Raw genomic sequence first — 54,538 nt, 5'->3', positions numbered from 1 at the left:
CGCGCCGGGTCACCTTGCCGCTCATCGCTTGCCCTCGAGCTCACGGCGAAGCAGGGCGAACGCGTCGTCGGTCGGCGGCTTGGCCGCCTCGACGGCTGCCTGCGCGGCTGCCTGGCGAGCCATCATCGTCGCGCGGCGACGAATCTGGGGGCGTGACATCTCGAGCCGCTGAGCAAGCGGGATCTGCCACGACCAGTAGTCAAGCTCGGCGCCGCTGAGCAGCGGGTAGCGCAGGCGCTTGGGCTCGTGCCCTGCCCAGCGCGCGAGGGCGGCGGCGCGGCCGATGTTGCTCGCCTGCTCGGGGGTGCGGTTGGCATTGCCCGCGAGACCCGCCGCACGGGCCTTGTCGCGGTTATCAAAAGTCATCGCGCTAGCGCCTTGAACAGGGCGGCGATGGTGATACGCACGGCCTCGCTCAGGGGCGGGGCAGACGCGACGAGGTTGGCGATGGTGTTGTCGCCCGTGGTCTCGGTCATGGTCAGTCACTCCGGTAATGCGGAGTGACCTCGGGCTCATCTAGGCCAGGGATTCCCGAATCTCACTTGCGACCCTCACCCGATGGGTGAGGGGTACAGCGGAGACCTTGACCGAGGCAATCCTCGGGGCCTGCTTCAATGCTAGGGATAGTGGCGCGTCACTACCAAGCTGCGCGCAGATACGCGCAGGAAAAAGTTTGCTTGGGGCGTCCCGAGGCGGTGGCCATGTCGGACATGACACATGATCTTGCAATTCCCCCACGCGTATAGAGACAGATGAATTGCGAAGTGATCCGTCATGTCCGACATGGTCGTCGCTCAGCGACCTTGGTGGGGCTCGCAACGGGGCGCTTGACGCCCTTGATACAGCCCGTTCTGTCTCACGCTGGGCGCATGAGGTGGTGGGCGGGGTCGAGGCCTGGAATTACGCGGGTCTCAACGTGGCCGTTCGCGTGCATCGCCTGGCATTGTGGGCGCTACAAGTGCAGGGTGCGCGGGTATCCCGGCCCGATCCGGCCCAGAATCGCAGGCGCACAAAGAGTGGCAGGCGTAAGGGCCTTGGGAAATGCCCTGTTAGCGACCGCGCCCACTGTTGCTAACGGGGCGTACCCGAGGCGCGTTAGGCTCGGCGCGTTCGCTGAGCGTGCGCGAGTGGAGGCCAAGGGTGACGCGTGGTGGGGCGTCGTGGAGTTCGGCCTCGTCCGGGGTTGGAGTTGTACTGGCAGCGGTCGCGAGCATCATGCTCATCCTGAGGCGGCCTAGAGGACGAGGAATAGGCTGGCCATCGGCGAGTCGCGAGTCACCTCGGCAGACAGCACGATGCGAGCCGTCACAACGACCAGCGTGGTCGTCGGATCGCCCGGGCCACCGTGCCATTGCCTGCTGTCCAGCGTCACGCGCTGCACGAGCCGGTCATCGCTAAGCAGACAGTATGTGGGGCCGCCCTCGTCGGGACTCTCGAAATTCTGCATCTGCTCGACGTTGGCGGGACGAGTGAGCCCGTCGATGAGTGTCTTGAGCCTGTTGTCAGCGTCGCCGATTCGCTGTGTCGGCGGCGTGAGCAAGAGCACATCTAGTGCGACGGCCGTGCCGAGGGCTTCGCTGGCCGGTGTCACGAACTCGTGGCCATCGATTGACGACGTGAGGTGCTGCTCCGCGCCCTGCGTCATGCGGCGGTCGAGAACGGCCTTGATCTGCGGGTGGAAGGCACGACGCAACGCGGCCTTGACGGGGCTCACGCCCCGCTGTCTCGGCGGCAGTGAGCCCTGATAGGTGAGAGTCAGCTCCACGATGGTTAGTTGAGCGATCCCGAGCGACGAATCTCAGGGCTTCCACCATCGTGTGGGTATGAGTAGAACCGAACCTCACCGCTCGGCAGCAGCACAGGGACGACGGGGATATGGTCGGCCTGCTGACCATCGCCGTGCAGCACCTTGAAATGCATCGATGCACCGGATGGCCACTGCAAAGTGATCCCCGTCAGGCCGTCCGGAGTGGTGATGGTGGGAGAGTTCTCGGAATTGATCATGGCGCCGAGCATAGCGGCGCCTCAATGCCAGGTGATCGTGAGCGTGCGTGCCATCGCCTCATCCGACATGTTGCGCCGGTTGCCCTGACCGACGCTGTGCACCTCGATGATGAGCAGCGCCTCGAGTACCGCACGCTTTCGGCCCAGGGGTAGCGCATCCCACGCCCTGCGCACGTCGGTCGCTCCGACGAGGTCGCGCAGGGGCTCGACGTTGGCGCCTGCCTGTAGCTTGCCGTCGAGCTCGGCGACCCGGCTGTTGAGCCGCTTGAGGCGGCGCTGATACTCGGCGCGGCCGACGAGCCCGTCGTCGTGGTCGTCGCCGAGCTCGCGCAGGCTGACCTCGAGGCGCCGCCGCTCGGCTCTCAGGGCGTCGACATCGGGGCGCTCGCGGTCGACGAGCAGGTCGATGGCGTCAGGGCGCTCGAGGCGTGCCACGACGAGCCGCTCAACGAAATCGTCGAGCGGCACCCCTCGCCTCATGAAATGCGCCATCGACCCGCACCTGTAGCTGTGCACGCCGCGCTCGCCGCCACCGGCTCGGATGGGTTGCTTGCATACCCCGCAGAGCGCGAGCCCAGACAGCAGCCATCGGCGAGTGGGGCCGGGTGAGGTCTTGCGCTCAGGATGCTCGAGTCGGCTCTTGGCCTCGGCCCACTCATCCGGCGTGACGATGGCGGGCCATGCCCCCTCGACGCACGAGTCGCGGGTGATGTCTCGCTGGTCGTAGGCGCCGCCGCCCTCCCGGGGCAGCGGCAGCAGGGCAGCGTAGTAAGGGCTCATCAGGATGCGCCGCAGGGTGGTGGGCGTGAACGGCACTCCCTCGGGGTGACGCTTGGTCGGCACCGTGCGCCTGCCACTGAGCGTGAGGTCGCGCGCAATCGAGCCGAGAGGCACCCCGGCGAGGAACTCGTCATAGATGCGCCGCACGTCCGGCGCACGCTCGGCGTCGAGCTCATAGGCCTCGATGGTGCCGCGCTCGAGGCGTACCTTGGTGGGCACCCAGGAATAGCCGTAGGGCACGCGTCCTGAGGTCGGCACGCCCTGGGCGCGACGGTCGGCGTTCGCGAATACGCGCCGCTCGGCCTTGACCTCGCTCTCGGCTCGAGCGACCGAGGTGAGGACGTTGGCGACGAGGCGCCCCGAGGGGCTTGCGAGGTCGAGCGCGCCATCGGTGGTGACCGTGTTCACCTTGGCGGCCGTCAGGGCCTCGAGGGCAGCGAGAGAGCGCCCGAGCCGGTCGAGCTTACGCACGATGAGCACATCGAACTTGCCCGCCCGCGCATCTGCGAGCATCCGAGCGAACGCCGTTCCCTCGCCACGTTCGCGGTAGCCGCTGACACTGTCATCCTCGTAGGTCTCGACGACGAGATAGTCGCGGGCGTCCGCTAGCTGCTGGCAGGCCTCGACCTGTCGGCGGATGCCCTCGGGCTCAGCAACCGACTGGCGGGCATAGATGGCAGCGCGCAGAGGCTTGGCCGGTTTCGGGGTCATAGGTCAATTGTGCTTTAACCTAGCGACAATGGCTGCGGTCGCCTTCGCCGGCCTCCTCGTCGTCATCATGAGGTCGGATGAGGTGCGCGGCATCCTCACCGACCTCGTCCGTCGGGCGCTCACGGTCTCGTGATGCTCGCCCTCCGCGACCGGGAACGCGGCTCTGTCGCGGCCGAACTCGCCGTCGCGCTCCCCGCGGTCCTCCTCGCGCTGTTCCTCGGCGCGGGCGCGCTGGGCGCGGCCTCTCGTCAGGTTGCCCTCCAGGATGCGACGGCGGATGCCGCACGACTTCTCGGCCGGGGTGAAGACGAGGGCGCCGCGGCGCGGGCCGTGAGCACGGCGGTCCCCGGGGCGGGGATGTCGACGAGCTCGTCCGGCGATCTCGTGTGCGTGTCCGCGCAGACGGACGTCGAAGTCGGCGGGCTCATCCGGATCGGGCTTGAGGCGTCCAGCTGCGCGCTCGCCGGAGGGCTGTGATGCGCGAGACATCGCCAGGGGAGGACTGATGGCGGGTTCAGCCCTCGCCGCCGGTCTCCTGTCGGTCGCCGCTGCGCTGTCGTTGGGACTCGCGGCCGTCGGGGGAGCGGCGGTCACCGCCCAGCGCGCAGCCGGCGCAGCCGATGCCGCAGCACTCGCCGCGGCTGACGCAGCCAGCGGTGCCGTCCCGACCGCGGAGGACCCCTGCGCGCTCGCCGCCCGGGTAGCTGCCGCGTCCGGCGCGACGCTCACCGGCTGCGCCGTCGACGGCTTCGTGGCGACCGTGCAGGTGAACGCGGCGTACGCTGGACTCGCTGCCGTCTCCCGAGCCCGTGCCGGGCCACCCGAGGGGACATGACGGTGGCACGAAGCACTTTCCGGCGAAAATGCAGGCGACCACTGTGACCAACCCATCACGGCGGTGTGTATGGTGTGCTTCGAAGAAAGGACGCTCCCTTGGCTGAAGGCAAGAAGCTCGTCATCGTCGAGTCTCCGACGAAGATGCGGTCGATTCAGGGGTACCTCGGCGATGGCTACGAGGTGCTCAGCTCTGTCGGCCACATCCGCGACCTCGCAGACAAGAAGGACATCCCCGCCGCCGACAAGCAGGCCTACGGGAAGTACTCGATCGACGTCGACAACGACTTCGACCCTTACTACGTGGTCTCCGACCGCAAGACGAAGACCGTCGCCGAGCTCAAGCGTGCGCTCAAGACCGCCGACGAGCTCCTGCTCGCAACTGATGAGGACCGCGAGGGCGAGGCCATCGCATGGCACCTGCTCGAGACCCTCAAGCCCAAGGTGCCGGTCAAGCGCATGGTCTTCCACGAGATCACCAAGGACGCGATCCAAGCCGCCATCGGCAACACCCGCGAACTCGACATCGACCTCGTCGACGCGCAGGAGACCCGCCGCATCCTCGACCGGCTCTACGGCTGGGATGTCTCACCCGTGCTCTGGTACAAGGTGAAGACCGGACTTTCGGCCGGACGAGTGCAGTCCGCCGCCACCCGCATGATCGTCGAGCGCGAACGCGAGCGCATGGCGTTCGTCTCCGCCGAGCACTGGGACGTCGAGGCGCTCGCCTCGTCGTCTTCCGGATTCAAGGTGCGCCTGGTTCGCGTCGACGGCGGCCAGCTCGCACGTGGCACGGACTTCGACGACGACGGCAAGCTCAAGAAGGCCGTCGTCATCCTCGACGAGAAGAAGGCCGCAGCGCTCGCCGCCGCGGTCGATGCGGCAGGCGCCGGTGCGGTGACCAAGGTCGAGGCCAAGCCCGGAACCCGCAGCCCGTACGCGCCGTTCACGACCTCCACGATGCAGCAGGAGGCGGGGCGCAAGCTCTCGATGAGCGCCAAGCAGGCGATGAGCGTGGCCCAGCGTCTGTACGAAAAGGGTTACATCACCTATATGCGTACCGACTCCGTGGCGCTGAGCACCCAGGCCGTGCAGGCGGCTCGCAGTCAGGCCGTCGCGCTCTACGGCGACACGGCGGTGCCCCTCAAGCCTCGCGTCTACAAGTCGAAGAGCAAGAACGCGCAGGAGGCGCACGAGGCGATCCGCCCGTCGGGAGAGACCTTCCGCACGCCGAAGTCCGTGTCGTCCGAGCTCGACCGCGAGGAGTTCCGCCTCTACGACCTCATCTGGAAGCGCACCGTCGCCAGCCAGATGGCAGATGCCAAGTACGAGACCACGACGGTCACGATCGCCGTCGACGCCGCCGGGCAGAAGGCCGAGTTCACGGCCTCCGGAACCGTGTACACCTTCAAGGGCTTCCTCGAGGCGTACGAAGAGGGTCGCGACGAGAAGCGCAACGACAAGGATGCCGACGAGAACCAGTCGCTCCCGGTCGTCGCCGTCGGCGACGAACTGCGCATGTCGGAGTCCGAGGCCAAGGGCCACCGCACGACGCCGAAGCCGCGCTACACCGAAGCTTCGCTCGTGAAGGCCCTCGAAGAGCACGGCATCGGTCGCCCGTCGACGTTCGCCAGCATCATCGGCACCGTGATCGACCGCGGCTACGCGACCAAGCGCGGCCAGGCCCTCGTGCCGACCTGGCTCGCGTTCAGTGTCGTCCGTCTGCTCGAAGAGCACTTCGCCGATCTGATCGACTACGACTTCACCGCCGCACTCGAAGACGACCTCGACGCGATCGCCCGTGGTGAGCAGAAGCGCGTCGAGTGGCTGCGCTCCTTCTATTACGGGTCGGACTCGCACGTGGGCCTGCGCCAGACCGTCGACAACCTCGGCGAGATCGATGCGCGTGCCCTGAACTCGACGCCGATCACCGAGACGGCGACGCTGCGGTTCGGCAAGTATGGCCCCTACCTCGAGGTCGCGAACCCCGAGGCCCCGGACGAGAAGCCGCGCATCGTCAACGTTCCGGAAGATCTCGCGCCCGACGAGCTCACGGCGGCCAAGGCGCAGGAGCTCATCGATGCTCCCGTCGCCGGCGACCGCGTGCTCGGCACGAATCCCGACAACGGCAAGATCGTCGTCGTCAAGGACGGCCGGTTCGGACCCTACGTGCAGGAGAACGACCCGGTGTCCGAGGACGCCGCCGTCGACGAGGCGACCGGTGAGGTCGTCGAGGCGCCCAAGCCGAAGCGCGGAGCGAAGAAGGTCGCTGCACCCAAGCAGCGCACCGCCTCGCTCTTCCGGTCGATGTCAGTCGACACGATCGAGCTCGATACTGCACTGCAGCTGCTCAGCCTGCCTCGCGTGGTCGGGAACGACCCGGAGACCGGCGACGAGATCACCGCGCAGAACGGTCGCTTCGGTCCGTACCTCAAGAAGGGCACGGATTCCCGGTCGCTCGAGAGCGAATCGGAGATCTTCGATGTGACCCTCGAGAAGGCGCTCGAGATCTACGCTCAGCCGAAGTACGGAGCAGGATCGCGTCGTGCGTCGAGCGCACTCGCCGAGTTCGAAGCAGATCCCGTCAGCGGCAAGCCGATCCGCATCCGCGACGGCCGCTTCGGTGCGTACGTCACCGACGGCGAGACCAACGTGACGATCCCGCGAGGCCAGAAGGTCGAGGACATCACGTTCGAGACCGCCGTGCAGATGCTGGCGGACAAGCGCGCGAAGGGTCCTGCTCCCAAGCGGGGCGCGGCGAAGAAGGCTCCTGCGAAGAAGCCCGCGGCGAAGAAGACTCCCGCCAAGAAGCCGGCGGCCAAGAAGCCGGCGACGAAGAAGCCGGCGACGGATGCAGAGAAGGCCGCCGCGCGCTCCGCCGCAGCCAAGAAGGCGGCGGCGACCCGTGCCGCGAACGCCGCGAAGAAGGCCGGTTCGTGACGTCGCATCCCGGCGTCTGGATCACTCTCGAGGGTGGCGACGGCTCAGGTAAGACAACGCAGGCCGAACTCCTCGGCGAGTGGCTGAGAGACGCGGGCCGAGCTGTGGTGCGCACGCGCGAGCCCGGCGGGTCGGAGGTCGGCCAGCTGATCCGCGATATCGTGCTGCACCACCGGGGCGACATAGCTCCCCGTGCGGAGGCTCTGCTCTACGCCGCAGACCGTGCTCATCACGTGGCGACGGTCGTCCGACCGGCGCTGGCGCGCGGCGAGGTCGTTCTTCAGGACCGCTACCTCGACTCGTCCGTGGCCTATCAGGGCGCGGGTCGTGTGCTCGACGGGGATGAGGTGCGCAACCTCTCGCTGTGGGCGGCCGAGGGTGCTCTGCCCGACCTCACGGTGCTGCTGGACCTCGATCCCGACTCCGCTCGCGTGCGTCTCGACTCGGCAGACAAACCCTTCGACAGGCTCGAGGCCGAGAAGACCGAGTTCCACGCGCGTGTCCGCGAGTCCTTCCTCGCCCTGGCGGCAGCCGAGCCCGAGCGATTCCTGGTCGTCGACGCCTCCGCGACCCCCGAGGCGATCGCCGCTCAGATCCGCGAGCGCGTCGCCGCCCTCGTCGCCTGAACCGCGCAGGCGTCTCTCGTTCCCCCGGGAGTGCCGCGCACGTCGGTGCTCCCGATTAGGCTGAGTCCATGCCCCAGACTGTCGCCGCCGCCTTCCCGTGGGCCGATGTGTGGGGGCAGGACGCCGCCGTCGAGACGCTCCGCAACGCGGCATCCGATCCGACTGCTCTGTCGCATGCGTGGCTGATCACCGGGCCGCCCGGCTCGGGACGCTCCACCCTCGCCCACGCCTTCGCCGCCGCTCTGGTCGCCGATCACCCTGACGACGAGGCGGCGATGCGTCAGGTGCTCGCGGGAACGCACCCCGACGTGACGGCGCTGCGCACCGACAAGGTCATCATCACGATCGCCGAGGCCCGCGCTCTCGTCGAGCGTTCGTATTTCGCACCGTCTGCCGGCCGCTACCGAGTGATCGTGGTCGAAGATGCCGATCGCATGGTCGAGCGCACCTCCAACGTCCTCCTGAAGGCACTCGAAGAGCCTCCCGAGCAGACCGTCTGGATCCTCTGTGCGCCCAGCGAGGCCGATCTGCTGCCGACGATCCGCTCCCGGGTGCGCTCGCTGCGGCTGCGCGAGCCTGACGTCGCAGACGTGGCGCGGCTGATCACGCTCCGTACAGGCGTCGACGCGGCCGTGGCCGAACAGGCCGCTCGTCACGCGCAACGCCACATCGGCATGGCTCAGCGTCTGGCCACCGACGACGCGGCCCGCAGACGTCGTGACGAGACCCTGCGATCGGTGCTGGGAGTCCGCGGCGTCAGCGACGCGGTCGAGGTCGCCGGGCGCATCATCCAGGCAGCCAACGACGATGCCAAGGCCCTCACAGCCGAACGTGATGCGGCCGAGCGTGCGAGCCTGTTGCGCACGGTCGGCATCGCCGAGGGGCAGGCCGTGCCGCCTGCTCTGCGTTCCCAGATCTCCGCGCTCGAAGACGATCAGAAGAAGCGCGCGACCCGCAGCCTGCGCGACGGGATCGACAGGGTGCTGACCGACCTGCAGTCGCTCTTCCGCGACGTGGTCATGCTGCAGTTCGGCCGCGACGGCGAACTCATCAACCGCGAGCTCCGCGAAGAACTGGCGGCCCTGGCTGCCGCCTGGCCCGAGACCCGTACGCTTGTCGTACTCGACCACCTTGCCGACACCCGCCAGTCGCTGGAGCGCAACGTCGCACCGCTGCTCGCGCTCGAGAGCTTGCTCGTGACCGTCACGAGCGGGAGGACACCGTGAACACTCGACCGACTTCCCGCATCCGACGCGCCGTGGCGGTGATCGCCGGCCTCGCTGCCGCATCCGTGGCACTCTCCGGCTGCCTGTACGCGATGATCCCCGAGGGGGCCGAGCCGAAGCCGTCGGTGACCAACGCGCCCGACACCGAAGGTGTCGCAGAGGACCTGCTGCCCTTCTACGGGCAGACGCTCAGCTGGACCGAGTGCGGCACGGGCTTCGACTGCACCGACGTGACCGCGCCGCTCGACTGGGAGAACCCGGGCGAGGGTGAGATCACGCTGTCGGTCGTGCGCCACCAGGCCGAGGGAACCGCTCAGGGGTCCCTGCTGACCAACCCGGGAGGCCCCGGTGCCAGCGGCGTCGAGCTTATCCGCGACAGCCTGGACTTCGCGGTCGGAGCCGACCTGATCGAGAACTACGACGTGATCGGGTTCGACCCGCGCGGCGTCGGACAGTCGAGCGCCGTCACCTGCTTCGATGCGGCGGGCATGGACGACTACCTCTACACGATCCCCGCAGCCCCCCGGGGGAGCGCCGAGTGGGAGACCGAGCTGCTTCAGGCGCACAAGGAATTCGCCGACGCGTGCGAGGCGAACAGCGGTGGCATCCTGCCCTACATCACCACCATCAATGCCGCGCGAGACATGGACCTGATCCGTGCGGTGCTCGGCGACAAGCAGCTGAACTACCTCGGCTATTCGTACGGCACGTTCCTCGGAGCGACGTACGCCAACCTCTATCCCGAGAAGGCCGGGCGCCTCGTGCTCGACGGTGCGATCGACCCGGCGGTGTCCGGTCTCGACGTCGGGGCCACCCAGGCGATCGGCTTCGAGTCCGCGCTCCGCGCGTATATGCAGGATTGCCTCGATTCGGGCGAGTGCCCGTTCAACGGCTCGGTCGATGAGGCGATGGCCGACCTCGGCGCGCTGCTCGCGAGCGTCGACGCCTCGCCCCTCGAGAACGGCGACGGACGCATGCTGGGCGCGGACGCGCTGATGACCGGAATCATCGCGGCGCTGTACTCGGCCGACAGCTGGACCTACCTGACGCAGGCCTTCGACGAGGCACTCCAGGGCGACCCCACGACGGCCTTCTTCCTCGCGGACTTCTACAACGGCCGCGAGAACGGCAGCTACCTCGACAACTCGAGCGAAGCGTTCCGCGCCTACAACTGCATGGACTATCCGGTCGAAGACGACCCGGCGGCCGAAGCCGACAGCACCGCGAAGATCGCGGAGGGCGCGCCGACCATCGCGCCCTACTGGAACGGTCCCGACTCGTGCTCGGTGTGGCCGTACCCGCCCACTGGCACCCGCGGTGAGATCACGGCCGAGGGCGCAGGGCCCATCCTCGTCGTCGGCACCACCAACGACCCCGCGACGCCGTACGAGTGGTCCGAGTCCCTCGCTGACCAGCTCGAAGAGGGCGTGCTGATCACCCGCGTCGGCGAAGGACACACCGGGTACAACAAGGGCAACACGTGCGTCGACAGCGCTGTGGAGGCCTTCCTCCTCGACGATGTCGTGCCCGAAGACGGTCTTCGCTGCGAGTGAGTCGCGCTCGATTCGCGGTGCGGCCCAGGAACGGGTAATATCGATGATCGCGCCGCTTTAGCTCAGTCGGCAGAGCATTTCACTCGTAATGAAAAGGTCGTCAGTTCGATTCTGACAAGCGGCTCCAGCAGGCCCTGTGATGTGAACAACATCACAGGGCCTTTTGGTTTCCTGCGCGAGTCGCGTGCTGGTTCCATCGCAGTCGCGCCACTCGACGGGGCCGCAGCCCGCGCGCGCCCCTCCCGGCGTACCCTCGAGACATGAGCAGAGCGCTTCTGATCGTCGATGTGCAGAACGACTTCACCGAGGGCGGTGCGCTGGCTGTCGCCGGCGGCGATGCCGTCGCATCCGCTGTGTCCGCCTTCCTCGCGGCGCATGCCGGCGACTACGACCTGATCGTCGCGTCGAGGGACTGGCACGATCCCTCGGGGGACAACGGGGGCCACTTCGCCGACAGCCCCGACTTCGTGGACACCTGGCCCGTGCACTGCGTCGCGGGCACCGCGGGTGCGGAGTACGACCCGCTGCTGGTCACGGATGCCGTCACACATCACGTGCGGAAGGGGCAGGGCGTACCGGCGTACTCGATGTTCGAGGGTGCGACCGAGACGGGCGACACCGTCGGTGCGATCCTGACCGGCGCGGGCGTGCTCACCGCGGATGTCGTCGGGATCGCCACCGACCACTGCGTCCGCGCGTCTGCGCTCGACGCGATCGCGCACGGCGTGCAGGTGCGGATCCTCACCGACCTGATCGCGGGTGTCGCTCCCGAGCCGAGCGCGGCGGCGCTCGCCGAGCTCGCCCACGCAGGCGCCGCGCTGGTCGAGAGCGGCGCTGCGTGACGCGCAGCGCGCTCCTGCTGCGCGCGGTCAACGTCTCCGGGCGCAATCGCGTGCCGATGGCAGAGCTGCGTGAGGCGCTCGTCCCGGTGCTGGGCGAGGTGTCGACCTACATCGCGAGCGGGAACATCCTGTGCGAGCATCCGGACGATCCGGCATCCGCGTGTGCGGAGGTCCGCGCCCTCATCGCCCGGGAGTTCAGTGTCGACACCCCGGTGATCCTGCGCACGCACGATGCTCTCGTGCAGGCCCTGCACGCGCACCCCTTCAGCGACGCGACGGAGAAACTGCTGCACGCGATGTTCCTCGAGGCTCCGGCGACTCCCGGGGCCGTTGAGGCGTTGCAGCAGCGTCTCGTGCCGGGGGAGCGGATCGCGCTCGTCGGCGACGACCTGTGGATCGACTACGCCGAGGGCGGCGTGCACAGCACGAAGCTCACGAAAGCCGTCCTCGACCGCGCCCTCGGTGTCGCCGGTACTGCGCGCAACCTCCGCACCGTCAGAAAGCTCGCCGAGCTCACCGCATGAGCCTGTGCTCACTCTGAGGTCTCTCGACTCAGCGCGGCCGGTGGCGCCTGAGGGTGAACCTGCAGATCCACCCTGCGCGTCCCGCATCCCCCGCACCTCACGTAGAGGACGATGCCGTCGCTGGTCGGATGCCGTGAGTCGACGAGCCAGGAGTGCTCGTGCGAGGGCGCGGGCGCGGTCTGGCGGGGGATCGGGAGGGTGTGCGGTGAGGTCATGCATCCAGCGTGATGTAATGGCCTTATGCATCTCAACCCTTACGGAGAGTACGCGGTGCTGCTGGCCGCATCGCTCGCCGACGACTTTCCCACCGATCGCGCCGGAATCGAGGAGAGAACCCTCGAGAGGGGCATGACGATGACGTTCCCGCCTGCACCCGACGATCACGAACGCGTCCGCGAAGTCGTCGACGACTGGCTGCAGATCGTCGACGAGCGGGATCCCGCGGCGAGAGCCGAAGTGCTCAATGCGCAGATGGCCGAGGCTGCAGCCTATCCACGACTCACGAATCACGACGGGGAGGGGTGGCATCTGCACTACCGAGACGACGTGCAGTCACTGCCGTACGTGCTCCGGGCGATCTTCGCGGTCGGCACGTCGCTGCACCTCGTCACGCGCGGCATGGATCGCCTCGGCCGCTGCGAAGCCTCGCCCTGCACGAACGTCGTCGTGGACGTGACACGAAACGGCAGGCAGCGCTTCTGCTCGGTGCGCTGTGCGAACAGAGCGGCGGTCCGGCGCCACAGGGCGCGCGCAGGCGCCTGACGCCGGACCGCCGGATACGCGGATCAGATCACGCGGTCTGCTCGGCGTGCCGCCCTTCGGCGACCTCTTCGATCAGCTTGGCGTTGAACGCGGGAAGGTCGTCGGGGGTGCGGCTCGAGACCAGGCCCTCGTCGACCACGACCTCTTCGTCGACCCATGTCGCTCCGGCGTTGCGGAGATCGGTCGCGAGACTCGGATAGCTCGTCAGGGTGCGTCCGTCGACGACGCCGGCCTCGATCAGGATCCACGCGCCGTGGCAGATGACGGCGACGGGCTTGTGCTGCTCGAAGAACGAGCGGGCGAGGTCGATCGACGGCTTGTCGAGCCGCAGGTGATCGGCGTTCACCACGCCGCCCGGAAGCACAAGTGCGTCGAACTCGTCGGCGGTCGCGGCGTCCGAGGTGAGATCGACATGCTGGACGTGACCGTTCTTGCCGGTGATCTGCAGTCCTTCGGGGGCGATCAGCGTGGCGCTCGCGCCCTCGCCCTGCACCGCTTCCCACGGACTGGTCAGCTCGCTGTCCTCGAATCCGTCCGTGGCCAGGAATGCCACTCGGTGGTCGGTGAGAGTCGCCATGATGCGTCCTTTCGTGGAGGTGGAGGTCCCGGTGGGGATGCCTCGACCCTCTCGCACGCGACGGATCCCGTGAAGGGGGTGGCCGGATGGACGCGGCGGTGATAACGGTGGGCCCCGTGGGGCTCGAACCCACGACCCGCGGATTAAAAGTCCGATGCTCTGCCAACTGAGCTAGAGGCCCGCCCCTCCAGTCTAGGGCGCAAAGAAGGAGCCGCTGACGACGTATCGCCAGCGGCTCCTTCTCCATCTCACCGTCCTCCCCCTGAGTGGCGAGATGGTGTGTGCCGAGTCCTGCCTCGGCATCCCATGGCTTACTCAGCCGGGGGCATCAGCACCGAGTCGATGAGGTACACGGTCGCGTTGGCGGTCTTGACGCCACCGCAGATGACGTTCGCGTCGTTGACCATCAGCGAGTCGCCGCTGCCGGTGACCTCGAGGTCAGCACCCTGGACGGTGGCGTGCGTGCCATCGATGTCCGAGGGAGCGATCTGGCCGGGGACCACGTGGTACGTCAGGATCGAGCTCAGCGTGGCGCTGTCGGTCTTGAGCGCCTCGATGGTGGCGGGGTCGATCTTCGCGAAGGCGTCATCGACCGGAGCGAAGACGGTGAACTCGTCACCGTTCAGCGTGTCGACGAGGTTGACATCGGGGTTGAGCTGGCCGCTGACTGCGGCGACAAGGGTCTTGAGCAGCGGGTTGTTGGATGCTGCGGTGGCGACCGGGTCAAGAGCCATGCCCTCGACCGATCCTGCGCCGTCCGGAACAGCCTCTGCGTATGCGGCGCAGCCGGGGCCGACGAGGTCCGCGGCGGGATCCATGGTCTCGGGAGCGGTCGTCTCGGACGACTCCGGTGCCATCGACTCCGACGGCTCGTCGGTGGTGGTTCCGCCCATGGAACATGCGGAGAGCAGGAATGCGCTCGCAAGGCCGAGGGTGATGGCTGCGGTGACCTTCTTCTTGGTGCTGAACATCTCGAGCTCCTTCAGAACTTTGCCACGGCCTCTCCGTGGCGTTGATGGCTGTTCGGAGCCCCGCCGAGATCGGATGGGAGAAAGTGCAAAAGAATTTTCGGAGCGGCCTCATCCAATCCGTTTCGAGGGCCGTGGCGAACAGCATCCGAGGAACAGCACTTAAGAGGACTCATTTCCGTCACTTTCGGGCGGCGGTTGCACGAGAAAGCAATGTGGATGCGGCATGCTGGTAGAGATGGTCATCGATGGGATGGACGTACCCGAAGACGGTACGGCAAAGGATGCTGTCGCTGACCTGCTCGTACGCATCGGCGACGGTGACCAGCGTGCATTCGCGGAGCTGTACGACTCTCTCTCCTCGCGAGTCTTCGGCCTCATCCTCCGCGTGCTCGTGAACCGCTCGCAGAGCGAAGAGGTCCTCCAGGAAGTTTTTCTGGAGATCTGGCAATCCGCTTCCAAGTTCGCTCCGAACAAGGGACAGGGAAGAACCTGGGTGATGACGATCGCGCACCGTCGTGCGGTCGACCGGGTGCGTGCGTCCCAGTCCAGCGCGGACAGAGACGTACGGGCCGGGTTCAGGGATATCGGAGTCGCGCACGACAGTGTCGCGGAGACGGTGGAGCTGGGCATCGAGGGCGAGAAGGTCGTGAACGCTCTCTCGGGCCTTCCCGAGGCACAGCGCGAGGCTCTCGTACTGGCCTACTACGGCGGATACAGTCAAAATGAAGTCGCGGCGCTCGTGGGGGCACCGCTGGGGACGATCAAGACACGGATGCGAGACGGACTCTCGCGCCTCAGGACAGCCATGGGGGTGACAGCATGAACGAGCAGGAATTCGCGGAACTCGCGGCAGGAGCAGCACTCGATGCTCTGTCGCCCGATGATCAGCAGCGTTATCACGCGGCACTCGCGGTGCACCCCGAATGGCAGCGCATCGCAGATGCGGATGCCGACAGCGCGGCGCTCCTCTCCACAGGTGTCCCTCCGGCCGTTCCGTCGCCGGAGATCCGCGCAGCGCTCCTCGCACGCATCGCCGTCACCCCGCAGAATGGCGACGTCATCCAGGCGACCTCGGTGCCCGACACGGTGCCGGAAGAGAGCTCGGATGCCGCCGCCGCGCAGACCCCGCTCGGTGGCGAATCCACACCGAAGGCCCCGGTCCGCCGTCTGCGGATCCTCTTCGCGCTCGCCGCGTGCCTCGCACTTCTCGTCGGCGTGGGTGTCGGCGCAGCTGCGATCAACACCTACCTGAATCGCCCGGCGAGCGTCGTCGCCCTGGAGGACATCCAGGCAGCGGGAGACGCGCAGCAGGCCAGCGTCTCGCTCGAGACCGGGGGAACGGCGACCGCCCACTGGTCGGCGTCGCTCGGCAAATCGGTCCTCGTGACCGACGGCATCCCGGCGCTCTCCGAAGACGAGACGTACGAGCTCTGGTACGTCCGCGGTGACACTCCGGTCTCGGCCGGTGTGTTCGCGGCCGACGGCGGAGACGCGACGGCGGTGCTCGCGGGAGACATGCACGCGGGTGATGTGATCGCCGTGACGGTGGAGCAGGCGGGAGGGTCGCCCTCGGGTTCCCCGACGTCCGACCCCGTCGTCGTGATCCCCACCGCCTGACCCAGGACGCCTGATCGTCACCTCTGATCCGCACGCCTGACGTCGCGGATGGCGCGTACCCTGGACTGATGCCTGAGCAGTTCTCCCGGCCGGTCCGCCGGCCCACCAACGCCTTCGACAACATCGTCGGCAGCCATGACCCGGCGGAGGAGACGAGGATCGCGCATGCGACCGCATCCGCTCTGCTGGCCCGTGTGCGCGCCGACGAGAGCGGGGTGAGCGCGGACCGCCTCGTCGCGTTCACCGACGAGCATGGGATCGACGAGATCGCCGAGCTGTGGTCCAAGGCGCCGTCGCGCACTCTTCCCGGCGCGCTGTGGCGGCTGTACATCCTGCAGCTCGCGATCCATGGCGACCCGCACACCGCCGCGCTGCTCTACGAACGAGGACGCGTGGAGCTCTCCTCGGTGGATGCGGTCATCGCGGGCGCCCCTGTGCCGGCCAACCCCGACGAGCTCGTCGCACTCATCGACACGATCCTGCGCGGCGCCTTCCGCGGCGACTTCGCCGTGGCGCTCGACCGGGCCGCGGCTTTCTGCCGTGTGCAGGCGTCCGGCGCGACGCACACGGCCGACGACTACGAGCCGACCGAGCCCGCCCGCGCGAGCGAGCTCACCACCCGAGCGTTGCGGCTGAGCAGCTATGCGCAGGACCTGTCGGCCTCTGCGGTGCTGTGGCGGACGGATGCTCTGTCCTGAGCCTGCGGCGCGAACCTGAGCCCGCCGTCGAGATCCCAGCCCCGGACAGGAAAAGACCGGGCCGCAAGAACGCCTCTCGGCGGAAGGCCGCTCGTAGCGGCAAAAATTGGAGCCCGGGGTTATGCGGCCCGGCCATTTCATTGTAACAAGATCGCGCTGCGGCTATTCCCGGGAGTCTAGGCTCGGAGCATGACCCGGCGCTTTGCTCTGATGATCGATCCGGCTGCTGCGGAGGCTGACCGCTCCGACTTCGCCGACACCTTCACGCTCGTCGATGCGGCGGCTCCCGCACTGAGCGTCGGGGAGCTGAGCACGCAGCGCGGTGACGGCGTCTTCGAATCGATCGGCGTCGTCGACGGGCACGCGCAGGAGGTCGTCCCTCATCTCGAGCGGCTCGCTCACTCCGCACAGCTCTGCGACCTGCCGCTGCCGAACCAGACACAGTGGCGTCAAGCCGTCGAACAGGCCGCCGCCCACTGCGAGCAGGGCGAGTACGTCATCAAACTCATCCTCAGCAGAGGCGTCGAGCACGGACCCACTCCGACCGCGTGGGTCACGGCGGCACCGGCATCCGACTTCGCCGCGGTGCGTGAGCGCGGGATCCGCGTCGTCACGCTGGACCGCGGCTACGACCTCGACGTCGCCGAGAACGCGCCGTGGCTGCTTCTCGGCGCGAAGACGCTCTCGTATGCGGTGAACATGGCCGCGCTCCGTGAAGCGCACCGGCGCGGCGCCGACGACGCGATCTTCCTCTCGCGCGACGGCTTCGTGCTCGAGGCGCCGACCGCCTCGCTGATCCTCCGCATCGGCGGTCGATTCGTCACCCCGGCGCCCAACGGCGGCATCCTGCACGGCACCACCCAGCTCAGCGTCTACGAATACCTCGCGAGCCGCGGTCTCGAGGCGGAGTACGGCAAGGTCCCGGAATCCGACCTTCCCCGCGCGGATGCCGCCTGGCTGGTCTCGAGCGTGCGGCTCGCCGCCCCGATCACGGCCGTCGACGGGGTCGACCTGCCCGTCGACCACGCCCTCACCGCCGAGCTGAACCGGTACCTGCTCTCGCCCCGCGACTGAGCGTCGCCGACGGTCGACCCGCTCGAACGACGGAGGGCCCGACGCGGAAGCGCCGGGCCCTCAGAGGCAGAGCGGATGCTTATCCGAAGCGACCCGAGACGTAGTCCTCGGTGGCCTGCACCGACGGGGTGGTGAACATCGTGCGGGTGTCGTCGTACTCGATGAGCTTGCCGGGCTTGCCGGTGCCGGCGATGTTGAAGAACGCCGTCTTGTCGGAGACGCGGCTGGCCTGCTGCATGTTGTGCGTCACGATGACCACCGTGTACTGCGTCTTGATCTCGGCGATGAGCTCCTCGATCGCGAAGGTCGAGATCGGGTCGAGGGCCGAGCAGGGCTCATCCATCAGGATCACGTCGGGTGAGACGGCGATCGCGCGGGCGATGCACAGACGCTGCTGCTGTCCGCCCGAGAGGCCGGAGCCGGGGCGGTCGAGGCGGTCCTTGACCTCGTTCCAGAGGTTGGCGCCGCGCAGCGACTTCTCGACCAGGGCGTCCTGGTCGCTCTTCGCCATGCGCGTGTTGTTGAGCTTGACGCCCGCGAGCACGTTCTCCTTGATCGACATCGTGGGGAACGGGTTCGGGCGCTGGAACACCATGCCGACCTGGCGACGGACCAGCACGGGGTCGACGCCCGCACCGTAGAGGTTCTTGCCGTCGATCAGCACCTCGCCCTCGACGCGGGCGCCGGGGATGACCTCGTGCATGCGGTTGAGGGTGCGCAGGAACGTGGACTTGCCGCAGCCGGACGGGCCGATGAACGCCGTGACGGTGTTGGGCTTGATATCGATGCTGACGCCTTCGACGGCGAGGAAGTCGCTGTAGTAGACGTTGAGGTCGTTGACTTCGATGCTCTTGGACACGAGAGGGATCCTTTGGTTCAGTCGGGTATGACGGCTCAGCGGCCGTTGATCTTGGGGGCGAACACCTTGGCGATGATGCGTGCCACCAGGTTCAGCACCATCACGATCACGATCAGGGTGAGGGCGGCGGCCCATGCGCGGTCGAGGTAGGCATCGACCGGGATGCCGGGGTACTTCGCCTGCATGTACGAGAACACGGGTAGTGTCGCCATCTGCCCGCTGAACATGTTCAGGTTCATTCCCTGGACGATTCCGACGGTGAGCAGCAGCGGTGCGGTCTCGCCGATCACGCGCGAGATGGCCAGCATGATGCTGGTCAGGATGCCGGCGATGGCGGTCGGCAGCACGACCTTGATGATCGTCAGCCACTTCGGCACGCCGAGCGCGTAGGCCGCTTCGCGGAGCTCGTTCGGGACGATGCGCAGCAGCTCCTCGGATCCGCGCACGACGACCGGGATCATCAGCACCGAGAGCGCCAGGGATCCCATGATGCCCATCCGGGTTCCCGGACCGACGATCAGCGCGAACACCGAGTAGATGAACAGACCGGCGACGATCGAGGGGATGCCGGTCATGACGTCGACGAGGAACGTGATGCCGCGGGCGAGCTTGCGGCCCTCGCCGTACTCGACGAGGTAGATCGAGGTCATCAGGCCGATCGGCACCGAGATGATCGTCGCGCCGAGCGTGATGAGCAGCGTGCCCCAGACCGCGTGGATGGCTCCGCCACCTTCGCCCACGATGTTGCGCATCGAGAAGCTGAAGAACTCACCGTCGAACCGCATGAGGCCGTTGACGACCACGGTGTAGAGCAGCGAGATGAGGGGGAGGAGCGCGACCACGAAGGCGCCGGACACCAGCGCCGTCATGAGCCGGTCGATCGCGTGGCGGCGGCTCTCGACCACGGTGGAGATCACGAAGATGAGCACCATGTAGAACACGAGGCCGACCACGAGCGTGAGCGCGATGTTGAAGTCGGCCGGGTCGCCGCCGGCGTTCATGAACGCGAAGATCGTCGCAGAGATGGCGAATGCGACAAGCAGCAGCGCCCACGGTGCCCACTTGGGCAGGTGCCCTGCGGACGTGGTGTGCACGGGGGCGACGACAGACGAGGACGAGGGGGAGGGCGTGAGTGTGGCGGTCATGTCAGTTGGCTCCCGAGAACTCGGCGCGGCGCGAGACGATCCAGCGGGCCACGAAGTTGACCGCGAAGGTGACGATGAAGAGAATCAGACCCGCCGCGATGAGAGTGTTGACGCCCTCGTCGTGGGCCTCGGGGAACCGCAGTGCGATGATCGCGGGGATCGTCGTGGGGTTCTCCGGGTTGATCAGGTTGAACGTGATGATGCCGAGGGGTGAGAGCACGAGCGTCACGGCCATGGTCTCGCCGAGCGCGCGGCCGAGGCCGAGCATGGCGCCCGAGACCATGCCGCTGCGTGCGAAGGGGAGCACGGCCATCCGCACCATCTCCCAGCGCGTGGCTCCGAGCGCGAGCGCGGCCTCCTCGTGCAGCTTCGGAGTCTGCAGGAACACCTCGCGGCAGATCGCGGTCATGATCGGGAGGATCATCACCGCGAGCACGAGGGATGCCGTGAGGATCGTCTTTCCGGTGCCGGAGGGCGTTCCGCCGAAGATCGGGATCCAGCCGAGGTTCTCGTTGAGCCACTTGTAGAAGGGCACGAGCATCGGCGCGAAGGTGAGCGCGCCCCAGAGGCCGAAGACGACCGACGGCACGGCGGCCAGCAGGTCGATGATGTAGCCGAGGAATCCGGCGAGGCGGCGCGGGGCGTAGTGCGAGATGAAGAGCGCGATGCCGATCGCGATGGGAGCGGCGATGACGAGCGCGATGAGGCTCGACCACAGGGTTCCGAAGACGAAGGGCCAGACCCACGAGAGGAACGACTGGCCTTCGAGGATGTGGTTGTTCGAGGTGTCTGCCGACAGAGCCGGGATCGCCTGCACGATGAGGAAGACGGCGACCGCTGCGAGTGTGACGAGGATGATGATTCCCGCCGCCAGCGCTGTGCCGGAGAAGACGAGGTCACCCCGTCGGCGCAGCGGGGGGCGCGTCCCGGTGGAACGGGTGGTTTCGGGACCCGTTGAGGTTGTGGTCATCGGAGCGACTCCAGGCTCTGAGGGACTTTCGGGGTTTTCATGCGGGTGCCCCCGGGTGTCGGTCTTGTCCTACGACCGACACCCGGGGGCGTCGGACCGGGGCTCAGCGGTGGGCTGAGCCGGCGGTCACTCCGTGACGATCGCGTCGATCGCCGTGTTGATCTGGTCGCGCAGGCTGTCCGAGATCGGCGCGCTGCCCGCGGCCTCGGCTGCGGCATCCTGGCCCTCGGCCGATGCGACGTACTGGAAGTACGCCTTCACGAGGCCTGCGGTCTCGGCGTCGTCGTAGTCGACGCAGCCGATGAGGTACGAGACGAGCGCGATCGGGTATGAGCCGGCGGGTGCTGCGGCCGGGTCGACGGCGAACGCGAGGTCGTGGTCGGAGCGACCCTCCTCGAGCGGCGACGCCTCGACGAGAGCTGCGGCGGCCTCGGCGGAGTACGCGACGTACTCGCCCTCGACCTCGACGGCGACCTGACCCAGGTCCGCGGTGCGCGACGCGTCGGCGAAGCCGATGTAGCCGACGCCGTTGGTGATCGCGTCGACGACGCCCGAGGTGCCGTCTCCGGCCTCACCGGTCGACAGCGGCCACTCGTCGCTGGCCTCGTAGGTCCACACGTCGGGGGCGACGGCGCTGAGGTACTTGGTGAAGGTCTCCTGCGTGCCCGAGGCGTCTGCGCGGTGCACGGGGACGATCGCCTGGTCGGGCAGCTCGACGCCCTCGTTCTGCGACGCGATGGCGGCGTCGTTCCAGTTGGTGATGGCGCCGGAGAAGATCTTGGCGATGGTCTCGCCGTCGAGGTTCAGCGTGTCGATGCCCTCGAGGTTGAAGGCGACGGCGACGGGCGAGATGTAGACGGGGATCTCGACGATCTCGTCGGAGGCGCAGGAGCCGAAGCCGCCCGCAGCGATCTCGTCGGCGTTGAACGCGCGGTCGGAGCCGATGAAGTTGGAGGAGCCGGCGATGAAGTTCTCGCGGCCGGTGCCGGAACCCGTCGCGGTGTAGTTCACCGTGGTGTCGGGGTTGGCGGTCTGGAATGCGGCGACCCAGGACTGCTGCGCGGCCTCCTGCGAGGAGGCGCCGGTGGCCTCGATGGTGCCGGAGAGGGTGGACTCGCTCGGCGCGTCGGTGGAGCCCGTGCCGCCTTCGTTCGCGGCACAGCCGGCGAGTGCGAGAGCGGCGACGGCGCCGATGGCGCCGATTCGTGCGATTCGGGAGATCTTCACTGTGGATCCTTCGATCTTGGATGGGTGGGGCCCGGTGCAGGGCACACAGTGACGCTATGTGCGGCGGTTAACGAGACTCTCCCGCGCAGGTGAACGGAAGGTGAACGGCGCGCGTCTCTCTGGGGTGCATCCCAGGCGCGCACTCGTATCCCGGTGCCGCTCGACGAGCGGTCAGATCTTGGGGATGTGCGTCTCGATCGCGATGATCCCGGAGCCCGGGTTGGATGCCGACAGGTGCACGACCGAGAAGGCAGCGGGCTCGAGGTCGGCCGCGCTGCTCACGTACGAGCCGCGGATGGTGCCCGTCGCGAGCGCGATCTCGGAGAGGATGCCGGGAAGCACCGGTCCGTGGCTGCACAGCACGGCGGGTTTGCCCGCGCGCACGCGGCGGCCGATCACCGAGCGCAGGTCGTCCTCGCCGTCCTCCCACGCATCCTGACTGATCTTCGCCGTCTTGACGATCTTGCGGTCGAGCGCCTTCGCGAGCGGGCTGATCGTCTGCACGCAGCGCACAGCGTCGCTCGTGATGATCCTGCGCACACCGAATGCCTGCAGTGGCGCGACGATCGACGCGGCCTGCTGCCGACCGCGGTCGGTGAGCGGGCGCGCGGCATCCGTACCGTCCCAGTCCGACCGCGAGAGAGCCTTGGCGTGACGAAGCGCGATGATCGGGAACGTGCGCAGCACGCCGTCATCGACGAGCTTCGCGAAGAAGTCGAGGATCTCGAGGTCGACGGGGTAGCTCAGACGGGCGCGCGCCTTCTTCACGCTCACCCATTCGAGTGCGGCGATCTCGCGGTTCGGCACGAAGGTCGAGGCGCGGATGGCGTCGACGGTCGCCTCGGCCGCCCAGTAGTGCACGACCTTCTGCTTGCTCGAGGGCAGGTGGTAGCGGCTCACCCCGACCGGCACGCCGAGCGAGACCCGGATGCCGGTCTCCTCGTGCACCTCGCGCACGGCGGTCTCGGCGAGCATCTCACCGGGGTCCACCTTGCCCTTGGGGAGGGTGACGTCCTTGTACTTCGTGCGATGGATCAGCAGGATCCGCAGCTTGCCGTCGATGAGTCGCCAGACGACGGCGCCTGCCGCGTACACGGCCTTGTCCGTCCACTTCGACCGCGTCTCGTGCGCGCTCGACTGCGAGCTCATCGGACCGCCCGTGCTCGACGTCGCCGCTGGATCAACCCCATGGTCTTGTCCTGCAGGTCGACGAGCGGCGTGCCGTCGGCGTCCTCGGAATGCCTCGTCCAGACGCCGTCGGATCCCAGGTGCCACGAGGTGGTCCCGGGGTCCATGGCGAGATCGAAGAAGTCCAGCAGGTCCTTCATGTGGCCCGGGTCGGTCACTCGCACGAGTGCCTCGACGCGGCGGTCGAGGTTGCGGTGCATCATGTCGGCGCTGCCGATGTACACCTGCGCATCGCCGTCGTTGTGGAACGCGAAGATGCGGGAGTGCTCGAGGTACCGGCCGAGGATGCTGCGGACGGTGATGTTGTCGCTGATCCCCTCGAGGTCTGTGCGCAGACTGCAGATGCCTCGCACCCACACGTCGACCTTCACGCCGGCCGCGCTCGCGCGGTACAGCGCGTCGATGACCTCTTCGTCGACCATCGAGTTGACCTTGATGCGGATGCTGGCGGGCTTGCCGTCCTCGGCGTTGCGCCGCTCGTGGTCGATCTGACGCACCAGCCCCTTGCGCAGGTGCAGGGGAGCGACGAGCAGACGCTTGAACTTCTTCTCGATCGCGTATCCGCTGAGCTCGTTGAACAGACGGGTGAGGTCCTTGCCGACCTGCGCGTCGGTCGTGAACAGTCCGAAGTCCTCGTAGATGCGGCTGGTCTTGGGGTTGTAGTTGCCGGTGCCGATGTGCGAGTAGTGGCGCAGCACGCCGTCTTCCTCACGGATGACGAGCGCGAGCTTGCAGTGCGTCTTCAGCCCCACGAGGCCGTAGACCACGTGCACGCCGGCCTTCTCGAGCTTGCGCGCCCAGACGATGTTGTTGGCCTCGTCGAAGCGGGCCTTGACCTCGACCAGCGCCAGCACCTGCTTGCCCGCCTCGGCGGCGTTGATCAGCGCCTCCACGATCGGGCTGTCGCCCGAGGTGCGGTAGAGCGTCTGCTTGATCGCGAGCACGTGTGGGTCGCGGGCGGCCTGCTCGAGGAACGAGACGACGCTCGTCGTGAACGACTCGTACGGGTGGTGCACGAGCACGTCCGACTTGCGGATCGCCTTGAAGATGTCGGCGCGCGTGTTGCTGCCGGTGGGCTGGAAGGCGACCGCGGTGGTGGGCAGGTGCGGCGGGTAGCGCAGGTCGGGGCGGTCGATGCGCGAGAGGTCGAACAGGCCTCGCAGATCGAGCGGCCCGGGCAGGCGATAGATCTCCTGGTCCGTGATCTCGAGCTCGCGCACGAGGAGGTCCATCGTGACCTCGTCCATGTCGTCGGTGATCTCGAGCCGGATGGGCGGACCGAAGCGGCGGCGCAGCAGCTCGGCCTCGAGCGCCTGGATGAGGTTCTCGCTCTCGTCCTCCTCGATCTCCACGTCCTCGTTGCGGGTGAGGCGGAACGCGTGGTGGTCGAGCACCTCCATGCCGGGGAACAGGTCTCCGAGGTGGTTCGCGATGAGCTCTTCGAGCGTGAGGAAGCGCTTGATCTCGCCGCTGCCGGGCACCTCGACGAACCGGGGCAGCATGGGCGGCACCTTGAGGCGGGCGAACTCCTGACGCCCGGTGCGCGCGTTGCGGATGCGGATCGCCAGGTTGAGCGAGAGCCCGGAGATGTACGGGAACGGGTGCGCGGGGTCGACCGCGAGCGGCATGAGCACCGGGAACACCTGGGCGCCGAAGTACTCGGAGAGCTTGGCGCGCTCGTCATCGGTGAGCGCCGACCACTCGGTGATCTCGATGCCGGACTCTGCGAGCGCCGGACGCACGAGCGACTTCCACGCGTCGGCGTGGCGAAGCTGGAGTGCGTGCGCCTCACGAGCGATGTCGGCGAGGGCGTCGGCGGGGGAGCGGCCGATGTTCGTCGGAACCGCGAGACCTGTCACGATGCGGCGCTTCAGGCCCGCTACGCGCACCATGAAGAACTCGTCGAGGTTGCTCGCGAAGATCGCGAGGAAGTTCGCCCGTTCCAGCTCCGGCAGCGACGGATCCTCGGCGAGCTCGAGCACGCGCTGGTTGAACGCGAGCCAGCTCAGCTCACGATCGAGGTAGCGATGGTCGGGGAGCAGTGCATCCGGGGACTCGATGGCATCGAAGTCGTCATCTTCAGCGTCACCGAGACCTGCGTCGGCGAGAGCGGGATCGATCATGGGGTACATCTAAGCACCGTGAGGTGACGCGCGCGTGAACGGGCGTCGCATCCGTCACCGCGTCGCCGCGACCGCCTCGTCGTCGTACACGTTGAATCGGTAGCCGACGTTGCGCACCGTGCCGATGATCTGCTCCTGGTCGCCGAGCTTCGCGCGCAGGCGCCGGACGTGCACGTCGACCGTCCGGGTGCCGCCGAAATAGTCGTAGCCCCACACCTCGCTGAGCAGCTGCTCGCGGGTGAACACCCTGGAGGGGTGGGTGGCGAGGAAGTGCAGCAGCTGGAACTCCTTGTACGTGAGATCCAGCGGACGGCCGCGCAGCTTCGCCGAGTACGACTGCTCGTCGATCGTGACCCCGGACGCCTGCACGCGCGAGGGCTCTGCGACCTCGTCGCGGCGGGCGAGCGCGAGTCGCACGCGGGCGTCGGTCTCTGCCGGCCCCGCGGTGGAGAGCAGCACATCGTCGATGCCCCACTCGCCGGAGAGCGCGCTCATGCCGCCCTCGGTGACGACGAGGAGGAGCGGAGCATCCTGTCCTGTCGCACGCAGCAGGCGACACAGCGACTTCGCGCCGACGAGGTCGAGACGGCCGTCGACGATCACGATGTCGTAGTCGGGGGCGCTCACGAGTTGGGCGGGCTCGGCCGGAATCTGACGCACACGATGGCTGAGAAGCTCGAGCGCGGGCAGGACCTGCTCCGAGACCGGAGCATTGGTCAACACCAGGACCTGGGCCACACGCACTCCTTCCGGACGGCGGGGGACGCCGTGCCGCAATGATACCGGGCGCTGATGGGTGACATTCGTCGTCGGTGAGTCACAATGGAGTCATGTCGGAACCTGCCCTCGCACCGCGTAACGCTTTCGTCGGTGTGCTCGTCGTCTGGGCGGTCGCCTTCGTCGCCTCCATCGCGGTGGGGATCTTCGTGCCGGAGGAATGGCGCGTGCCCTGGCTGCTCGTCGCCTTCGGCGGGATCGTGCTGCTCTCGTTCGCCGTGCAGCTCTGGTACGGACGCACCCAGGGATTCATCTTCCGGGTGAGCGGCAGCACGATAGGCGCACTGCTGCTGATGGGTGTGATCTCGGTCGGATTCGGCCTGGCGGCCCTCGTCACCTGATCTCGGGACGCGACACCCGCGCGCACGGAGGGTAATGTGGACGGTATGGACCTCCTGGCGCTCGAACTCTTCTTCATCGGCCTCCTCGGCCTTGCGAGCCTCGCGATCGTGTTCGTCTCGGTCGTCGTGCTGCGCAACCTCTTCCGCGGTCAGCGCTGAGCGCACCGTGCTCGAGCTGCCCACTGATCTTCCCGCCGACCTCGCGCCGCTCTCGTGGCTCGTCGGAGTCTGGGAGGGCACCGGCGTCATCGACTATCCGGTCGGCGATGAACGCCTCCAGGGTGAGTTCACGCATCGCGTGAGCTTCAGCCACGACGGAGGGCCGTTCCTGAACTACTCGGCTACCGCGACGTTCACCGGCGACGACCAGGCGGTCTCCATCCCGCTCGTCGCCGAGACCGGCTTCTGGCGACTCAGCCGCCCGGCTACCGACGCCGACCCGGGCCCCGGCCTGCTGCCGCCGCTGGCCGAGTCCGTGACGCGCGGAGTCGACGACGTCGAGGAACTGCGCGCCGCATCGGGCGGCTTCCCGATCGAGGTCTCCATCGCCCACGCCGACGGGACGCTCGAGCTCTACCTCGGGGAGATCAGCGGTCCGCGCATCGACATCGCCTCCGACGCGATCGTCCGCGGTGCGGGCGCCAAGGAGTACGGCGCAGCGACGCGCATGTACGGACTCGTCGACAACCACCTGCTGTGGGCCTGGGACATCGCGGCCCTCGGCACTCCCATGCGGGCGCACGCGTCCGCGCGATTGGCCAAGGTCTGACATGACCGGTTTCACCGACATCCCCGGCGCTGTGATCGGTGACGACGGCATCGCCCACTTCGGCGACGCGTTCCGCGAGCAGCGCCGCCTCGCAGCGGGTGGAGCCATCGTGCCCCTCGACGACCGGACGGTCATCGAGGTCGCAGGGCCCGAACGTCTGAGCTGGCTGGATTCGATCACCTCGCAGTCCGTGGGTCGGCTCGCTCCTGGCGAGAGCACCGAGCTGCTGGTACTCGACCCGCAAGGTCGCGTCGAGCACGCGGCCGGCGTCCTGGATGACGGCTCGTCGACCTGGCTGATCGCGGATGCCGGCGACGCCGAAGCGCTCGCGACGTGGTTGACCCGCATGAAGTTCCGCACCCAGGCCACGGTCGACGTGCGCCCCGACCTCGTGCTGCTCGGCTTCGTCGACGGCGGCGCGGCCGCTGATCGCGCGCTCGCCGCGGCCTCCGCTCCCGCCGGCGCCCCACTCGTCTGGGTCGACCCGTGGCAGCGCGTGAGCGCGGGAGGTCATCAGTACGCCGAGACCGCTGAGCACCCCGGGGCCGAGCTCGACTGGCGTGTGGCGATCGCCACGAGCGAGGCCGCAGACGCGCTCGCCGCGACGCTCGCGGCCGACGAGGTCGCCGGCCTGCTCGCCGCCGAGGCGCTGCGTGTCGCAGCCTGGCGGCCGCGGTGGTCGGCCGAGGTCGACGAACGCTCGCTGCCGCACGAGTCCGACTGGATCCGCACCGCCGTGCACCTGAACAAGGGCTGCTACCGCGGGCAGGAGACGGTCGCGAAGGTCCACAACCTCGGGCACCCGCCGCGTCGCCTCGCAGCTCTCCACCTCGACGGGAGCGAGGCCGTGCTTCCGGCCGTCGGTGATGCGGTGCTCGCCGGTGACGACGAGGTCGGTCACATCACGTCGGTCGCCCGCCACCACGAAGACGGACCCATCGCGCTCGCGATCCTGTCTCGCCGCACGCCGGTCGGCGATCTCGTCGTCCGTGCAGAGGGTGCCGACATCGCCGCGACCCAGCAGGTCATCGTGCCTGCGGATGCCGGTGCCACGGCCGACATCCCCCGCCTCACGCGCCTGTCACGACGCCCCAGCGCACCGGATCCCCGCCAGGCGAGCTGAACTCGTCAATCAGGGGAGCGGCGCGACCGCATCCCACGGGAGGGTGAGCTCGCCCAACCGCCAGCGGCTCCTGCCGCCGAGCACCGGCCAGGCCTGCTCACGAAGCGCCGCGACGGCCGCGAGGAACCTCTGGGTCGCCCCGAACGTCGACAGGGAGGCTGCTCTGTCCCATTCGCGGTCGAGGTCGACGAGCAGGGCGTGCACACGTTCGCCCGGCACGTTTCGATGGATCAGCGCCTTCGGGAGTCGCTCGGCGACGATGCTCGGATGCTCGAGATCGGCCAGCCGCAGTGAGATCGTGAACCGTTGCGGTGTGCCGGCGGGGGCGACATCGATCCAGCTCGCCACCCGCCCGATCTCGTCGCAGGTGCCCTCGACGAGCAGACCGTCGGGGGCGAGGCGCGTGGCCATCGTGCGCCACGCCGCAGCGACGTCGGCCTCGTCGTACTGGCGCAGCACGTTCATCGCGCGGATCACCGCAGGGCGGCGCCCGGCGGGCAGCGGCACCTCGAACCCGCCGTAAGCGAAGGACACGCGCAGATCGGGGGAGAAGGGAGTGTTCCCCGCCTGCACCTCGACCAGCTGCCGACTCGCCGTCGCGACCCTGGCCGGGTCGATCTCGAGGCCGCGCACCTCGGCATCCGGCCGCACGCGCTGCAGTCGGGTCGCGAGCTCGAACGCGGTCACCCCGCTCGCTCCGTAGCCGAGGTCGATGACGAGCGGATCGGCGGCTCGCCGAAACGCCGGGCTCGCCGCGATCCATCTGTCGTTGCGCCGCAACCTGTTCGTCCCGGTGGTGCCGCGGGTCGGCCGACCGAGAGGAGATGAGGCCATGCGTCAATCCTCGCAGGGCCGGGGCGTGGACGCGTGGACCTCCGCCGATAAACTGGGCTCATGACTGCGAACCGCACCCTGATCCTGCTCCGTCACGGCCGGAGCGAGTGGAACGAACTGAACCTCTTCACCGGCTGGGTGGACGTCCGCCTGAACGAGCAGGGCAAGAACGAGGCACGCCGAGGCGGTGAGCTGCTGGCCGAGGCCGGCATCCTGCCCGACGTGCTGCACACCTCGCTGCTGAGCCGCGCCATCCAGACCGCTGACATCGCCCTCGATGCGGCCGACCGCCTGTGGATCCCGGTGACGCGCTCGTGGCGTCTGAACGAGCGCCACTACGGCGCTCTGCAGGGCAAGGACAAGGCCCAGACCCTCGAGGAGTTCGGTCCCGAGCAGTTCCAGCTGTGGCGTCGCTCGTTCGACGTGCCGCCGCCCCTGCTCGACGACGAGAGCGAGTTCAGCCAGGTCGGCGACGTCCGCTACGCCGACATCGACGGCGAGGTGCCCCGCACCGAGTCGCTGAAGCTCGTCATCGACCGCCTCCTGCCGTACTGGAACGACGCGATCGTCCCCGACCTCGAGGCCGGCAAGACCGTTCTCGTCACCGCTCACGGCAACTCGCTCCGCGGTCTCGTGAAGCACCTCGAGGGCATCAGCGACGACGACATCGCCGAGCTGAACATCCCCACCGGCATCCCGCTGGTCTACGAGCTCGACGAGAACAACGTCCCCACCGGCCCCGGCCGCTACCTCGACCCCGAGGCCGCCGCCGCGGGTGCCGCAGCGGTCGCCGCGCAGGGCAAGAAGTAACACCGCAGACGAAAGGGGGCGGATGCTGTCAGCATCCGCCCCCTTTTCGTGTGTCTCGTACGCTTCAGGCGTGGCCGAGCTCCTGCTGCTGCTCGATCGCGAGGGCGATGTCCTCTTCTTCGATGCGCCAGTCACCGGTCGCGAGGTAGATGACCTTCTTCGCGACGGCCACGGCGTGGTCGGCGAAGCGCTCGTGGTAGCGGCTGGCGAGCGTGGCGTCGACGGTCGCGGTGGCCTCGCCCTTCCAGTTGTCGCTGAGGACCTTCTCGAAGACGCTGGCGTGCAGCTCGTCGATGTCGTCATCGGTGTTGCGGATCGTGTCGGCCAGTTTCAGGTCCTGGGTGCGCAGCAGCTCGGAGAGCGTGCGCGAGATCTCGACGTCCAGCTCGCCCATCTTCGTGAAGGTGCCCTTGAGGCCCTTCGGGATCGCGCGCTCGGGGAAGCGCAGGCGCGCGAGCTGGGCGATGTGCTCGGACATGTCGCCCATGCGCTCGAGCGAGGCGCTGACGCGCAGGGCGGTCACGACCACGCGCAGGTCGCGAGCGACCGGCTGCTGACGGGCGAGGATCTCGATGGCCTGCTCGTCGAGCGCCACCGCCAGCGCGTCGATCTTGGCGTCATCGGCGATGACCTCTTCGGCGAGCTCGACATCGCTGGTCGCGAAGGAGCGGGTGGCTTTGTCGATGGAGACCGTGACGAGGTCTGCGATCTCCACGAGCTGGGACTGCAGGTCCTCGAGGGACTGATGGAAGACTTCGCGCATGTCGGCGCAACCTTTCGTTCGGGTCTCGGCTGTGGTGTCAACGCGAGACGGCCGGACCGTTCGCGCGAGAGGAGAGCTCAGCGCTCCCGCACAGGCCCGAAAGCGATTGTCTGCTCCGAAGGTTAACGAACGGTGCCCAGCACGTGAATAGTACTTCTCGCGTTGCCGCCAGCGTGGGTGAACCCGCCGATCCGCGGGTGAACGCACTCTACGCTGGGGATATGACCTTGCCGCAGATCGCGCTGCTCGCGTTGGCCGTCGGCCTCGTGATCGGCGTCGGCCTCTCTCTTCTCGTGGCATGGGCGTATCGCGCGAGGGCACGGGTCGCTGAGGAGACGTCGCTCTCGGTGCCCGAAGGCGTCACCGCGGTGCTGGGCAGCATGGACGACGCGGCCTGCGTGGTCGACTCGTCCGGGCTCGTGCTCGCGGTGTCGAAGGCGGCGACGCGCTTCGGCATCGAAGTCGGGGCTCCGCTCGAGAATCCCGAGCTGCGTCAGCTGGTGCGCGGCGGCCGGAGCGAGGGCGGCTCGGCCTCCGAGTCGATGCGTCTGACGCGCGGCGGTCTCAGCCTCGACCCCCGACTGGTCTCGGCCCGCGCGAGCGTGATCAGTCCGCGGATGACCCTGCTGATCATCCGCGACGTGACCGAGCAGGAGCGCCTGGATCAGATGCGCCGCGACTTCGTGGCGAACACCAGCCACGAGCTCAAGACGCCGGTCGGTGCGGTCACGCTGCTCGCCGAGGCCATCGAGTCGGCGGCAGACGACCCCGCTCAGGTGCGTCACTTCGCCAGCAGGATCTCGGCGGAGGCGTCTCGCCTCGGCCAGCTCACCGGGCGCATCATGAGCCTGTCGAGGCTGCAGGCGGAGGACGCGCTGTCGGACGTGCGACCGGTCGCGATCGACGAAGTGCTCGCCACCGCACTCGAGGCGCATGTCGTGCAGGCGGACTCGGCGGGCGTCGAGATCGCGCGCGGCGGCGACAGGGGAGTGTGGGTGCGCGGCGACTCGCAGATCCTCATCGAGGCGTTCGGCAACCTCATCGCCAATGCGATCGCCTACTCGCCGAAGGGCTCCCGGGTCGGCATCGGCGTGAAGGCCGACGAAGGCGTGGTCGAGATCGCCGTCTCCGATCAGGGCATCGGGATCGCCGAAGGCGACCGAGAGCGCATCTTCGAGCGCTTCTACCGCGCGGACGAGGCTCGATCGCGTCGCACCGGCGGCACGGGCCTCGGACTCTCGATCGTCAAGCACGCGACGCAGAGGCACGGCGGCGAGGTGCGCCTCTGGTCGCGCCCCGGACGCGGATCGACCTTCACCATCAGGCTCCCGAGGATCGATGCTCCCCCGAGGATCGACACGGACAAGAAGGACAAGAAGAAGCGCGAGCGGAAGGCTGCGAAGGCCGCAGCTCGCGTCCGAAACGGAGAGAACGCATGACCCGCATCCTTCTCGTCGAAGACGAGCCCGATCTCGCCGACCCGCTCGCATACCTGCTGCGTCGCGAGGGGTACGAGGTCGAGATCGCCGAGGACGGCCCCGGCGCTCTGACCGCGTTCCGCGAGCGCGGCGCCGACGTCGTGCTGCTCGACCTCATGCTGCCGGGGATGCCGGGCACCGAGGTGTGCCGGCAGATCCGCTCCACCTCCGCCGTGCCGATCATCATGGTCACGGCCAAGGACTCGGAGGTGGACATCGTCGTCGGGCTCGAACTCGGTGCCGACGACTACGTCACCAAGCCCTATTCGTCGCGCGAGCTGCTGGCCCGCATGCGGGCGGTGCTGCGCCGCGTGGTGCAGGCGGAGAACGAGCTCGACGAGCGGGTGCTCGACGGCGGACGCGTCTCGCTCGACATCGACCGGCACACCGTCTCGGTCGCCGGGCAGCAGATCAACATGCCGCTGAAGGAATTCGAGCTCCTCGAGGTGCTGATGCGCAACTCGGGTCGTGTTCTCACCCGCGGCCAGCTCATCGACCGCGTGTGGGGCAGCGACTACTTCGGCGACACCAAGACCCTCGACGTGCACATCAAGCGCATCCGCTCCCGCATCGAGGAGAACCCGGGGGAGCCCGTCATGCTCGTCACCGTGCGCGGACTGGGCTACCGCTTCGAGGGCTGAGCCCCCGAGCGAACCTCGGACGACAGAAGAGGCCGGCACCCCTCGGGGTGCCGGCCTCTTCGTCACGCTGTGGTGCGGATCACTCCTGCGGAGCCGGTGCGGCCGTGTCGGTCGGGACCGGCGTCGGCTCGGCCTTCTCGGCCGTGGGCACGAGGTCGGCGTAGTACGGCAGAGAACCGTCGAGCACGGGGACCTGGGTCTTGGTGCCAGCGCCGTCGCCGGACTGGAAGTGGATCTCGACCGTGGCGCCCGGCTTCGTGTCGAGACCGTCGATGCGCAGCGGCTCCTCGTCGGCGCCGAAGCTCACGGTCTTGCCCGCGGGCACCGTGACGGTGAACGGGTCGAGCCCCGCGACGGTCATCGTGAGCGTGGCCTTCTCGGTGGTCGGGTTGACGACCGCGCCGATGAAGTTGCCCACGGAGCCGTCTTCGTTCGCGACGACGAAGGCGTTTCGCACGTCGATCGGTCCGTCGGAGTCGGAGACGTTGACGCCGTCCGAACCGGAGTACTCGATCTTGGTCGACTGTGGCGTGATGAAGGTGCAGCCCGTCGCGCCGAGAAGAACGAGGGCGCTGATGGCGGCAGACGCAACAAGGCGCGATTTCACGGGTCCTCCTGAGGTCCGACGGGATATCCGCATCCCATTCTATGCGCATGCGAGGGGGCTGCCGAGGACGTGGGGGCGCGAACCTTAGCGCATGTCTGCTGTGGTATCCTTGAGGTTGCCGAAAGGACAAGTTTTTATGCTTTTTGAGGTTGGCGAAACTGTCGTCTATCCGCACCATGGCGCTGCGACCATCATCGAGGTCAAGGAGCGCGTCATCAAGGGTGAGGCGAAGAAATACCTGAAGCTCAACGTCACGCAGGGAGACCTCATCATCGAGGTACCCGCGGAGAACGTCGATCTTGTCGGGGTCCGTGATGTGATCGGCCGTGAGGGGCTCGACCATGTGTTCGAGGTGCTCCGCGCTCCGTTCACAGAAGAGCCCACGAACTGGTCGCGCCGGTACAAGGCGAACCTCGAGAAGCTCGCCTCCGGCGATGTGATCAAGGTGAGCGAGGTCGTGCGCGACCTGTGGCGTCGTGATCAGGACCGCGGTCTGTCCGCCGGTGAGAAGCGGATGCTGGCGAAGGCTCGTCAGATCCTCATCTCCGAGCTGGCTCTCGCAGAGAAGACCGACGAAGACAAGGCGAGCGCACTGCTCGACGAGGTCCTCGCGTCCTGAGCGGATCGAGACGAAGGCGGATGCTTCGGCATCCGCCTTTTTTCGTGCGCGCCGGTAACGTGAACCGGGTGAGCATGCTTCCCGTCCCTGACACCGCGATCATCGTCGTCGCCGCCGGCTCCGGCACGCGACTGGATGCCGGAGCGCCCAAGGCGTTCGTCGGCATCGACAGCCATTCGATCCTCCGCCACGCACTCGACGGTGTCTTCGCGGCAGCCCCCGCCCAGGTCATCGTCGTCGCACCCGCGGGATTCGAGGGCGATGCCGAGACGGAGCTGCGCGCCGCAGCCGGCGACCGCATCGATCTCGGCAGCGTCGTCACCGGTGGCGATACGCGCCAGCGATCGGTGGCGGCAGGGCTTGACGCCCTGTGGGGCGACGTCACGCGCGTGCTGGTGCACGACGCAGCGCGCGCGCTGACGCCTCCGGAGGTGATCGACGCAGTCGCCGCGGCCATCGACGGTGAGATCGGGATCCTCCCGACACTTCCCGTGGTCGACACGCTGAAGCGCGTGGACGGCGATGCGGTCGTCGCACCGATCGATCGCTCGAAGCTCGCCGCGGCGCAGACGCCGCAGGGCTTTCCGCGCGCGCTACTCGAAGCCGCATACGAGGCCGCCCTCTCATCCGGTGTCGAGTACACCGACGATGCGGCGCTCTACGCCGCTGCGGGTCATGACGTCCGCCAGATCCCCGGGGCGGCACGCGGATTCAAGATCACCACCGCGGCCGATCTCGAGCGGGCCCGTCACCTGCTCGCTGCAATCGCCCCGGCCCCGGCGGACGCTGCAGACGCTGCCGCCGCTGCCCCCGTGGCGTGGAGTGGGCCGCGAGTCGGGCTCGGGACGGACGTGCACGCCTTCGGCGGCGACGGCGATCTGTGGCTGGCGGGCCTCGAGTGGCCGGGGGAGCCGGCCCTGTCCGGGCACTCCGACGGCGACGCCGTGGCGCATGCCATCGTCGATGCGCTGCTGGGAGCCGCGGGGCTCGGCGACATCGGCGAGCATTTCGGAACCGCTCATCCCGAGTACGCCGGGGCGCATGCCGAGGTCTTCCTCGCACGCACCAGGGAGCTGCTGGAAGAGGCGGGCTTCGCGATCGGGAACGTCTCTGCGCAGTTCCAGGGCAACCGACCGCGGTTCAGTGCCCGCCGAGCGGAGGCCGAGCGGGTGCTATCCGCGGCACTGGGCGGGGCGCCCGTGTCGATCACCGCGACGACCACCGACGGACTCGGATTCCCCGGACGCGGTGAGGGGATCGCCGTCACCGCCGTCGCGATGGTGCACCCGCGCTGACACTGTTCATCGCACGCACGGGAATGCTCCGGCATCCGTGTTCGTTGTCGGAGAGCGTCGCGCGGTCGTCGCGCGACGAGGAGGAGGCATCATGAAGGTCCTGATCATCGGAGCCACCGGACAGGTCGGTCGAACCGCCGTGGACGCGCTGGCCGGACACGAGGTCGTCTCGGCGTCGCGCAGCAGTGAGCCGTCGGTCGACGTCACCGACTCGGCATCCATCGAGCGCCTCTTCGCCTCGGTCGGACAGGTCGACGCCGTGATCGTCGCGGTAGGAGAGGTGCCGTTCCGCCCACTCGGCGAGCTCGGCCGCGCCGACTACGAGTCGGCGTTCCGCGGCAAGGTGCTCTCGCAGCTCGACGTCGTGCGCATCGGCACGCCGTACGTGCGCGACGGCGGATCGATAACGCTGACCTCCGGCATCCTCTCCCGCGAGCCCATCGCCACCGGTGCCGCCGCGTCACTCGTCAACGGCGCCGTCGAGTCGTTCGTGCTCGCCGCCGCCGCCGAGCTGCCCCGCGGCATCCGCATCAACGCCGTGAGCCCGTCGGTGCTCGAAGACGCCCCGTCGTACCACTCGTCGTTCCCCGGCTTCGTGCCCGTGTCGTCGCATCGCGTCGGACAGGCGTTCGCGAAGAGCGTGCTCGGGGTGCAGACGGGTCAGGTCTTCCCGGTCGACTGACCTGATCAGGCCCGATCGGCCGGCCCGAAACCGCACCCAGTCTTCGGAATCGGCGGCCCGGTAAGCTTGTGCGGTGACTCTCCGCCTCTACGACACCCGCGCACAGCAGCTGCGCGACTTCGTGCCTCTCGATCCCGAGAACATCACGATGTACGTGTGCGGACCCACGGTGCAGTCCGGACCCCACATCGGGCACGTGCGCGCTGCGCTGAGCTTCGACCTCCTTCGCCGCTGGCTGACGCATCGCTTCGGACGCGTGACGTTCGTGCGCAACGTCACGGACATCGACGACAAGGTGCTCGCGAACGCGACCGACGTCGAGCCATGGTGGGCGCTGGCCTACCGGATGGAGCAGGAGTTCACGGCGGCGTATGCCGGCGTCGGCATCCTCCCGCCGACCTACGAGCCCCGAGCGACCGCATCCATCCCGCAGATGCAGGAGATCATCACCACCCTGATCGACCGCGGTCACGCGTATCCCGCTCCCGACGGCTCGGGCGACGTCTACTTCGACGTCCGCTCGTGGCCCGAGTACGGATCGCTCACGAACCAGTCGGTCGATGCCATGGAGGCGGCGGAGGACGCGGATCCCCGTGGCAAGCGCAACCCGCAGGACTTCGCGCTGTGGAAGGGTGCCAAGCCCGACGAGCAGGCGGATGCCGTGTGGCAGTCGCCCTGGGGCGCGGGGCGTCCCGGCTGGCACATCGAGTGCTCCGCGATGTCGAAGCGGTACCTCGGTGCGGAGTTCGACATCCACGGCGGCGGTCTCGACCTGCGCTTCCCGCATCACGAGAACGAGCTCGCCCAGTCGACCGCTGCCGGCGACGGGTTCGCACGGTACTGGGTGCACAACGGTCTCGTGACTGTGGGCGGCCAGAAGATGTCGAAGTCCCTCGGAAACTTCACTCTCGCGAGCGATGTGCTCGCCGAGCGCGATCCGCTCGTGGTGCGTTATGCCCTCGCCGCCGCGCACTACCGCTCGAGCCTCGATCTCACCGAATCGTCGTGGGCCGAGGCCGAGGCCGCGCTCGGGCGGATCCGCTCGTTCCTGGAGCGGGGCGATCGGCTCGCTCCTGCTCGCTGGCAGGAGCACAAGGAGGGGCTGCCCACGCCCTTCTGGGACGCGATGAACGACGACCTCGGCGTGCCGCGCGCGCTCGCCGCTATCCACGACAGCATCCGCTCCGGCAATGCGAGACTGGATGCGGGGCAGTTCGACGAGGCTCGGCAGGACGTCTCCGACGTGCACGACATGACGGCGGTGCTCGGCATCAACCCGCTCGCACGCGAATGGAGCCACGGGGGTGGCGGTGCCACGGCATCCGCCCTCGACGCGCTCGTGCAGACGATGATCGCCCAGCGTGCGCAGGCGCGCGCTGACAAGGACTGGGCGGCGGCCGATCGCATCCGTGATGCGATCGCCGCCGCAGGAATCACGCTGGAGGACTCTCCGGCCGGAACTCATTGGAGTATCGATGGCTAAGCCACAGCGCCCCGGCGCGAACAAGGGAAACAAGAAGGGCCCCACGAAGGGCACCGGCGGAATGGGGCGCAAGTCGCTCGAGGGTCGCGGACCGACCCCGAAGGCCGAGGATCGCGCCTGGCACCCCGCCGGCAAGCGCAAGGCCGCGGCCGAGCGCTACGCGGCGTCGGGTGGAAAGGGCAAGCCGGGGCAGCGTCAGACGTCCGGCGGCAACCCGAACCGCTCGGCACGCTCGAAGGACAACACCACCGAGGTCGAGGTCGTCACCGGCCGCAACTCGGTGCTCGAGGCTCTGCGCGCGAAGATCCCCGCGTCGGCGTTCTACATCGCGCAGCGCGTCGAGATGGACGACCGCGTCAAGGAGATGCTGTCGATCGCCACGAACCGCGGCATCCCGGTGCTCGAGGTGACGCGTCAGGAGCTCGACCGCATGGCCGGCTTCGACGGCGTGCATCAGGGCGTCGCCGTCAAGGTGCCGCCGTACGAGTACGCGCACCCCCAGGACCTGCTCGAGGCCGTCATCGACAAGGGCGAGGTCCCACTGTTCGTCGCGCTCGACGGCATCACCGACCCCCGCAACCTCGGGGCGATCATCCGCTCGACCGGAGCCTTCGGCGGACACGGGATCATCCTGCCGCAGCGTCGCTCGGCCGGCGTGAACTCGGCGGCGTGGAAGACCAGCGCCGGTGCCGCCGCGCGCGTTCCGGTCGCCCTGGCGACCAACCTCACGACGCAGCTCAAGGAGTTCAAGAAGCAGGGCGTCTTCGTGCTCGGCCTCGATGGCGACGGCGACGTGCTGCTGCCCGAGCTGCAGCTCGCCGATCGCCCTGTCGTGATCGTCACCGGATCCGAGGGCAAGGGCCTCTCGCGTCTGGTCGCCGAGACGTGCGATCAGATCGTCTCGATCCCGATCTCGGCCGTGACCGAGTCGCTCAACGCCGGCATCGCGACGTCCGTCGCGCTCTACCAGGTCTCATCGATCCGCAACGCGAAGAAGTAGGGGAGAAGCACATGGCTCGCATCGTCGTCCTCGGAGGAACCGGCTACGCCGGACGGCACATCGTCTCGGAGGCGGTGAGCCGCGGGCACGAGGTCGTCTCTGTGTCGCGCTCTGAGCCGTCGAACCCGGTCGAGGGCGCGCGGAACGTGCAGGGTTCCGTGCTCGATCTCGCGAGCCTCGGCGACGTCTTCGACGGTGCCGACGCCGTCGTGTCGGCTCTGTCTCCCCGTGGCGACATGGAGAACTCTGTGCTCGACGCTCTTCGAGGGCTCATCGAGAAGGTGACGGGCACGAAGACCCGCATCGGTGTGGTCGGCGGAGCCGGCGGCAGCCTGGTGGCTCCCGGCGGTCCCCGACTCTTCGACCTGGACTTCCCCGAGGAGTACAAGCACGAGGCGCAGGTCGGCATCGACTCTCTTGCACTGCTCGAGTCGACCGACGAGTCGCTCGACTGGTTCTTCGTGCACCCGGCAGAGGTCTTCGGTCCCTGGGCCGAGGGCGAGCGCACCGGGCACTACCGCGACGGCGGCGACGTCCTCGTGCGCGACGCCGACGGCAAGTCGTTCATCTCGGGTGCGGACTTCGCGATCGCCGTGGTCGACGAGGTCGAGCGCGCTGCGCACCACCGGTCGCGCTTCACCGTCGGGTACTGAAGCGCGGGGTGCCGGTCAGACGAGGTCGCGCCAGTCGATCTCGTCGTCGTCATCGGTGACGGGGTTCGCGCCCGTGATCACCGGCAGGCTCATGGTCTCGGTGGGCGGACCCATGATGGTCGCCTCGTCGCGCCGGTGCCGCAGCACCTCGTTGATGTAGCTGGTCAGCACCTCAGCGAGCGGCACGGAGCGTCCCTGCGCCTGCGACAGGTACCAGCGGTGCTCGAGCACCTGGTGGAACACCTCGGCGGGTTCGAGCTTGGCGCGCAGCTCCCAGGGGATCGCACGCACGACGGGCTCGAACACGCGGGTCAGCCACTCGTGCGCGTACATCTCCTCGTCGGCCCACTGCTTGGTGGACCGGGCGCGGAACTCGTCGAGGTCGTTGAGCAGACGTCGCGCCTGGTTCTCTTCGACATCGAGTCCGGTGAGGCGGATGAGGCGCCGCTGGTGGTGCCCAGCATCCACCACCTTCGGCTGGATCTCGACGACCGTGCCGTCGGAGGTGGTCGACATCGACATCTCGTCGATGTCGAATCCGAGCGCGTTGAGACGCTCGACGCGCTCGGTGATGCGCCAGGTCTCGGCTGAGGCGAAGGACTCTTGCACCGTCAGCTCGGCCCACAGTGAGCGGTACGACGAGACGATGCCGTCGGCGATCGCGATAGCGTCGACGCCGTGCTCGAGGCGTCCGCCCGCAGCGAGGTCCATGATCTCGCCGGCGATGTTCGTGCGGGCGAGGTCGAGGTCGTAGGCGCGCTGGCCGTCGGTCAGGCCCTCCTCGTGCAGTTCGCCCGTCTCAGCATCGACGAGGTATGCCGCGTAGGCGCCGGCGTCGCGCCGGAAGAGGGTGTTCGAAAGTGAGACGTCGCCCCAGTAGAAGCCGACGTTGTGCAGGCGCACGAGCAGCACGGCCAGGGCGTCGACGAGGCGTGTGGCGGTGTCGGGCCGAAGGACACGGGTGAAGAGGGCGCGGTACGGCATCGAGAATCGCAGGTGCGAGGTCACGAGCGCGGCGGGAAGCGGTTCGCCCGCGGCATCCGTGCGTCCTGCGATCACCGCGACGCGGCCGACGCACGGGATGTCGAGGCGTGCGAGGTTGCCGAGCATCTCGTACTCGCGCTTCGCCATCTCGTCGGTGGTCTCCTTGACGGCGACGACGCGACCGGAGAGGTCGGCGAACCGCACCAGGTGGCGCGAGAGGCCCTTCGGCAGCGACACGATCTGCTCGGACGGCCACTTGGCCAGTGTCGTCGACCAGGGGAGAGCGAGCAGACCGGGGTCGATCGAGCTCGCGGTGATCCGCAGCGCATCCTGCATGGCTCTCCAGACGGTGTGTGGGAAAAGCAGAAGCGGCGCGGGTGACCGAAGTCAGCCCGCGCCGCGTCTGTGGATCCGATCAGGCGGAGACGATCGGCTTGTCGTTCAGGCGCACACCCGACTCGATGTCGAATGCGTGCACGTGGCCCGCGTTCGCCGCGAGGGTGACGGTCTCACCCGCGTTGGGGTGGCTGCGACCGTCGACACGGGCGACCAGGTCGGCGCGCTTGCCGTTGATCTCGGTGTGACCGTAGAGGTAGCCGTCGGCGCCGAGCTCCTCGACGAGGTCGACGACGACCGAGAGGCCCTTACCGTCGGCCGGGCCGACGGTGATGTCCTCGGGGCGCACGCCCACGGTGACCTGCGAGCCGTTGGCACGGCCCACTGTGTCGCGGTCGAGCGGGACGACCTCGGTGCCGAAGCGGATGCCGCCCTCAGCCAGGTCTGCGCTGAACAGGTTCATGGCGGGGGAGCCGATGAAGCCGGCGACGAACACGTTCTCGGGCTTCTCGTACAGGTCGCGCGGCGAGCCGACCTGCTGCAGCAGTCCGTCCTTGAGGACCGCGATGCGGTCACCCATGGTGAGGGCCTCGGTCTGGTCGTGCGTGACGTAGACCGTGGTGACGCCGAGACGACGCTGCAGCGACGCGATCTGCGTACGCGTCTGGACACGGAGCTTGGCGTCGAGGTTCGACAGCGGCTCATCCATGAGGAAGACCTGGGGCTGACGGACGATCGCGCGACCCATCGCGACACGCTGACGCTGACCACCCGAGAGGGCCTTCGGCTTGCGGGTCAGGTACTCCTCGAGGTCGAGCAGCTTGGCGGCCTCGAGAACACGGCTGGCGCGCTCTTCCTTGCCGACGCCGGCGATCTTGAGCGCGAAGCCCATGTTCTCGGCGACCGTCATGTGCGGGTACAGCGCGTAGTTCTGGAAGACCATCGCGATGTCGCGGTCCTTCGGCGGGACGTCGGTCACGTCGCGGTCACCGATGAGGATGCGACCGGCGTTGACCTCTTCGAGGCCGGCGAGCATACGCAGCGAGGTGGACTTTCCGCAGCCGGAAGGGCCGACGAGAACGAGGAATTCGCCATCGGCGACCTCGAGGTTGAGCTTGTCGACAGCCGGGCGGGTTCCGCCGGGGTAGAGGCGGGTGGCCTCGTCGAAAGTCACAGATGCCATTGTGTTTCTCCTTCACCGGCAGGTACGTGCCGGACGATCCGTAGTGATAGAGCGGCGGAGTGATCCGCCGTGACCCCTCATTGGGTCGGGTTCAGTATGCCAGAAACCTGTCTATCTGGGTATTTCTCAGCCTGGCTGGTTAACATCGTTCTCGGCCGCTTAACGCGGCGTTCGCCGCCCGAGTGGCGTCCGGGGCCACCCTGCCCCCCTGAGACTGTCTAGAGGAACGATGTCGAGCGACGAGACGCCGAACGTCCCCAGCCCTCGCAATTCGCGTGAGGTCGTGCGGGAGAAGGCACAGAAGGTGCATGCCCAGCAGTCGAGGGCGCGCGTGATGCGACGGATCATCCTCGGCGCCATCGCCGTGGTCGCGGTCGGTGCGATCGGCACCGCCATCACGCTCGCCGTCTCGGCGCAGGTGTCGAAGCCGCAGCTCACGCCCGGCGGCATGGACGATGACGGCATCCTCGTCTCCGACATCAGCGCGACTGCGGCCTCTGACGAAGGCGTCGTTGCTCCCAGCCCCGACGAGACCGAGGCCGGAGGCGAGGCGACGCCGACCCCCGCACCGACGACCTCGAGCACCGTCGACATCCACATCTACGTCGACTACCTGTCGCCGGACGCCGGTGAGTTCGAGCGCGCGAACGCCCGCCAGCTCGTGAACTGGATCACCGAGGGCGCGGCGACCGTGACGTACCACCCGGTCGCACTGCTCACCGCCAGCTCGAACGGTACCAAGTACTCGCTGCGCTCCGCCGCAGCCGCAGCGTGCGTCGCCACGCATTCGCCGTCGCAGTTCTACGCCTTCAACCACGACCTGCTCGACGACCAGCCCGAGGTGAACACCGACGGGTTCTCCGACGCGCAGCTCGCCGACATCGCCGGTGCCGTGGGCTCGGACAACGTCAAGAGCGTGCGCTCCTGCATCGAGAACCAGGACTACGTGACCTGGGCGAAGGATGCCACCTCGCGCGCCCTCGAGGGGCCGCTCGTCGGCTCTGACGACCTCGTGCTGACCGCTGCGCCCATGATCGTCGTCAACGGCGAGGCATACGTCGGTGCGCTCGACGACCCGAGCGAGTTCTCGCAGTTCGTGCTGACCGTCGCGAGCGATGCCTATTACTCCACCGAGTCGCCCAGCCCGACGCCGACTCCCACGCCGACCACCGCGCCGTAGTTTCTCGGCACCAGTCACCCCTCGCTAAGCTGGGTGGCGTTCGCCGACTTGGCGCAATTGGTAGCGCACCGTACTTGTAATACGGGGGTTGCAGGTTCGAGTCCTGTAGTCGGCACCGCACGCGAAGGCCCGCATCCCGGGATGGCTCCAGGGACACGGGCCTTCGCTCTGCCTGGGCGGAGAACGTCCCGACGGAGACCCCGAAGGAGCGGAGAGGCGACCTAGTCGTTCTCGCTGCGGCGCATCTGCTCCCAGACGACGGTCCAGACGAGCCCGATCATGAGACCCGCGGGAGCACCGATCGCGGCGCCGATCCCGGGGTCGCCCGCGGCAGTGCCGATGCCGAGCCCGACGACTGCGCCGATGGGGAGGCCGAGCATCAGCGGCAGGGAGGCCATGCCGCCTCGAGGTTCACGCCGGGGGTTCATCGGGCCAACGATACGCGACTGGGAATGCGGGAGTTCGCCGAACGAAGACTCCTCGCACGACACACATCGTCACATGCGAAATAGTGTGCGGGGGTCTCGGGTTGTCCCGAGTATGACTCGTATCGGAAACAGTGACCTTGACGTCTTCCCCCTCTCGCTCGGCGGCAACGTGTTCGGCTGGACGGCCGACCGCGACGCATCGTTCGCCGTGCTCGACGCGTTCGTCGACGGGGGAGGCGACTTCATCGACACCGCCGACGCGTACAGCGCGTGGGTGCCGGGCAACTCGGGTGGCGAGAGCGAGACGATCATCGGCGAATGGCTCGCCTCGCGCAAGCCCGAGGGCGTGGTCGTCGCCACCAAGGTGAGCCAGCACCCGGAGTTCAAGGGACTCGCGGCCTCGAACATCCGCAAGGCTGCCGAAGCGTCGCTGGGCCGCCTCGGGGTCGACACGATCGACCTCTACTACGCGCACTTCGACGACGAGACCGTGCCGCTGGAGGAGACCGTCGGGGCCTTCGGCCAGCTCGTCGCCGACGGCCTGGTGCGCAACGTCGCCGTCTCGAACTACAGCGCAGACCGCATCCGCGAATGGGTCGAGATCGCCCGACGCACGGGCGTCGCCCTGCCCGTCGCCGTGCAGCCGCACTACAACCTCGTGCACCGCAACGACGTCGAGGAGACGATCATCCCGGTGGCCGAAGAATTCGGTCTCGGCCTCGTGCCGTATTACTCGCTCGCGAGCGGATTCCTGACCGGAAAGTACCGCTCAGCCGATACCGAGGGGCAGACCTCGCCCCGTGCCTCGGGCGCAGCGAAGTACGCCACCGAAGCGGGTCTGCGCATCATCGACACGCTCGAGCAGATCGGCGACGCGCACGGCGCCTCGATCGCCGCGACCTCGCTCGCATGGCTGCGCGCCCAGCCGACGGTGGCTGCTCCGATCGCCAGCGCCCGCACCGTCGAGCAGGTGCCGGATCTCCTCGCCGGCGCTCGTCTCGAGCTGACCACAGACGAGGTCGACGCGCTCAACCGCGTGTCGGAGTGGACTCCGGCGAAGGCCTGACAGACCTCGCGCCCTGCCCGCCGACTCACCCGTCGGAGGGCAGGGCGTCGTCGTCGATGAGTCCGAGGCGGTGGGCCAGGATGACCAGATGGATACGGTCGCGGGCCCCGAGCTTCGCGAGCACGCGTCCCACGTGCGTCTTCACCGTCGACTCGCTGACGAACAGCGCCTGCGCGATCTCGGCGTTCGTCAGCCCCCGCGCGATCTCGAGGAACACGTCGCGTTCCCGGTCGGTGAGGTCGGTCGTGGGGTCGTCGATCGTGACGGCAGGCGGCGTCGGAGTGGTGCCCAATCCCGGCGTCACGTGTTCCAGCAGCATCCGGGTGACCCTCGGCGCGAGCGCCGCGTCTCCTCGGTGGATGGCGCGGATGGCCGAGATCATCTCGTGCCGTTGCGCGTCCTTCAGCAGGAATCCGCTGGCCCCCGCACGGATCGCTCCGAACGCGTACTCGTCGAGATCGAACGTCGTCAGCACCAGCACACGAGTCTCGGGGTGCGCGCGGACGATGGCCTCCGTCGCCGCGATGCCGTCGAGCCCCGGCATCCGGATGTCCATCAGCACCACATCGGGCTGCAGCGCCGCGGCTTGAGCGATCGCCGCGTGACCGTCTTCCGCCTCGCCGACCACCACCATGTCGGCCTCGGCTTCGAGCACCATCCGGAAGCCGAGGCGGATGAGCTGCTGGTCGTCGACGAGCAGCAGCGAGATCGGGGCATTCATGGTCGGTCCTCCGGATCGGGGTCGATGAGTTCGCTCGGATCGGGCGCCATCGGCAGCTCGGCGCGCAGCATCCACCTGCCGCCCTCCAGCGGCTCGGAGACGATGCTTCCTCCGGCGTGCGCGGCGCGCTCGGCGAGACCGCGAAGGCCGAATCCCGATGTGCCGACCGGACCCGTGGCGCCGTCGTTGACGATCTCGGCCGTCACCGCATCGGCCGTGTACACGAGTCGGACGGCGATCGACGTCGCACCCGGTGCATGCCGCATCGCGTTGGTGACGCCCTCCTGCACGATGCGCCCGACAGCATGGGCGACGGCGGGAGAGAGGTCGGCGCCGCCCGAGACCGAGAGCGTCACGGGGTAGCCGGCGCGCTGCGCGTGCGAGACGGTCTCCTGCGGAGGCGTCGGCGCCAGGGGCGCGAGAGGCAGAGGGGAGTCGTCGGCGCGCAGGACACCGAGCATCGCCCGCATCTCGGTGAGGGCGCTGCGGGCCGTCTCGGCCGATGCCGTGGACGCTGCCCGTGCCTGATCGGCGTCGGAGGTGGCAGCGGCTCCCTCCGACAGGGCGACGATCACCGTCAGCGAATGCGAGACGATGTCGTGCATCTCGCGGGCGGTGCGGGCGCGCTCTCCGGCGGCCGCGAGCTGCGCCTGCTGGTCGCGCTCGACGAGCAGCTGTCGGGACCGGTCGATCACGGCGGCGAGATAGCGTTTGCGACCGCCCACGTTGACGCCGATGAGCGTGCCGATCAATCCGAGCACGAGCGACATGATGACGGCGTTCGCGGTGATCTGCAGGGTGATGACGCCGGTGAGGGTGAGCAGTCCGCCGAAGGCGGCGAGCGTGGCGAGTCCGATGCCGAAGCCCGTCCACGCGGCTCGCGACGAGCGGTACACCGCGAGCGAGTAGCAGGTGACCAGCAGCAGTGGCGAGCCGATCGGCTGCAGGGCGAAGAGGAATCCGGCCTCGAGCGCGAAGGAGGCGACGAACGGCACCAGCGGACGTCGGCGCCGCCACAGCAGCGTCGTGCAGGCGGCGACGACGGAGGCGGGGACCAGGATGGCCACCCCGATGGCGAGTGGTGCCGGCAGGTCGTTCGTGATGACTCCGGCGGGGACCAGCGAGAGCAGCAGGCACACCAGCGCTATCAGGACGTCGGCGACCACCGGATGCCGCGCCCAGAAGCGTCGAAGGACCCCCGGCGGACGCGGCAGCCGCAGCGCCTCGTCCTCGCGGACTGAGGTGCTGCGGCTGCGCGTTCTGCTCACCGGCCGACTCTACGCGGCCTGATCGCGGGTCATCACGATCACGCGTCGCGCGTGCGGAGCACGGCCCAGGCGGCGAGCATCGATGCGACGACCCATCCGGCCAGCGTCACGTAGGCGACCGGGCCTTCGAGGGCTGCGCCCTCGGGCAGGATCGCGCTCTGCGCGGCGGCGACGGGCAGGTAGTTCGCGGCATCCATCACCCAGGCCCATGCCTCGCCGGCGATCGCGAAGAAGCTCGCGACGATCGGCAGCACGAACAGGAGTCCCACGGTCGCGGCGATCGCTCCGGCGCCCGAGCGCAGGATGAAGCCGAACGCGACGCCGATCAGGGCGAAGACCGCCATGGCGAGCGAGGAGACGACGATCGGGAGGATCGACATCGACGGGTCGCTCCAGTCGATGCTCTGATCACGCGGGGCGACGATCGCGGAGACCGCGACGGCCGCAGCGGTGAAGATCACCAGCGACGACACGAACAGGAAGAGGCCGATCACGGTCGCCTTGGCGGCGAGCACGGATCCGCGCTTCGGGTTGGCCGCGAGCGTCGAGCGGATCATCCCGGTGGAGTACTCACCGGTGACCGAGATCGCACCGAGGATGCCGGCGAGCAGCATCGTGAACTGGATGGGCATCACGACGGCCTGGATGGGCTCGAAGCCCGGAACATCGACCGCCTGTGCGATGAGCACGGCGATGCCGATCGTGAGGATCGCGGCGATGCCGATCGACCACCAGGTCGAGCGCAGCGTCGAGAGCTTGATCCACTCGCCGCGGACCGCCCGGACGAACGTGAGGCGTCGGCTGGTGTCGACCTGTGCGCGGGTGAGGGGAGGAGCCTGGACGGTCATGAGATCTCCTTCGTCCGGTACTCGACCGAGTCGCCGGTGAGCGCGAGGTACGCGTCTTCGAGCGATCCTGTGGTCGGGGTGAGTTCGTGCAGGGGGATGCCGCGATCTGCGGCGAGGTCGCCGATGCGCGACGCGGGCAGACCGACGATGTCGAGAAGGTCGGGAGCGGAGCTCACGATCTCGACCGACGGTCCTCCGACGGCAGCCGCCAGATCGGCGGCACGGGGAGTGCGCACGCGCACGGTGTTCGTCGTCCACGCGCGCACCAGCTCCTGCAGCGGAGCATCGGCGAGCACCTGGCCGCGGCCCATCACGATCACGTGATCGGCGGTCTGCGCCATCTCGCTCATCAGGTGGCTCGACAGCAGGACCGTCCGCCCCTCGGACGCCGCGTGGCGCACGAACTGGCGCACCCAGCGCACTCCCTCGGGGTCGAGGCCGTTGACCGGCTCGTCGAGGATCAGGGTGTGCGGGTCGCCGAGCAGTGCGGAGGCGATGCCGAGTCGCTGTCCCATGCCGAGCGAGAACTTGCCCGCGCGCTTGCGGGCGACGGGTCCGATGCCTGCGAGGTCGATGACCTCGTCGACACGGGAGGCGGGGATGCCGTGGGTCGCCGCCATCGCGCGAAGGTGATTGCGTGCGGTGCGACCGGTGTGCACTGCCTTCGCATCGAGCAGGACACCGACCTCGGTGAGCGGCGCGCGGAGCTTGCGGTACTCCCGTCCGCCGACCGTCGCCGTGCCGGAGGTGGGCCGGTCGAGGCCGACGATCATGCGCATCGTCGTGGACTTGCCCGCACCGTTCGGCCCGAGGAATCCCGTGACCGTGCCCGGCTGCACCGTGAACGACACGTCCTGGACGGCTGTCTTGTCTCCGAATCTCTTCGTGAGGCCTTCTGCTGTGATCATGTCTTCGACGCTACAGACCGGTCCCGCGCCCGCGCGTCCTCCCGGGGTACCGTTCCGCCGATGCCGGGGGTCATCCTTCCGGCGGATGCCCGGTGTCCTGCGGTGCCGGTCCCGGTGCCGGCTTACGGCGCGGGGCGGCCGAACAGATTCGGATCGACCGGGCGCTGCGCCTTCGGAAGCTTCTCGACGACCAGCCGGTACGACTCGGTGACGAGCTCGGTCACGAGGTCTTCTTCGAGAGAGGGCCCGGGCATCAGCGTGATCCAGTGCTTTTTGTTCATGTGATAGCCGGGCACGATGTCGGCGAAAGTCTCGCGCAGCGCGACGGCATCGTCGGGGTGCGATTTGAGCGTGATCCGCCCCGTGCCGTCGAGAGGCACCAGCAGGAAGACCCGCCCTCGTACCTTGTACACGTCCCACTCAGGACCGAATGGGTTCTCGCGCTCCGCGCCGGGCAGTTCTTCTGCGCGCTCTGTGGCGGTGGCGTTCAACTGTGACGAGTCCATGTCTCAGAACAGCCGGTCCGCGCCCTTGTCATCCTCACGAGGGGCGGCCTGCACGCGCTCGTCGAGCGTCGCAGCGGCGAGCAGCGCCTCGTCGATGATCTCTTTCGTCGGCTCGGCGGTGAGCCAGTCCTCGCTCAGCGAGGCGGGAATCAGCAGTGGCATCCGATCGTGAATGCCGGCGAGGTGCGGGGGAGCCGGGCGCATGACGATCGAGTAGCAGGTGAAGGACTCGCCGTCGGGCGTGCGCCCGCGTTGGGTGACTGCCGCCATGCCGAACAGCGCCCCGTCGTCGACGAGGAACTCGTGCCACACGCGCTCGGGCTTCTTCATCTCGTACCAGCTGGTCGCCGGCACGAGCGCCCTGGTCTTCAACCCGCCTGGGCGTTCCTGCAGACGCTCGGAACGGGTGTTGATCGACGGGAACTTCGAGGGCTCTCCGCCGATCAGGAACCCCCACCACGCGGGCTCCAGCACAGGTTCGAGTGTCGGAGAGGTCTCGGGCTGCACCACGATCGGGTTGAGGTTGCGGAGGTTCTTGCCGGTCGGACGCACGGTCTCCCGAGCGTTCTCCTTCGCCCACCCCCGGAGCCCCTCGAGCACCGCCTCGTCGGCAGCAGCGAGGAGCTCGGTGTCGGTGAACCGCGGATCCAGACCATAACTCGCGCACATGCCGCCAGGGTACGCCCGGCCACCGACATCGGTGCGCTCGGCTAAGGTCGTCGGGTGACTCAGACCCGTCGACTGTCCGCGCCCGTCGCGCTCGGCGGGGCGGTGGCGATCGGTGTCATGACCGCCGTCCAGGCGCGTATCAACGGGGTGCTCGGCGTCAGGGTCGACAACGGGATCGTCGCCGGCCTCATCTCGTTCGCAGTGGGCCTCGCCGCCCTGATCGTCGTGATCGCCTGCATCCCGTCGGCCAGGCGCGGAGTCGGGCGGCTGCGCGACGGCATCCGCGATCGCACGATCCCGTTCTGGATGCTCCTCGGCGGCGCCTGCGGAGCCCTCACCGTCTCGACCCAGGGTGTCACGGCCGGTGTGCTCGGCGTCTCGCTGTTCACGGTCGGCGTCGTCGCGGGGCAGACCCTGCACGGCCTCGTGCTCGACCGCATCGGCTTCGGACCGGCCGGAGTCGTCGCCGTGACCCCCGGGCGCGTGCTCGGCGGAGCGCTCGCGCTCGCCGCGGTCGGGATCTCGCTCAGCGGAGACGTGCTCGCCACCGCGCCCTTGTGGATGCTCCTCCTGCCGTTCGCCGCGGGGGTCGGCATCGCGTGGCAGGCGGCGACGAACGGTCGTCTGGCCCAGCGGGTGCATTCGCCGCTCTCGGCGACGCTCATGAGCTTCATCGCCGGGACGATCGTGCTGCTCGTCGCCGCGGGCATCAGCATCGCCGTGCGGGGGCTGCCCGAGGCCCCGCCGACGGAGCCGTGGCTGTACCTCGGCGGATTCCTGGGCTCCGCCTACATCCTGCTCGGAGCCTTCATCGTGGCGCACACCGGAGTGCTGCTGATGGGGCTCGGATCGGTGCTCGGGCAGCTCGCGACGTCGGTGATCATCGACCTGCTCTGGCCGACGGACGCGGGGCCGGCGCCCTGGCAGATCGCCGGCATGGTGGTCGTCGCCGTGGCTTCGGTCATCGTCGCCCTGCCACGGCGTCGACGGGGCTGACTACTTCTTCTTCGGCTGCGGCATGCGCGTGACGAGCGCGCGGGCATCGACGGGCTTGCGTCGCCCCGGCTTCTTGCCCGCCGGCTTGGCGCCGACGTACAGCCAGCCGAGGAGCTCCTCGTTCTTGCCGATGCCGTGCGCCTTGGCGACGGCCTTCGAGCGCGTGTACCGTCCGGTGCGCCAGAGAACACCCCAGCCGGCCTCGTCGAGCAGCAGGCTCAGCACGTGAGCGACGCCGGAGGCCACGGCCTCCTGCTCCCACCGCGGTACCTTGTCGCTCTTGCGGTAGCTGGCGACCACGGCGATCAGGAGGGGAGCACGGAGTGGTTTCGTGGAGGGGGACTTGTCTCCCTCCGCCTTCGCGATCGCCGCTCCCAGTGCCTCGCGGTCGGACCCGCGCAGCTCGATGAGCCGCCATGGGCGCAGCGACGAATGATCGGCGACGCGACCGGCTGCGGCGACGAGCTTCAGCAGCTCATCGCGCGACGGTGCGTCGTCGGTGACCTTCGACCACGACTGTCGTGCGCGGACCGCCTCGAGGGCGCTCACGACTGTTCGGGCGTGAAGTTCAGGGCGATGGAGTTCATGCAGTAGCGGTCGCCGGTGGGCGTGCCGAAACCGTCGGGGAAGACATGGCCCAGGTGCGAGCCGCAGTTCGCGCAGCGGACCTCGGTGCGCACCATGCCGAGGGTGGTGTCCTCGATGAGCTGCACCGCGTCGGGGCGGATCGACTCGTAGAAGCTCGGCCATCCGCATCCGGAGTCGAACTTGGTGCCGCTCTTGAACAGCTCGGCTCCGCACGCGCCGCACGTGTAGAGGCCGGCGCGGCCCTCGTCGAGCAGCTCGCCCGTCCATGCCCGCTCTGTCGCGGCTTCGCGCAGCACGGCGTACTGCTCTTCGCCGAGCTCCTCGCGCCACTCTTCTTCGGTCTTGTCCACGCTGTACGACATCGGTCCTCCTGGGGGTCTGCTCCATTCTCTCGCGTTCGGCACCCCTCGGCGCCACGAGACAATGGATCCATGACGGATGCCGTGCAGCAGCGCTACGCGCGCTTCGCCGAGCAGGAGGCGCCAGGGCGCAGCGACCTGTATGTCGAATGGGCGGAGGGTGTCGCCGCCGACTCCGAGGTGCAGGCGATCCTCGCGCGAATCCCGGAGAACAGGCGACAGCCTCCTCTCGTGTTCGCGGTGACGCGGATGCTGGGTGCGGCACTCGACGGCTACGGCGCCTGGCGGTCGTTCATCGTGGCGCACGCCGACGAGATAGTCGCCGAGTGCACCGCGCGTCGCCTGCAGACGAACGAGCCGCTGCGACTCGCCCCGCTGCTTCCCGCGCTGTCCGAGATCGCCGGCCCGATCGCGCTGCTCGAGGTCGGCGCCTCCGCCGGGCTCTGCCTCTACCCCGACCGGTACTCGTACCGCGTCGTCGATGCCGACGGGCGGCTGCGGTCGTCGCTCGACCCCGCGGACGGGGTGTCGAGCGTCGTGCTCGAGAGCCGAGTCGAGGGAGACCTTCCCCCTATCCGGATGCCCGACATCGTGTGGCGTGCCGGCATCGATCTCGCACCCCTCGACGCCCGAGACGCCCGCGATCGGCGCTGGCTTCAGGGACTCGTGTGGCCGGGGGAGGACGATCGGGAGCAGCGCGTGACCGCGGCGCTCGACATCGCGGCGTCCGACCCGCCGTACCTCGTCGCCGGAGACGCGATCGAACGGCTGGACGCGCTCGCCGCAGAGGCTCCCCGAGACGCCACCCTCGTCGTGACGACTCCCGGCGTGCTCGTGCACATCCCCAGGGATCCGCGCGAGGCACTCGTCGACCGAATCCGAGGGCTCGACGCGCGCTGGGTGACGATCGACCCTCCCGCGCTCCTCGACGTCTGGGATCCTCCCGTCGCCGCCGAAGGATGGCCCGGTTTCGTGGTGGCGCTCGACGGGGCGGTGCGTGCGGCGGCAGACCCACTCGGCCGATGGTGGGAGTGGCGCACCGGGATCGACGCGGCGGCGAACTAATCTGATCCCATGCTGGGAGAGCTGAGCGAGCGGGATCGTGCGATCCTCGCGCTGGAGTCCGCGTGGCCGCGGCACGGCGGCGCGAAGGAGGAGACCATCCGCACCCAGCTGGGCATGAGCTCGCCCCGCTACTACCAGCTCCTCGGGCGTCTGCTCGAGTCCGAGGCGGCATTGGAATACGATCCCATGCTGGTGCGCCGGCTCCGCCGCATCCGCGACGCGCGGTCGTTCCAGAGAGTGTCGCGAACGCCCGGTTTCGTCGGCTGACGGAGCCTCCCGCCACGCGCTGAGGCGCCACGATGCGGATACACGGGTCGGTGCCGTTAGCATCGAGGAGTGTCAAAGCCCAGCCGAGATCGATTCGACGACGTCCCCCGATCGTCCGGACGCGTCGGAGCGCACCGCGCCGAAGCCCCCGGGATGAACGGCTGGGTGGTCCTGCTCTGGTCCTTCGTGGCCGCTCTGGTGCTCATCATCGGCGGTATCTTCGGCTCGCTGGTGGTGATGGGGCGGATCAGTCTCTTCCCCGAGGCCGTTCCGACGGCGAGTCCCACGCCTGTCGAGACCGGCGTGGTCGACGTCACGTACTCGGTGATGATCCTGAACGCGTCGCCCGACGCGGGGCTGGACGAGCAGATGCGCGACGTGCTGATCAACAACGGCTGGGCGGCCGATGCCGTCTTCGCGAGCGACAGTGCGAGCCAGGACTTCTCGACGACGACCGTGTACTACATCGCCGACGAAGACGAACTGGCGGCCATCGGACTCGCGAACCTGATCGGCGGGGCAGCGGTCGAGCAGAGCGACTTCTACGCCGACCTCAACGACACGGGGGCGAAGCAGCTCACGGTCGTCATCGGACTCGACCGATCGACGACCGCGCCGGAGACCCCGGCGGAGACCCCGGCCCCGTAGACGGCCGCGCAGTCCCTCCGCGCAGCTTGCACTCGATGGGGTCGAGTGCCAGAATGGCGTTAGCACTCTCTCACTCTGAGTGCTAAACCCAACGTCTACGTCCAGGAGGGACGACAAAACTCATGGCAAAGATCATCGCTTTCGATGAGGAGGCCCGCCGCGGCCTCGAGCGCGGCCTCAACATTCTCGCCGACGCCGTCAAGGTGACGCTCGGCCCGCGCGGTCGCAACGTCGTGCTGGAGAAGAAGTGGGGCGCCCCCACGATCACGAACGACGGCGTGTCCATCGCCAAGGAGATCGAGCTCGACGACCCGTACGAGAAGATCGGTGCGGAGCTCGTCAAGGAGGTCGCCAAGAAGACCGACGACGTCGCCGGCGACGGAACCACGACCGCCACGGTGCTCGCTCAGGCACTCGTCCGCGAGGGCCTGCGCAACGTCGCGGCCGGCGCTGACCCCATCTCGCTCAAGCGCGGCATCGAGAAGGCCGTCGCAGCGATCACCGAGGAGCTCCTCGCCAGCGCGAAGGAGATCGACTCCAAGGAGCAGATCGCCGCGACCGCGTCGATCTCCGCCGCTGACCCCGCGATCGGCGAGCTCATCGCCGAGGCGATCGACAAGGTCGGCAAGGAGGGTGTCGTCACCGTCGAGGAGTCGCAGACCTTCGGCACCGAGCTCGAGCTCACCGAGGGCATGCGCTTCGACAAGGGCTACCTGAACCCGTACTTCGTGACGGACCCGGAGCGCCAGGAGGCCGTCTTCGAAGACGCCTACATCCTCATCGCGAACCAGAAGATCTCGAACATCAAGGACCTTCTGCCCATCGTCGACAAGGTGATCCAGGACGGCAAGGAGCTCGTCATCATCGCCGAGGACGTCGAGGGCGAGGCTCTCGCGACTCTCGTGCTCAACAAGCTCAAGGGCATCTTCAAGTCGGTCGCCGTCAAGGCTCCCGGCTTCGGTGACCGTCGCAAGGCGCAGCTGCAGGACATCGCGATCCTCACCGGTGGTCAGGTCATCACCGAAGAGGTCGGCCTGAAGCTCGAGAACGCCACGCTCGACCTGCTGGGTCGTGCACGCAAGGTCATCGTCACCAAGGACGAGACCACGATCGTCGAGGGTGCCGGCGAGGCCGACCAGATCGAGGGTCGCGTCACGCAGATCCGTCGTGAGATCGAGAACACCGACAGCGACTACGACCGTGAGAAGCTGCAGGAGCGTCTCGCCAAGCTTGCAGGTGGCGTCGCCGTCATCAAGGCGGGCGCGGCAACCGAGGTCGAGCTCAAGGAGCGCAAGCACCGCATCGAGGACGCCGTCCGCAACGCGAAGGCAGCCGTCGAAGAGGGCATCGTCCCCGGTGGTGGCGTCGCGCTGATCCAGTCGGGCACCAAGG

61 protein-coding genes, 3 tRNA genes and 1 pseudogene (2 of these 65 cut by a window edge) are annotated in these 54,538 nt (G+C 68.4%); 35 read left to right on the top strand and 30 right to left on the bottom strand.

Annotated features, from left to right (window positions below):
- The 5 genes from OD997_RS07580 to OD997_RS07560 form a co-directional block, all read right to left on the bottom strand.
- On the bottom strand, positions 1–25 hold the start of the coding sequence (locus tag OD997_RS07580) for a DNA primase family protein (RefSeq protein ID WP_434331053.1). It extends 1,445 nt beyond the left edge of the window; the window shows 25 of its 1,470 coding nt (coding positions 1–25); it begins with the start codon at positions 23–25; its stop codon lies off the left edge, out of view.
- Entirely contained in the window at positions 22–366 is a 345-nt protein-coding gene (locus OD997_RS07575) for a hypothetical protein (RefSeq protein ID WP_434331052.1), read from the bottom strand. The genes OD997_RS07580 and OD997_RS07575 overlap by 4 nt, the downstream gene beginning before the upstream one ends.
- Before the next feature lie 868 nt (positions 367–1,234).
- On the bottom strand, positions 1,235–1,714 hold the full coding sequence (locus tag OD997_RS07570) for a hypothetical protein (RefSeq protein ID WP_434331051.1): 480 nt from the start codon (positions 1,712–1,714) through the stop codon (positions 1,235–1,237).
- Between the two features lie 56 nt (positions 1,715–1,770).
- Positions 1,771–2,004 (bottom strand): hypothetical protein, encoded by a 234-nt coding sequence (locus OD997_RS07565; protein ID WP_434331050.1) that lies wholly within the window; start codon positions 2,002–2,004, stop codon positions 1,771–1,773.
- Between the two features lie 21 nt (positions 2,005–2,025).
- Positions 2,026–3,495, bottom strand: coding sequence for a recombinase family protein (locus tag OD997_RS07560; RefSeq protein ID WP_434331049.1), 1,470 nt, complete (start codon positions 3,493–3,495; stop codon positions 2,026–2,028).
- A 13-nt stretch (positions 3,496–3,508) separates the two neighbouring features.
- On the opposite strand from OD997_RS07560, the pseudogene OD997_RS07555 reads away from it, so the two are divergent.
- The 10 genes and pseudogenes from OD997_RS07555 to OD997_RS07510 all read left to right on the top strand — a co-directional run.
- Positions 3,509–3,628 (top strand): annotated as a pseudogene (locus tag OD997_RS07555) (DUF4244 domain-containing protein); the annotation flags it as partial.
- Entirely contained in the window at positions 3,628–3,972 is a 345-nt protein-coding gene (locus OD997_RS07550) for a TadE family type IV pilus minor pilin (RefSeq protein ID WP_434331048.1), read from the top strand. The pseudogene OD997_RS07555 and the gene OD997_RS07550, both read left to right, overlap by 1 nt.
- Positions 3,973–4,000: 28 nt before the next feature.
- Positions 4,001–4,330: a helicase gene (locus tag OD997_RS07545; protein WP_434331047.1), complete on the top strand. Its 330-nt coding sequence runs from the start codon at positions 4,001–4,003 to the stop codon at positions 4,328–4,330.
- 98 nt (positions 4,331–4,428) lie between these two features.
- Positions 4,429–7,269, top strand: a complete 2,841-nt coding sequence (gene topA / locus OD997_RS07540) for a type I DNA topoisomerase (protein ID WP_434331046.1) — start codon at positions 4,429–4,431, stop codon at positions 7,267–7,269.
- Positions 7,266–7,895: a dTMP kinase gene (gene tmk / locus OD997_RS07535; RefSeq protein WP_434331045.1), complete on the top strand. Its 630-nt coding sequence runs from the start codon at positions 7,266–7,268 to the stop codon at positions 7,893–7,895. Before topA ends, tmk begins: the two co-directional genes overlap by 4 nt.
- Positions 7,896–7,963: 68 nt before the next feature.
- The gene (locus OD997_RS07530; protein ID WP_434331044.1) at positions 7,964–9,121 is read left to right on the top strand and encodes a DNA polymerase III subunit delta'; all 1,158 of its coding nucleotides are present in this window, start codon (positions 7,964–7,966) and stop codon (positions 9,119–9,121) included.
- Entirely contained in the window at positions 9,118–10,674 is a 1,557-nt protein-coding gene (locus OD997_RS07525) for an alpha/beta hydrolase (RefSeq protein WP_434331043.1), read from the top strand. The genes OD997_RS07530 and OD997_RS07525 overlap by 4 nt, the downstream gene beginning before the upstream one ends.
- 51 nt (positions 10,675–10,725) lie before the next feature.
- Positions 10,726–10,801 (top strand) — tRNA-Thr (locus tag OD997_RS07520).
- Positions 10,802–10,934: 133 nt separating this feature from the next.
- Complete coding sequence (locus tag OD997_RS07515; protein WP_434331042.1) at positions 10,935–11,516, top strand: isochorismatase family protein; 582 nt, start codon at positions 10,935–10,937, stop codon at positions 11,514–11,516.
- Positions 11,513–12,040: a DUF1697 domain-containing protein gene (locus OD997_RS07510; protein ID WP_434331041.1), complete on the top strand. Its 528-nt coding sequence runs from the start codon at positions 11,513–11,515 to the stop codon at positions 12,038–12,040. Before OD997_RS07515 ends, OD997_RS07510 begins: the two co-directional genes overlap by 4 nt.
- A gap of 8 nt (positions 12,041–12,048) precedes the next feature.
- Here the strand turns inward: OD997_RS07510 and OD997_RS07505 are convergent, their stop codons facing one another.
- Positions 12,049–12,255 carry a hypothetical protein gene (locus tag OD997_RS07505; protein WP_434331040.1) on the bottom strand — a complete coding sequence of 69 codons (207 nt, stop codon included), beginning with the start codon at positions 12,253–12,255 and terminating at the stop codon, positions 12,049–12,051.
- A 25-nt stretch (positions 12,256–12,280) separates the two neighbouring features.
- Here OD997_RS07505 and OD997_RS07500 point away from each other — a divergent pair, with 25 nt between their 5' ends.
- A complete protein-coding gene (locus OD997_RS07500) occupies positions 12,281–12,802 on the top strand; it encodes a CGNR zinc finger domain-containing protein (protein ID WP_434331039.1) in 522 nt (173 codons plus the stop codon).
- A 28-nt stretch (positions 12,803–12,830) separates the two neighbouring features.
- On the opposite strand, the gene OD997_RS07495 is transcribed toward OD997_RS07500, so the two are convergent.
- The 3 genes from OD997_RS07495 to OD997_RS07485 all read right to left on the bottom strand — a co-directional run bounded on the left by OD997_RS07495 (position 12,831) and on the right by OD997_RS07485 (position 14,350).
- The gene (locus tag OD997_RS07495; RefSeq protein ID WP_434331038.1) at positions 12,831–13,379 is read right to left on the bottom strand and encodes a type 1 glutamine amidotransferase domain-containing protein; all 549 of its coding nucleotides are present in this window, start codon (positions 13,377–13,379) and stop codon (positions 12,831–12,833) included.
- A gap of 108 nt (positions 13,380–13,487) precedes the next feature.
- Positions 13,488–13,560 (bottom strand) — tRNA-Lys (locus tag OD997_RS07490).
- A gap of 130 nt (positions 13,561–13,690) precedes the next feature.
- Positions 13,691–14,350 carry a fasciclin domain-containing protein gene (locus tag OD997_RS07485; protein WP_434331037.1) on the bottom strand — a complete coding sequence of 220 codons (660 nt, stop codon included), beginning with the start codon at positions 14,348–14,350 and terminating at the stop codon, positions 13,691–13,693.
- Between the two features lie 223 nt (positions 14,351–14,573).
- Between OD997_RS07485 and sigK the strand changes: the two genes are divergently transcribed.
- From sigK to OD997_RS07465, 4 genes are all read left to right on the top strand, one after another.
- On the top strand, positions 14,574–15,173 hold the full coding sequence (sigK, locus tag OD997_RS07480; RefSeq protein WP_434331036.1) for an ECF RNA polymerase sigma factor SigK: 600 nt from the start codon (positions 14,574–14,576) through the stop codon (positions 15,171–15,173).
- A complete protein-coding gene (locus tag OD997_RS07475) occupies positions 15,170–15,967 on the top strand; it encodes an anti-sigma factor domain-containing protein (protein WP_434331035.1) in 798 nt (265 codons plus the stop codon). The genes sigK and OD997_RS07475 overlap by 4 nt, the downstream gene beginning before the upstream one ends.
- A 68-nt stretch (positions 15,968–16,035) precedes the next feature.
- Positions 16,036–16,665, top strand: a complete 630-nt coding sequence (locus OD997_RS07470) for a DNA-directed RNA polymerase subunit beta (RefSeq protein WP_434331034.1) — start codon at positions 16,036–16,038, stop codon at positions 16,663–16,665.
- Positions 16,666–16,854: 189 nt separating this feature from the next.
- Positions 16,855–17,739 (top strand): aminodeoxychorismate lyase, encoded by an 885-nt coding sequence (locus tag OD997_RS07465; RefSeq protein WP_434331033.1) that lies wholly within the window; start codon positions 16,855–16,857, stop codon positions 17,737–17,739.
- A 79-nt stretch (positions 17,740–17,818) separates the two neighbouring features.
- Here OD997_RS07465 and pstB read toward each other — a convergent pair whose 3' ends face one another.
- The 7 genes from pstB to OD997_RS07430 all read right to left on the bottom strand — a co-directional run bounded on the left by pstB (position 17,819) and on the right by OD997_RS07430 (position 25,989).
- Positions 17,819–18,598 carry a phosphate ABC transporter ATP-binding protein PstB gene (gene pstB / locus OD997_RS07460; RefSeq protein ID WP_056312627.1) on the bottom strand — a complete coding sequence of 260 codons (780 nt, stop codon included), beginning with the start codon at positions 18,596–18,598 and terminating at the stop codon, positions 17,819–17,821.
- A gap of 35 nt (positions 18,599–18,633) precedes the next feature.
- Positions 18,634–19,743 carry a phosphate ABC transporter permease PstA gene (pstA, locus tag OD997_RS07455; protein WP_434331032.1) on the bottom strand — a complete coding sequence of 370 codons (1,110 nt, stop codon included), beginning with the start codon at positions 19,741–19,743 and terminating at the stop codon, positions 18,634–18,636.
- A gap of 1 nt (position 19,744) precedes the next feature.
- A complete protein-coding gene (gene pstC / locus OD997_RS07450) occupies positions 19,745–20,713 on the bottom strand; it encodes a phosphate ABC transporter permease subunit PstC (RefSeq protein WP_434331031.1) in 969 nt (322 codons plus the stop codon).
- Positions 20,714–20,839: 126 nt separating this feature from the next.
- Positions 20,840–21,940 carry a phosphate ABC transporter substrate-binding protein PstS gene (gene pstS / locus OD997_RS07445; RefSeq protein WP_434331030.1) on the bottom strand — a complete coding sequence of 367 codons (1,101 nt, stop codon included), beginning with the start codon at positions 21,938–21,940 and terminating at the stop codon, positions 20,840–20,842.
- 171 nt (positions 21,941–22,111) lie between these two features.
- On the bottom strand, positions 22,112–23,089 hold the full coding sequence (locus OD997_RS07440) for an NUDIX hydrolase (protein WP_434331029.1): 978 nt from the start codon (positions 23,087–23,089) through the stop codon (positions 22,112–22,114).
- Positions 23,086–25,251 carry an RNA degradosome polyphosphate kinase gene (locus tag OD997_RS07435; RefSeq protein ID WP_434331028.1) on the bottom strand — a complete coding sequence of 722 codons (2,166 nt, stop codon included), beginning with the start codon at positions 25,249–25,251 and terminating at the stop codon, positions 23,086–23,088. Before OD997_RS07435 ends, OD997_RS07440 begins: the two co-directional genes overlap by 4 nt.
- A 54-nt stretch (positions 25,252–25,305) precedes the next feature.
- On the bottom strand, positions 25,306–25,989 hold the full coding sequence (locus tag OD997_RS07430) for a winged helix-turn-helix transcriptional regulator (protein WP_434331027.1): 684 nt from the start codon (positions 25,987–25,989) through the stop codon (positions 25,306–25,308).
- Positions 25,990–26,081: 92 nt separating this feature from the next.
- Between OD997_RS07430 and OD997_RS07425 the strand changes: the two genes are divergently transcribed.
- The 3 genes from OD997_RS07425 (at position 26,082) to OD997_RS07415 (ending at position 28,261) form a co-directional block, all read left to right on the top strand.
- A complete protein-coding gene (locus OD997_RS07425; protein WP_056312614.1) occupies positions 26,082–26,369 on the top strand; it encodes a hypothetical protein in 288 nt (95 codons plus the stop codon).
- 166 nt (positions 26,370–26,535) lie between these two features.
- Complete coding sequence (locus OD997_RS07420) at positions 26,536–27,138, top strand: FABP family protein (RefSeq protein ID WP_434331026.1); 603 nt, start codon at positions 26,536–26,538, stop codon at positions 27,136–27,138.
- A 1-nt stretch (position 27,139) separates the two neighbouring features.
- Positions 27,140–28,261 carry a YgfZ/GcvT domain-containing protein gene (locus OD997_RS07415; protein WP_434331025.1) on the top strand — a complete coding sequence of 374 codons (1,122 nt, stop codon included), beginning with the start codon at positions 27,140–27,142 and terminating at the stop codon, positions 28,259–28,261.
- A 9-nt stretch (positions 28,262–28,270) separates the two neighbouring features.
- Here OD997_RS07415 and OD997_RS07410 read toward each other — a convergent pair whose 3' ends face one another.
- Entirely contained in the window at positions 28,271–29,095 is an 825-nt protein-coding gene (locus tag OD997_RS07410) for a class I SAM-dependent methyltransferase (protein ID WP_434331024.1), read from the bottom strand.
- Positions 29,096–29,155: 60 nt separating this feature from the next.
- Here OD997_RS07410 and OD997_RS07405 point away from each other — a divergent pair, with 60 nt between their 5' ends.
- The gene (locus OD997_RS07405; RefSeq protein ID WP_434331023.1) at positions 29,156–29,905 is read left to right on the top strand and encodes a phosphoglyceromutase; all 750 of its coding nucleotides are present in this window, start codon (positions 29,156–29,158) and stop codon (positions 29,903–29,905) included.
- A gap of 64 nt (positions 29,906–29,969) precedes the next feature.
- On the opposite strand, the gene phoU is transcribed toward OD997_RS07405, so the two are convergent.
- On the bottom strand, positions 29,970–30,668 hold the full coding sequence (gene phoU / locus OD997_RS07400) for a phosphate signaling complex protein PhoU (RefSeq protein ID WP_056513816.1): 699 nt from the start codon (positions 30,666–30,668) through the stop codon (positions 29,970–29,972).
- 221 nt (positions 30,669–30,889) lie between these two features.
- On the opposite strand from phoU, the gene OD997_RS07395 reads away from it, so the two are divergent.
- Both OD997_RS07395 and OD997_RS07390 read left to right on the top strand, forming a co-directional pair.
- A complete protein-coding gene (locus tag OD997_RS07395) occupies positions 30,890–32,107 on the top strand; it encodes a sensor histidine kinase (RefSeq protein WP_434331022.1) in 1,218 nt (405 codons plus the stop codon).
- Entirely contained in the window at positions 32,104–32,787 is a 684-nt protein-coding gene (locus OD997_RS07390) for a response regulator transcription factor (protein ID WP_056312600.1), read from the top strand. The genes OD997_RS07395 and OD997_RS07390 overlap by 4 nt, the downstream gene beginning before the upstream one ends.
- 79 nt (positions 32,788–32,866) lie before the next feature.
- Here the strand turns inward: OD997_RS07390 and OD997_RS07385 are convergent, their stop codons facing one another.
- Entirely contained in the window at positions 32,867–33,394 is a 528-nt protein-coding gene (locus OD997_RS07385) for a DNA modification methylase (protein ID WP_434331021.1), read from the bottom strand.
- A gap of 136 nt (positions 33,395–33,530) precedes the next feature.
- Between OD997_RS07385 and OD997_RS07380 the strand changes: the two genes are divergently transcribed.
- From OD997_RS07380 to OD997_RS07355, 6 genes are all read left to right on the top strand, one after another.
- Complete coding sequence (locus tag OD997_RS07380) at positions 33,531–34,013, top strand: CarD family transcriptional regulator (protein WP_056513806.1); 483 nt, start codon at positions 33,531–33,533, stop codon at positions 34,011–34,013.
- Between the two features lie 74 nt (positions 34,014–34,087).
- Positions 34,088–35,308 carry a 2-C-methyl-D-erythritol 4-phosphate cytidylyltransferase gene (ispD, locus tag OD997_RS07375; protein WP_434332354.1) on the top strand — a complete coding sequence of 407 codons (1,221 nt, stop codon included), beginning with the start codon at positions 34,088–34,090 and terminating at the stop codon, positions 35,306–35,308.
- A gap of 91 nt (positions 35,309–35,399) precedes the next feature.
- The gene (locus OD997_RS07370; RefSeq protein WP_434331020.1) at positions 35,400–35,990 is read left to right on the top strand and encodes a short chain dehydrogenase; all 591 of its coding nucleotides are present in this window, start codon (positions 35,400–35,402) and stop codon (positions 35,988–35,990) included.
- 73 nt (positions 35,991–36,063) lie between these two features.
- Positions 36,064–37,473, top strand: coding sequence for a cysteine--tRNA ligase (cysS, locus tag OD997_RS07365; RefSeq protein WP_434331019.1), 1,410 nt, complete (start codon positions 36,064–36,066; stop codon positions 37,471–37,473).
- The gene (rlmB, locus tag OD997_RS07360; RefSeq protein WP_056312591.1) at positions 37,466–38,473 is read left to right on the top strand and encodes a 23S rRNA (guanosine(2251)-2'-O)-methyltransferase RlmB; all 1,008 of its coding nucleotides are present in this window, start codon (positions 37,466–37,468) and stop codon (positions 38,471–38,473) included. The genes cysS and rlmB overlap by 8 nt, the downstream gene beginning before the upstream one ends.
- Before the next feature lie 11 nt (positions 38,474–38,484).
- Entirely contained in the window at positions 38,485–39,126 is a 642-nt protein-coding gene (locus OD997_RS07355; RefSeq protein ID WP_434331018.1) for an NAD(P)-dependent oxidoreductase, read from the top strand.
- A 15-nt stretch (positions 39,127–39,141) separates the two neighbouring features.
- Here OD997_RS07355 and OD997_RS07350 read toward each other — a convergent pair whose 3' ends face one another.
- Positions 39,142–40,446 (bottom strand): DUF4032 domain-containing protein, encoded by a 1,305-nt coding sequence (locus OD997_RS07350; protein ID WP_434331017.1) that lies wholly within the window; start codon positions 40,444–40,446, stop codon positions 39,142–39,144.
- A gap of 79 nt (positions 40,447–40,525) precedes the next feature.
- Positions 40,526–41,629 carry an ABC transporter ATP-binding protein gene (locus OD997_RS07345; RefSeq protein WP_056312585.1) on the bottom strand — a complete coding sequence of 368 codons (1,104 nt, stop codon included), beginning with the start codon at positions 41,627–41,629 and terminating at the stop codon, positions 40,526–40,528.
- Between the two features lie 229 nt (positions 41,630–41,858).
- Between OD997_RS07345 and OD997_RS07340 the strand changes: the two genes are divergently transcribed.
- On the top strand, positions 41,859–42,809 hold the full coding sequence (locus OD997_RS07340; protein WP_434331016.1) for a DsbA family protein: 951 nt from the start codon (positions 41,859–41,861) through the stop codon (positions 42,807–42,809).
- 42 nt (positions 42,810–42,851) lie between these two features.
- Positions 42,852–42,924: transfer RNA gene (locus tag OD997_RS07335), tRNA-Thr, on the top strand.
- Between the two features lie 106 nt (positions 42,925–43,030).
- Here the strand turns inward: OD997_RS07335 and OD997_RS07330 are convergent.
- Entirely contained in the window at positions 43,031–43,207 is a 177-nt protein-coding gene (locus tag OD997_RS07330) for a hypothetical protein (RefSeq protein WP_434331015.1), read from the bottom strand.
- Between the two features lie 142 nt (positions 43,208–43,349).
- On the opposite strand from OD997_RS07330, the gene OD997_RS07325 reads away from it, so the two are divergent.
- Complete coding sequence (locus OD997_RS07325; RefSeq protein WP_434331014.1) at positions 43,350–44,303, top strand: aldo/keto reductase; 954 nt, start codon at positions 43,350–43,352, stop codon at positions 44,301–44,303.
- 25 nt (positions 44,304–44,328) lie between these two features.
- Here OD997_RS07325 and OD997_RS07320 read toward each other — a convergent pair whose 3' ends face one another.
- The 6 genes from OD997_RS07320 to OD997_RS07295 all read right to left on the bottom strand — a co-directional run bounded on the left by OD997_RS07320 (position 44,329) and on the right by OD997_RS07295 (position 49,223).
- Positions 44,329–45,024: a response regulator gene (locus OD997_RS07320; RefSeq protein WP_434331013.1), complete on the bottom strand. Its 696-nt coding sequence runs from the start codon at positions 45,022–45,024 to the stop codon at positions 44,329–44,331.
- A complete protein-coding gene (locus OD997_RS07315) occupies positions 45,021–46,292 on the bottom strand; it encodes a sensor histidine kinase (protein ID WP_434331012.1) in 1,272 nt (423 codons plus the stop codon). The genes OD997_RS07320 and OD997_RS07315 overlap by 4 nt, the downstream gene beginning before the upstream one ends.
- 38 nt (positions 46,293–46,330) lie before the next feature.
- Positions 46,331–47,140: an ABC transporter permease gene (locus tag OD997_RS07310; RefSeq protein WP_434331011.1), complete on the bottom strand. Its 810-nt coding sequence runs from the start codon at positions 47,138–47,140 to the stop codon at positions 46,331–46,333.
- Positions 47,137–48,048, bottom strand: a complete 912-nt coding sequence (locus OD997_RS07305; protein ID WP_311244495.1) for an ABC transporter ATP-binding protein — start codon at positions 48,046–48,048, stop codon at positions 47,137–47,139. Before OD997_RS07305 ends, OD997_RS07310 begins: the two co-directional genes overlap by 4 nt.
- Before the next feature lie 122 nt (positions 48,049–48,170).
- Positions 48,171–48,554: an MmcQ/YjbR family DNA-binding protein gene (locus OD997_RS07300; RefSeq protein WP_434331010.1), complete on the bottom strand. Its 384-nt coding sequence runs from the start codon at positions 48,552–48,554 to the stop codon at positions 48,171–48,173.
- A 3-nt stretch (positions 48,555–48,557) separates the two neighbouring features.
- The gene (locus OD997_RS07295) at positions 48,558–49,223 is read right to left on the bottom strand and encodes an SOS response-associated peptidase family protein (RefSeq protein ID WP_434331009.1); all 666 of its coding nucleotides are present in this window, start codon (positions 49,221–49,223) and stop codon (positions 48,558–48,560) included.
- Positions 49,224–49,277: 54 nt separating this feature from the next.
- Here OD997_RS07295 and OD997_RS07290 point away from each other — a divergent pair, with 54 nt between their 5' ends.
- A complete protein-coding gene (locus OD997_RS07290) occupies positions 49,278–50,219 on the top strand; it encodes a DMT family transporter (RefSeq protein WP_434331008.1) in 942 nt (313 codons plus the stop codon).
- Here the strand turns inward: OD997_RS07290 and OD997_RS07285 are convergent, their stop codons facing one another.
- Positions 50,220–50,768, bottom strand: a complete 549-nt coding sequence (locus OD997_RS07285) for a nitroreductase family protein (protein ID WP_434331007.1) — start codon at positions 50,766–50,768, stop codon at positions 50,220–50,222. It abuts the gene before it with no gap.
- Positions 50,765–51,169 (bottom strand): peptide-methionine (R)-S-oxide reductase MsrB, encoded by a 405-nt coding sequence (gene msrB / locus OD997_RS07280; RefSeq protein ID WP_434331006.1) that lies wholly within the window; start codon positions 51,167–51,169, stop codon positions 50,765–50,767. The genes OD997_RS07285 and msrB overlap by 4 nt, the downstream gene beginning before the upstream one ends.
- Positions 51,170–51,238: 69 nt before the next feature.
- Here msrB and OD997_RS07275 point away from each other — a divergent pair, with 69 nt between their 5' ends.
- The 4 genes from OD997_RS07275 to groL all read left to right on the top strand — a co-directional run.
- On the top strand, positions 51,239–52,231 hold the full coding sequence (locus tag OD997_RS07275) for a DUF2332 family protein (RefSeq protein ID WP_434331005.1): 993 nt from the start codon (positions 51,239–51,241) through the stop codon (positions 52,229–52,231).
- Between the two features lie 9 nt (positions 52,232–52,240).
- Positions 52,241–52,498: a DUF3263 domain-containing protein gene (locus OD997_RS07270; RefSeq protein ID WP_434331004.1), complete on the top strand. Its 258-nt coding sequence runs from the start codon at positions 52,241–52,243 to the stop codon at positions 52,496–52,498.
- A 69-nt stretch (positions 52,499–52,567) separates the two neighbouring features.
- Positions 52,568–53,146 carry a LytR C-terminal domain-containing protein gene (locus OD997_RS07265; protein WP_434331003.1) on the top strand — a complete coding sequence of 193 codons (579 nt, stop codon included), beginning with the start codon at positions 52,568–52,570 and terminating at the stop codon, positions 53,144–53,146.
- 122 nt (positions 53,147–53,268) lie between these two features.
- Positions 53,269–54,538 carry the 5' portion of a chaperonin GroEL gene (gene groL / locus OD997_RS07260; protein ID WP_042539806.1) on the top strand. The gene runs 350 nt beyond the window's last position, so the window shows 1,270 of its 1,620 coding nt (coding positions 1–1,270); its start codon is at positions 53,269–53,271; the stop codon falls past the right edge of the window.

It is taken from the genome of Microbacterium sp. CGR1, assembly GCF_051062835.1.
Lineage (GTDB): Bacteria > Actinomycetota > Actinomycetes > Actinomycetales > Microbacteriaceae > Microbacterium.
The sequence above is the reverse complement of the archived record's forward strand: the minus strand, read 5'-3'. Positions and strand labels throughout refer to the sequence as shown.

What these genes read in the sequence shown, in the direction of transcription:
- OD997_RS07575 (WP_434331052.1), bottom strand. Translation starts at nt 366, where the DNA reads ATGACTTTTGATAACCGCGACAAGGCCCGTGCGGCGGGTCTCGCGGGC.
- OD997_RS07565 (WP_434331050.1), bottom strand. Translation starts at nt 2,004, where the DNA reads ATGATCAATTCCGAGAACTCTCCCACCATCACCACTCCGGACGGCCTG.
- OD997_RS07560 (WP_434331049.1), bottom strand. Translation starts at nt 3,495, where the DNA reads ATGACCCCGAAACCGGCCAAGCCTCTGCGCGCTGCCATCTATGCCCGC.
- OD997_RS07550 (WP_434331048.1), top strand. Translation starts at nt 3,628, where the DNA reads ATGCTCGCCCTCCGCGACCGGGAACGCGGCTCTGTCGCGGCCGAACTC.
- OD997_RS07545 (WP_434331047.1), top strand. Translation starts at nt 4,001, where the DNA reads ATGGCGGGTTCAGCCCTCGCCGCCGGTCTCCTGTCGGTCGCCGCTGCG.
- OD997_RS07530 (WP_434331044.1), top strand. Translation starts at nt 7,964, where the DNA reads ATGCCCCAGACTGTCGCCGCCGCCTTCCCGTGGGCCGATGTGTGGGGG.
- OD997_RS07515 (WP_434331042.1), top strand. Translation starts at nt 10,935, where the DNA reads ATGAGCAGAGCGCTTCTGATCGTCGATGTGCAGAACGACTTCACCGAG.
- OD997_RS07505 (WP_434331040.1), bottom strand. Translation starts at nt 12,255, where the DNA reads ATGACCTCACCGCACACCCTCCCGATCCCCCGCCAGACCGCGCCCGCG.
- OD997_RS07500 (WP_434331039.1), top strand. Translation starts at nt 12,281, where the DNA reads ATGCATCTCAACCCTTACGGAGAGTACGCGGTGCTGCTGGCCGCATCG.
- OD997_RS07495 (WP_434331038.1), bottom strand. Translation starts at nt 13,379, where the DNA reads ATGGCGACTCTCACCGACCACCGAGTGGCATTCCTGGCCACGGACGGA.
- OD997_RS07485 (WP_434331037.1), bottom strand. Translation starts at nt 14,350, where the DNA reads ATGTTCAGCACCAAGAAGAAGGTCACCGCAGCCATCACCCTCGGCCTT.
- sigK (WP_434331036.1), top strand. Translation starts at nt 14,574, where the DNA reads ATGCTGGTAGAGATGGTCATCGATGGGATGGACGTACCCGAAGACGGT.
- OD997_RS07475 (WP_434331035.1), top strand. Translation starts at nt 15,170, where the DNA reads ATGAACGAGCAGGAATTCGCGGAACTCGCGGCAGGAGCAGCACTCGAT.
- OD997_RS07470 (WP_434331034.1), top strand. Translation starts at nt 16,036, where the DNA reads ATGCCTGAGCAGTTCTCCCGGCCGGTCCGCCGGCCCACCAACGCCTTC.
- OD997_RS07465 (WP_434331033.1), top strand. Translation starts at nt 16,855, where the DNA reads ATGACCCGGCGCTTTGCTCTGATGATCGATCCGGCTGCTGCGGAGGCT.
- pstA (WP_434331032.1), bottom strand. Translation starts at nt 19,743, where the DNA reads ATGACCGCCACACTCACGCCCTCCCCCTCGTCCTCGTCTGTCGTCGCC.
- pstC (WP_434331031.1), bottom strand. Translation starts at nt 20,713, where the DNA reads ATGACCACAACCTCAACGGGTCCCGAAACCACCCGTTCCACCGGGACG.
- OD997_RS07440 (WP_434331029.1), bottom strand. Translation starts at nt 23,089, where the DNA reads ATGAGCTCGCAGTCGAGCGCGCACGAGACGCGGTCGAAGTGGACGGAC.
- OD997_RS07435 (WP_434331028.1), bottom strand. Translation starts at nt 25,251, where the DNA reads ATGATCGATCCCGCTCTCGCCGACGCAGGTCTCGGTGACGCTGAAGAT.
- OD997_RS07425 (WP_056312614.1), top strand. Translation starts at nt 26,082, where the DNA reads ATGTCGGAACCTGCCCTCGCACCGCGTAACGCTTTCGTCGGTGTGCTC.
- OD997_RS07415 (WP_434331025.1), top strand. Translation starts at nt 27,140, where the DNA reads ATGACCGGTTTCACCGACATCCCCGGCGCTGTGATCGGTGACGACGGC.
- OD997_RS07410 (WP_434331024.1), bottom strand. Translation starts at nt 29,095, where the DNA reads ATGGCCTCATCTCCTCTCGGTCGGCCGACCCGCGGCACCACCGGGACG.
- OD997_RS07405 (WP_434331023.1), top strand. Translation starts at nt 29,156, where the DNA reads ATGACTGCGAACCGCACCCTGATCCTGCTCCGTCACGGCCGGAGCGAG.
- phoU (WP_056513816.1), bottom strand. Translation starts at nt 30,668, where the DNA reads ATGCGCGAAGTCTTCCATCAGTCCCTCGAGGACCTGCAGTCCCAGCTC.
- OD997_RS07395 (WP_434331022.1), top strand. Translation starts at nt 30,890, where the DNA reads ATGACCTTGCCGCAGATCGCGCTGCTCGCGTTGGCCGTCGGCCTCGTG.
- OD997_RS07390 (WP_056312600.1), top strand. Translation starts at nt 32,104, where the DNA reads ATGACCCGCATCCTTCTCGTCGAAGACGAGCCCGATCTCGCCGACCCG.
- OD997_RS07380 (WP_056513806.1), top strand. Translation starts at nt 33,531, where the DNA reads ATGCTTTTTGAGGTTGGCGAAACTGTCGTCTATCCGCACCATGGCGCT.
- ispD (WP_434332354.1), top strand. Translation starts at nt 34,088, where the DNA reads ATGCTTCCCGTCCCTGACACCGCGATCATCGTCGTCGCCGCCGGCTCC.
- OD997_RS07370 (WP_434331020.1), top strand. Translation starts at nt 35,400, where the DNA reads ATGAAGGTCCTGATCATCGGAGCCACCGGACAGGTCGGTCGAACCGCC.
- rlmB (WP_056312591.1), top strand. Translation starts at nt 37,466, where the DNA reads ATGGCTAAGCCACAGCGCCCCGGCGCGAACAAGGGAAACAAGAAGGGC.
- OD997_RS07355 (WP_434331018.1), top strand. Translation starts at nt 38,485, where the DNA reads ATGGCTCGCATCGTCGTCCTCGGAGGAACCGGCTACGCCGGACGGCAC.
- OD997_RS07350 (WP_434331017.1), bottom strand. Translation starts at nt 40,446, where the DNA reads ATGCAGGATGCGCTGCGGATCACCGCGAGCTCGATCGACCCCGGTCTG.
- OD997_RS07345 (WP_056312585.1), bottom strand. Translation starts at nt 41,629, where the DNA reads ATGGCATCTGTGACTTTCGACGAGGCCACCCGCCTCTACCCCGGCGGA.
- OD997_RS07340 (WP_434331016.1), top strand. Translation starts at nt 41,859, where the DNA reads ATGTCGAGCGACGAGACGCCGAACGTCCCCAGCCCTCGCAATTCGCGT.
- OD997_RS07330 (WP_434331015.1), bottom strand. Translation starts at nt 43,207, where the DNA reads ATGGCCTCCCTGCCGCTGATGCTCGGCCTCCCCATCGGCGCAGTCGTC.
- OD997_RS07325 (WP_434331014.1), top strand. Translation starts at nt 43,350, where the DNA reads ATGACTCGTATCGGAAACAGTGACCTTGACGTCTTCCCCCTCTCGCTC.
- OD997_RS07320 (WP_434331013.1), bottom strand. Translation starts at nt 45,024, where the DNA reads ATGAATGCCCCGATCTCGCTGCTGCTCGTCGACGACCAGCAGCTCATC.
- OD997_RS07310 (WP_434331011.1), bottom strand. Translation starts at nt 47,140, where the DNA reads ATGACCGTCCAGGCTCCTCCCCTCACCCGCGCACAGGTCGACACCAGC.
- OD997_RS07305 (WP_311244495.1), bottom strand. Translation starts at nt 48,048, where the DNA reads ATGATCACAGCAGAAGGCCTCACGAAGAGATTCGGAGACAAGACAGCC.
- OD997_RS07300 (WP_434331010.1), bottom strand. Translation starts at nt 48,554, where the DNA reads ATGGACTCGTCACAGTTGAACGCCACCGCCACAGAGCGCGCAGAAGAA.
- OD997_RS07295 (WP_434331009.1), bottom strand. Translation starts at nt 49,223, where the DNA reads ATGTGCGCGAGTTATGGTCTGGATCCGCGGTTCACCGACACCGAGCTC.
- msrB (WP_434331006.1), bottom strand. Translation starts at nt 51,169, where the DNA reads ATGTCGTACAGCGTGGACAAGACCGAAGAAGAGTGGCGCGAGGAGCTC.
- OD997_RS07275 (WP_434331005.1), top strand. Translation starts at nt 51,239, where the DNA reads ATGACGGATGCCGTGCAGCAGCGCTACGCGCGCTTCGCCGAGCAGGAG.
- OD997_RS07270 (WP_434331004.1), top strand. Translation starts at nt 52,241, where the DNA reads ATGCTGGGAGAGCTGAGCGAGCGGGATCGTGCGATCCTCGCGCTGGAG.